General features: G+C 56.8%; 53 protein-coding genes, 2 tRNA genes and 1 pseudogene (1 of these 56 running past the window's edge). 23 read left to right on the forward strand and 33 right to left on the reverse strand.

Annotated elements, in window-relative coordinates; genetic code table 11:
* The 6 genes from NWQ23_RS11510 to NWQ23_RS11535 all read right to left on the reverse strand — a co-directional run.
* Nucleotides 1–670, reverse strand: a 670-nt coding sequence (locus NWQ23_RS11510) for an ABC transporter substrate-binding protein (RefSeq protein ID WP_306166504.1), incomplete at its 3' end; no start/stop codon positions are given.
* 45 nt (nucleotides 671–715) lie between these two features.
* Entirely contained in the window at nucleotides 716–1567 is an 852-nt protein-coding gene (locus NWQ23_RS11515) for an ABC transporter permease (protein ID WP_306166505.1), read from the reverse strand.
* Nucleotides 1564–2484, reverse strand: coding sequence for an ABC transporter permease (locus NWQ23_RS11520; protein WP_306166506.1), 921 nt, complete (start codon nucleotides 2482–2484; stop codon nucleotides 1564–1566). The genes NWQ23_RS11515 and NWQ23_RS11520 overlap by 4 nt, the downstream gene beginning before the upstream one ends.
* 51 nt (nucleotides 2485–2535) lie before the next feature.
* Nucleotides 2536–3318: an ABC transporter ATP-binding protein gene (locus NWQ23_RS11525; RefSeq protein WP_306166507.1), complete on the reverse strand. Its 783-nt coding sequence runs from the start codon at nucleotides 3316–3318 to the stop codon at nucleotides 2536–2538.
* A 32-nt stretch (nucleotides 3319–3350) separates the two neighbouring features.
* Complete coding sequence (gene hydA / locus NWQ23_RS11530; RefSeq protein ID WP_306166508.1) at nucleotides 3351–4805, reverse strand: dihydropyrimidinase; 1455 nt, start codon at nucleotides 4803–4805, stop codon at nucleotides 3351–3353.
* Nucleotides 4806–4901: 96 nt separating this feature from the next.
* Entirely contained in the window at nucleotides 4902–6152 is a 1251-nt protein-coding gene (locus tag NWQ23_RS11535; protein ID WP_306166509.1) for a Zn-dependent hydrolase, read from the reverse strand.
* 164 nt (nucleotides 6153–6316) lie between these two features.
* Here NWQ23_RS11535 and NWQ23_RS11540 point away from each other — a divergent pair, with 164 nt between their 5' ends.
* Complete coding sequence (locus NWQ23_RS11540) at nucleotides 6317–6919, forward strand: TetR family transcriptional regulator C-terminal domain-containing protein (RefSeq protein WP_306166510.1); 603 nt, start codon at nucleotides 6317–6319, stop codon at nucleotides 6917–6919.
* Nucleotides 6920–6953: 34 nt separating this feature from the next.
* Nucleotides 6954–7199, forward strand: a complete 246-nt coding sequence (locus tag NWQ23_RS11545) for a hypothetical protein (protein WP_306166511.1) — start codon at nucleotides 6954–6956, stop codon at nucleotides 7197–7199.
* 66 nt (nucleotides 7200–7265) lie between these two features.
* Here NWQ23_RS11545 and preA read toward each other — a convergent pair whose 3' ends face one another.
* The 4 genes from preA to araD all read right to left on the reverse strand — a co-directional run bounded on the left by preA (nucleotide 7266) and on the right by araD (nucleotide 12735).
* Nucleotides 7266–8570 carry an NAD-dependent dihydropyrimidine dehydrogenase subunit PreA gene (preA, locus tag NWQ23_RS11550; protein WP_306166512.1) on the reverse strand — a complete coding sequence of 435 codons (1305 nt, stop codon included), beginning with the start codon at nucleotides 8568–8570 and terminating at the stop codon, nucleotides 7266–7268.
* A gap of 1 nt (nucleotide 8571) precedes the next feature.
* On the reverse strand, nucleotides 8572–9906 hold the full coding sequence (locus tag NWQ23_RS11555) for an NAD(P)-dependent oxidoreductase (protein ID WP_306166513.1): 1335 nt from the start codon (nucleotides 9904–9906) through the stop codon (nucleotides 8572–8574).
* Between the two features lie 163 nt (nucleotides 9907–10069).
* Nucleotides 10070–10978 carry a Gfo/Idh/MocA family protein gene (locus tag NWQ23_RS11560; protein ID WP_306166514.1) on the reverse strand — a complete coding sequence of 303 codons (909 nt, stop codon included), beginning with the start codon at nucleotides 10976–10978 and terminating at the stop codon, nucleotides 10070–10072.
* Complete coding sequence (araD, locus tag NWQ23_RS11565; RefSeq protein WP_306166515.1) at nucleotides 10978–12735, reverse strand: L-arabinonate dehydratase; 1758 nt, start codon at nucleotides 12733–12735, stop codon at nucleotides 10978–10980. Before araD ends, NWQ23_RS11560 begins: the two co-directional genes overlap by 1 nt.
* A 71-nt stretch (nucleotides 12736–12806) precedes the next feature.
* Between araD and NWQ23_RS11570 the strand changes: the two genes are divergently transcribed.
* Entirely contained in the window at nucleotides 12807–13556 is a 750-nt protein-coding gene (locus NWQ23_RS11570) for a class II aldolase and adducin N-terminal domain-containing protein (RefSeq protein ID WP_306166516.1), read from the forward strand.
* 79 nt (nucleotides 13557–13635) lie between these two features.
* Nucleotides 13636–14091, forward strand: coding sequence for a hypothetical protein (locus NWQ23_RS11575; protein WP_306166517.1), 456 nt, complete (start codon nucleotides 13636–13638; stop codon nucleotides 14089–14091).
* Here the strand turns inward: NWQ23_RS11575 and NWQ23_RS11580 are convergent.
* On the reverse strand, nucleotides 14088–14714 hold the full coding sequence (locus tag NWQ23_RS11580; protein WP_306166518.1) for a class I SAM-dependent methyltransferase: 627 nt from the start codon (nucleotides 14712–14714) through the stop codon (nucleotides 14088–14090). The two genes, NWQ23_RS11575 and NWQ23_RS11580, sit on opposite strands and share 4 nt — an antisense overlap.
* A 55-nt stretch (nucleotides 14715–14769) precedes the next feature.
* Between NWQ23_RS11580 and NWQ23_RS11585 the strand changes: the two genes are divergently transcribed.
* Nucleotides 14770–15630 (forward strand): SDR family oxidoreductase, encoded by an 861-nt coding sequence (locus tag NWQ23_RS11585; protein WP_306166519.1) that lies wholly within the window; start codon nucleotides 14770–14772, stop codon nucleotides 15628–15630.
* Here NWQ23_RS11585 and NWQ23_RS11590 read toward each other — a convergent pair.
* On the reverse strand, nucleotides 15596–16252 hold the full coding sequence (locus tag NWQ23_RS11590; protein WP_306166520.1) for a hypothetical protein: 657 nt from the start codon (nucleotides 16250–16252) through the stop codon (nucleotides 15596–15598). The genes NWQ23_RS11585 and NWQ23_RS11590 overlap by 35 nt on opposite strands.
* Before the next feature lie 136 nt (nucleotides 16253–16388).
* On the opposite strand from NWQ23_RS11590, the gene NWQ23_RS11595 reads away from it, so the two are divergent.
* The 4 genes and pseudogenes from NWQ23_RS11595 (at nucleotide 16389) to NWQ23_RS11605 (ending at nucleotide 18493) form a co-directional block, all read left to right on the forward strand.
* The gene (locus tag NWQ23_RS11595; RefSeq protein WP_306166521.1) at nucleotides 16389–17171 is read left to right on the forward strand and encodes an ion transporter; all 783 of its coding nucleotides are present in this window, start codon (nucleotides 16389–16391) and stop codon (nucleotides 17169–17171) included.
* Nucleotides 17172–17270: 99 nt separating this feature from the next.
* The gene (locus NWQ23_RS11600) at nucleotides 17271–18026 is read left to right on the forward strand and encodes an SDR family NAD(P)-dependent oxidoreductase (RefSeq protein ID WP_306166522.1); all 756 of its coding nucleotides are present in this window, start codon (nucleotides 17271–17273) and stop codon (nucleotides 18024–18026) included.
* Between the two features lie 11 nt (nucleotides 18027–18037).
* Nucleotides 18038–18148: pseudogene (locus NWQ23_RS16655) on the forward strand (hypothetical protein); the annotation flags it as partial.
* Between the two features lie 45 nt (nucleotides 18149–18193).
* Nucleotides 18194–18493 (forward strand): co-chaperone YbbN, encoded by a 300-nt coding sequence (locus NWQ23_RS11605; RefSeq protein ID WP_306166523.1) that lies wholly within the window; start codon nucleotides 18194–18196, stop codon nucleotides 18491–18493.
* Between the two features lie 112 nt (nucleotides 18494–18605).
* Here the strand turns inward: NWQ23_RS11605 and dxs are convergent, their stop codons facing one another.
* The 6 genes from dxs to NWQ23_RS11635 form a co-directional block, all read right to left on the reverse strand.
* A complete protein-coding gene (gene dxs, locus NWQ23_RS11610) occupies nucleotides 18606–20519 on the reverse strand; it encodes a 1-deoxy-D-xylulose-5-phosphate synthase (RefSeq protein WP_306166524.1) in 1914 nt (637 codons plus the stop codon).
* A gap of 14 nt (nucleotides 20520–20533) precedes the next feature.
* Nucleotides 20534–21442, reverse strand: coding sequence for a polyprenyl synthetase family protein (locus NWQ23_RS11615; RefSeq protein WP_306166525.1), 909 nt, complete (start codon nucleotides 21440–21442; stop codon nucleotides 20534–20536).
* On the reverse strand, nucleotides 21435–21668 hold the full coding sequence (locus NWQ23_RS11620; RefSeq protein WP_306166526.1) for an exodeoxyribonuclease VII small subunit: 234 nt from the start codon (nucleotides 21666–21668) through the stop codon (nucleotides 21435–21437). The genes NWQ23_RS11615 and NWQ23_RS11620 overlap by 8 nt, the downstream gene beginning before the upstream one ends.
* On the reverse strand, nucleotides 21665–22588 hold the full coding sequence (locus NWQ23_RS11625; RefSeq protein ID WP_306166527.1) for a histone deacetylase family protein: 924 nt from the start codon (nucleotides 22586–22588) through the stop codon (nucleotides 21665–21667). Before NWQ23_RS11625 ends, NWQ23_RS11620 begins: the two co-directional genes overlap by 4 nt.
* 95 nt (nucleotides 22589–22683) lie before the next feature.
* Nucleotides 22684–23385, reverse strand: coding sequence for a response regulator (locus NWQ23_RS11630; protein ID WP_306166528.1), 702 nt, complete (start codon nucleotides 23383–23385; stop codon nucleotides 22684–22686).
* On the reverse strand, nucleotides 23382–23888 hold the full coding sequence (locus NWQ23_RS11635) for a MarR family winged helix-turn-helix transcriptional regulator (protein WP_306166529.1): 507 nt from the start codon (nucleotides 23886–23888) through the stop codon (nucleotides 23382–23384). Before NWQ23_RS11635 ends, NWQ23_RS11630 begins: the two co-directional genes overlap by 4 nt.
* Nucleotides 23889–24034: 146 nt before the next feature.
* On the opposite strand from NWQ23_RS11635, the gene NWQ23_RS11640 reads away from it, so the two are divergent.
* Together NWQ23_RS11640 and NWQ23_RS11645 are read left to right on the forward strand one after the other, a co-directional pair.
* Nucleotides 24035–24904 carry a branched-chain amino acid aminotransferase gene (locus tag NWQ23_RS11640; protein ID WP_306166530.1) on the forward strand — a complete coding sequence of 290 codons (870 nt, stop codon included), beginning with the start codon at nucleotides 24035–24037 and terminating at the stop codon, nucleotides 24902–24904.
* 528 nt (nucleotides 24905–25432) lie between these two features.
* The gene (locus tag NWQ23_RS11645; protein ID WP_306166531.1) at nucleotides 25433–25993 is read left to right on the forward strand and encodes a hypothetical protein; all 561 of its coding nucleotides are present in this window, start codon (nucleotides 25433–25435) and stop codon (nucleotides 25991–25993) included.
* On the opposite strand, the gene NWQ23_RS11650 is transcribed toward NWQ23_RS11645, so the two are convergent.
* Nucleotides 25990–26910 (reverse strand): DMT family transporter, encoded by a 921-nt coding sequence (locus NWQ23_RS11650; RefSeq protein ID WP_306166572.1) that lies wholly within the window; start codon nucleotides 26908–26910, stop codon nucleotides 25990–25992. The two genes, NWQ23_RS11645 and NWQ23_RS11650, sit on opposite strands and share 4 nt — an antisense overlap.
* Nucleotides 26911–27024: 114 nt before the next feature.
* On the opposite strand from NWQ23_RS11650, the gene NWQ23_RS11655 reads away from it, so the two are divergent.
* A complete protein-coding gene (locus tag NWQ23_RS11655; RefSeq protein WP_306166532.1) occupies nucleotides 27025–28050 on the forward strand; it encodes a fatty acid desaturase in 1026 nt (341 codons plus the stop codon).
* On the opposite strand, the gene NWQ23_RS11660 is transcribed toward NWQ23_RS11655, so the two are convergent.
* The 8 genes from NWQ23_RS11660 to NWQ23_RS11695 all read right to left on the reverse strand — a co-directional run bounded on the left by NWQ23_RS11660 (nucleotide 28047) and on the right by NWQ23_RS11695 (nucleotide 39251).
* Complete coding sequence (locus NWQ23_RS11660) at nucleotides 28047–29195, reverse strand: PQQ-dependent sugar dehydrogenase (RefSeq protein ID WP_306166533.1); 1149 nt, start codon at nucleotides 29193–29195, stop codon at nucleotides 28047–28049. The two genes, NWQ23_RS11655 and NWQ23_RS11660, sit on opposite strands and share 4 nt — an antisense overlap.
* Nucleotides 29192–30226, reverse strand: coding sequence for a tRNA epoxyqueuosine(34) reductase QueG (gene queG / locus NWQ23_RS11665; protein WP_306166534.1), 1035 nt, complete (start codon nucleotides 30224–30226; stop codon nucleotides 29192–29194). Before queG ends, NWQ23_RS11660 begins: the two co-directional genes overlap by 4 nt.
* A gap of 57 nt (nucleotides 30227–30283) precedes the next feature.
* Nucleotides 30284–30949 carry a glutathione S-transferase family protein gene (locus NWQ23_RS11670; protein ID WP_306166535.1) on the reverse strand — a complete coding sequence of 222 codons (666 nt, stop codon included), beginning with the start codon at nucleotides 30947–30949 and terminating at the stop codon, nucleotides 30284–30286.
* Nucleotides 30950–31011: 62 nt separating this feature from the next.
* Nucleotides 31012–31776: a monofunctional biosynthetic peptidoglycan transglycosylase gene (mtgA, locus tag NWQ23_RS11675; protein ID WP_306166536.1), complete on the reverse strand. Its 765-nt coding sequence runs from the start codon at nucleotides 31774–31776 to the stop codon at nucleotides 31012–31014.
* Between the two features lie 81 nt (nucleotides 31777–31857).
* Nucleotides 31858–36390, reverse strand: a complete 4533-nt coding sequence (gene gltB / locus NWQ23_RS11680) for a glutamate synthase large subunit (RefSeq protein WP_306166537.1) — start codon at nucleotides 36388–36390, stop codon at nucleotides 31858–31860.
* A 55-nt stretch (nucleotides 36391–36445) separates the two neighbouring features.
* Nucleotides 36446–37117: a hypothetical protein gene (locus tag NWQ23_RS11685; RefSeq protein WP_306166538.1), complete on the reverse strand. Its 672-nt coding sequence runs from the start codon at nucleotides 37115–37117 to the stop codon at nucleotides 36446–36448.
* Nucleotides 37114–37782, reverse strand: coding sequence for a hypothetical protein (locus NWQ23_RS11690; protein WP_306166539.1), 669 nt, complete (start codon nucleotides 37780–37782; stop codon nucleotides 37114–37116). The genes NWQ23_RS11685 and NWQ23_RS11690 overlap by 4 nt, the downstream gene beginning before the upstream one ends.
* Nucleotides 37783–37823: 41 nt before the next feature.
* A complete protein-coding gene (locus NWQ23_RS11695; RefSeq protein ID WP_306166540.1) occupies nucleotides 37824–39251 on the reverse strand; it encodes an NAD(P)-dependent oxidoreductase in 1428 nt (475 codons plus the stop codon).
* 217 nt (nucleotides 39252–39468) lie between these two features.
* Here NWQ23_RS11695 and NWQ23_RS11700 point away from each other — a divergent pair, with 217 nt between their 5' ends.
* On the forward strand, nucleotides 39469–40272 hold the full coding sequence (locus NWQ23_RS11700) for an undecaprenyl-diphosphate phosphatase (protein WP_306166541.1): 804 nt from the start codon (nucleotides 39469–39471) through the stop codon (nucleotides 40270–40272).
* Here NWQ23_RS11700 and NWQ23_RS11705 read toward each other — a convergent pair.
* Nucleotides 40269–41249, reverse strand: a complete 981-nt coding sequence (locus tag NWQ23_RS11705; protein WP_306166542.1) for a complex I NDUFA9 subunit family protein — start codon at nucleotides 41247–41249, stop codon at nucleotides 40269–40271. The genes NWQ23_RS11700 and NWQ23_RS11705 overlap by 4 nt on opposite strands.
* Nucleotides 41250–41402: 153 nt before the next feature.
* Here NWQ23_RS11705 and NWQ23_RS11710 point away from each other — a divergent pair.
* Nucleotides 41403–41489 (forward strand) — tRNA-Leu (locus NWQ23_RS11710).
* A 731-nt stretch (nucleotides 41490–42220) separates the two neighbouring features.
* On the forward strand, nucleotides 42221–42655 hold the full coding sequence (locus NWQ23_RS11715; protein WP_306166543.1) for a universal stress protein: 435 nt from the start codon (nucleotides 42221–42223) through the stop codon (nucleotides 42653–42655).
* 50 nt (nucleotides 42656–42705) lie between these two features.
* Here NWQ23_RS11715 and NWQ23_RS11720 read toward each other — a convergent pair whose 3' ends face one another.
* From NWQ23_RS11720 to NWQ23_RS11735, 4 genes are all read right to left on the reverse strand, one after another.
* Entirely contained in the window at nucleotides 42706–44073 is a 1368-nt protein-coding gene (locus tag NWQ23_RS11720) for an alpha/beta hydrolase (RefSeq protein ID WP_306166544.1), read from the reverse strand.
* Between the two features lie 190 nt (nucleotides 44074–44263).
* Nucleotides 44264–45241: a glycosyltransferase family 8 protein gene (locus tag NWQ23_RS11725; protein ID WP_306166545.1), complete on the reverse strand. Its 978-nt coding sequence runs from the start codon at nucleotides 45239–45241 to the stop codon at nucleotides 44264–44266.
* A 545-nt stretch (nucleotides 45242–45786) separates the two neighbouring features.
* The gene (locus NWQ23_RS11730) at nucleotides 45787–46464 is read right to left on the reverse strand and encodes a sugar transferase (RefSeq protein WP_306166546.1); all 678 of its coding nucleotides are present in this window, start codon (nucleotides 46462–46464) and stop codon (nucleotides 45787–45789) included.
* 531 nt (nucleotides 46465–46995) lie between these two features.
* Nucleotides 46996–47673: a sugar transferase gene (locus NWQ23_RS11735; protein ID WP_306166547.1), complete on the reverse strand. Its 678-nt coding sequence runs from the start codon at nucleotides 47671–47673 to the stop codon at nucleotides 46996–46998.
* A 429-nt stretch (nucleotides 47674–48102) separates the two neighbouring features.
* Between NWQ23_RS11735 and NWQ23_RS11740 the strand changes: the two genes are divergently transcribed.
* Nucleotides 48103–49518 (forward strand): mannose-1-phosphate guanylyltransferase/mannose-6-phosphate isomerase, encoded by a 1416-nt coding sequence (locus NWQ23_RS11740; protein WP_306166548.1) that lies wholly within the window; start codon nucleotides 48103–48105, stop codon nucleotides 49516–49518.
* Nucleotides 49519–49648: 130 nt separating this feature from the next.
* Complete coding sequence (gene galE / locus NWQ23_RS11745) at nucleotides 49649–50662, forward strand: UDP-glucose 4-epimerase GalE (RefSeq protein ID WP_306166549.1); 1014 nt, start codon at nucleotides 49649–49651, stop codon at nucleotides 50660–50662.
* Nucleotides 50663–50682: 20 nt separating this feature from the next.
* Here the strand turns inward: galE and NWQ23_RS11750 are convergent, their stop codons facing one another.
* Nucleotides 50683–51642 carry a hypothetical protein gene (locus tag NWQ23_RS11750; protein ID WP_306166550.1) on the reverse strand — a complete coding sequence of 320 codons (960 nt, stop codon included), beginning with the start codon at nucleotides 51640–51642 and terminating at the stop codon, nucleotides 50683–50685.
* A 245-nt stretch (nucleotides 51643–51887) separates the two neighbouring features.
* Between NWQ23_RS11750 and NWQ23_RS11755 the strand changes: the two genes are divergently transcribed.
* The 6 genes from NWQ23_RS11755 to rfbB all read left to right on the forward strand — a co-directional run.
* Nucleotides 51888–51963, forward strand: a tRNA-Thr gene (locus NWQ23_RS11755).
* Between the two features lie 273 nt (nucleotides 51964–52236).
* Nucleotides 52237–53298 carry a DUF563 domain-containing protein gene (locus NWQ23_RS11760; RefSeq protein ID WP_306166551.1) on the forward strand — a complete coding sequence of 354 codons (1062 nt, stop codon included), beginning with the start codon at nucleotides 52237–52239 and terminating at the stop codon, nucleotides 53296–53298.
* Between the two features lie 469 nt (nucleotides 53299–53767).
* Nucleotides 53768–54622: a glycosyltransferase 61 family protein gene (locus tag NWQ23_RS11765; RefSeq protein ID WP_306166552.1), complete on the forward strand. Its 855-nt coding sequence runs from the start codon at nucleotides 53768–53770 to the stop codon at nucleotides 54620–54622.
* Nucleotides 54622–55812: a dTDP-4-amino-4,6-dideoxygalactose transaminase gene (gene rffA / locus NWQ23_RS11770; RefSeq protein ID WP_306166553.1), complete on the forward strand. Its 1191-nt coding sequence runs from the start codon at nucleotides 54622–54624 to the stop codon at nucleotides 55810–55812. Before NWQ23_RS11765 ends, rffA begins: the two co-directional genes overlap by 1 nt.
* A 138-nt stretch (nucleotides 55813–55950) precedes the next feature.
* A complete protein-coding gene (gene rfbC, locus NWQ23_RS11775) occupies nucleotides 55951–56520 on the forward strand; it encodes a dTDP-4-dehydrorhamnose 3,5-epimerase (protein WP_306166554.1) in 570 nt (189 codons plus the stop codon).
* A protein-coding gene (gene rfbB, locus NWQ23_RS11780) for a dTDP-glucose 4,6-dehydratase (protein ID WP_306166555.1) crosses the window boundary here: on the forward strand, nucleotides 56517–57080 show its 5' portion. Its footprint extends 477 nt past the window's final position; 564 of the gene's 1041 nt are visible here — the first part of the coding sequence; the start codon lies at nucleotides 56517–56519; the stop codon falls past the right edge of the window. The genes rfbC and rfbB overlap by 4 nt, the downstream gene beginning before the upstream one ends.

Genomic DNA, 57080 nt, shown 5'->3' on the forward strand with positions numbered 1-57080 from the left:
TTTCTTCCAGCACATAGATCCCGTCTTCAAGCGTCGCGACACCCTGATCTTCGTACTTGAATGTGATCAGCTCGTCCGGCGATACGCCCGCATCCAACACCTGACCGTATTCGTTGTAAGTCATCGTCGAGATACAGTCAGCTTCGCGGTTCAGCAGCGGATCAACGTTAAAACCTTGCTTCAGAACAGTCACACCATCCTCACCACCTTCGGTCGGAATGCCGACCTGGCTCATCCAGCTGAGGAACGGATATTCGTTGCCAAAGAACCAGACACCGATCGTTTTGCCGCGGAAATCCTCGACGGTTTCGATACCGGTGTCTTTCCAGCAGGTCAGCATCAGACCGGACGACTTGAACGGCTGGGCGATATTGACGACAGGCAGACCTTTTTCACGGGCAGCCAGCGCCGAAGGCATCCAGTTGAGCATCGCATCAGCGCCACCACCGGCCAAAACCTGCGGCGGTGCGATATCGGGACCGCCGGGCAGGATTGTCACGTTCAAACCTTCCTCTTCATAGTAGCCCTGATCAAGCGCCACATAGTAGCCCGCAAACTGGGATTGCGTGACCCACTGCAGCTGCAGCGTGACGTCATTGGCGTGGGCGTCAGCATGCGCCATTCCGCCAAAACCTGCAGCAAGAGCCGCCGCCATCATTAACTTCTTCATGTTGACCTCCAAGTCAGTTGTGATGCCCTCTTTGCGGGGCTTGATTTATTTGCGTTGCGATGGGTGCCAAAAGGTCACCCGCCCCTCAATCCATGCCATCAGCCCGTAAAACGCGCTCCCCGCGAGGGCTGCGACAACAATTTCTGCCCAGACCATATCAAGTGCAAGCTGGCCCACCGATGTCGAGATACGAAAGCCCATGCCCACCGTGGGAGAGCCGAAAAATTCAGCAACAATCGCCCCGATCAGCGCTAAAGTGGTCGCAATCTTAAGCCCATTAAAGATGAACGGCAGCGCAGCTGGCAAGCGCAATTTCAACAGCGTCGGCCAATAGCCCGCGCCATAAGTCCGCATCAGATCACGCTGCATCGCGGTTGTATCACGCAGGCCCGCAACCGTGTTCACCAAAATCGGGAAAAACACCATGACAGCGACCACAGCCGCTTTGGATTCCCAATCACTTCCCAACCAGCGCACAAAGATCGGCGCGGTGCCCACGATGGGCAAGGCGGCCATGAAACCGCCCACAGGCAGGATGCCACGGGTCAGAAAATCCGACCGGTCCGCAAGGATTGCCACGCCAAAAGCGGCCAGCATGCCGATGATATAGCCGGTCATCGCGCCCTTGATGATTGTCTGCTGAAAATCCGCCCAAAGCGTCGGTATCTCTTGGCTAAAGCGCGTTGCAATCGCCGTTGGCGGTGGCAGGATCACCGGGCTGACCTCCAGCAAGCGCACCAGCAATTCCCACATGACCAGAAGGGTCAGGCCAAAGATGGCAGGCACCAGCAATTGCACCAGTCGCGTGTTCGCCGCCCCACTCTGCGCCAGCCGCACATTGATGAACCAGCCCGTGCCCCAAACGGCCAAAGCACTGATGATCGCGGTCCCCGTCATGCCGCCTGCATTCCCATACGGCGCAGGGTCCAGCGCTCCATCAGGCTAAAGAAACCCACCAAGGCCGCAGCCGTAATCGCGGCCGCAAAAAGCGCTGCCCATGTGACCAATGGCTGCCCGTATTGATCCCCCACCAGCATCCGCGCCCCAAACCCCGCGCGCGCACCCGTCGGCAGTTCAGCCACAATCGCCCCCACCAAGGACGCCGAAATCCCGATTTTCAGCGAGGCGAAAAGATATGGCACCGAGGCTGGCAAACGCAGCTTCCAGAACGCTTGGGCGGGGCTGGCATAATAGGTGCGTAAAAGGTCCATCTGCATGGCATCAGGACTGCGCAGCCCTTTGACCATCCCGACGACAACCGGAAAAAAGCTGAGGTAGGCACTGATCACAGCCTTCGGAAACAGCCCCTGAATACCGATTGAGCCCAGCATCACGATAATCATTGGCGCGAGTGCCAAGATCGGGATCGTCTGGCTGGCGATGGCCCAAGGCATCACGCTCATATCCATGGCGCGGTTGTAAACGATGCCGACGGCCAGCAAAATCCCCAACCCCGTCCCGATCGCAAACCCTAGCAGCGTCGCCGAAAGCGTCACCCAGCCATGATAGACCAGCGACCGGCGCGAGGTGACGTTCTGCAAGGCAATCGTATTCCATAGTTCACCCGCCACCTGATGCGGCGAAGGCAGACGCGGACGCTCCAGCGTATAGGTGCGGACCATCAAACCGGGGTTCTGCAAGGTCAGACCAATGCCCGAATACTCTTGCCGCACAGCGGGCGTGTCCGGCGATACCACCAGCCCCTCGCGCTGCGCCTGATCCGCGGTCAGATGCATGTTCATCGGCACGACCGAAACGATCCAGAACAGCAGGATCGCACCAACAACCGTCAGAACAGGTAGCAAGGACTTCAAATCAGCCCCCTCAGCTTCTTCCGAGCATAAATATCCCCGCCGGAGGCATCCCTAGTCATCCACATGTCCCGCCCGCAGACCATCACGCACCCGATGCGCAATCTCGATAAATTCCTTGCTGTCGCGAATATCCAAAGGGCGTTCCTTTGGCAGTGGGCTGTCGATCACATCGGTGATCCGGCCCGGACGCGGCGACATCACAACGATCTTGGTCGATAGATACACCGCCTCTGGGATCGAATGTGTCACAAAGCCAATCGTCTTTTCCGTCCGCGCCCAAAGCTGCAACAACTGTTCATTGAGGTGATCGCGCACAATCTCGTCCAGCGCGCCAAAGGGTTCGTCCATCAGCAAGATATCAGCATCAAACGCCAACGCCCGTGCAATCGAGGCGCGCTGCTGCATCCCGCCTGAGAGTTGCCAGGGAAACTTCTTCTCGAACCCTGCCAGATCCACGAGGTCCAGCACCCGTGCCACACGTTCCTCCTGCTCTGCCTTGGAAAACCCCATGATCTCGAGCGGCAATTTCACGTTCCCGCCAATCGTGCGCCACGGATAAAGCCCCGCCGCCTGAAACACATAGCCATAGGCGCGGGCCATCCGCGCCTCTTCAGGCGTCATCCCGTTGACGGTGATCGTGCCACCCGTCGGCGTCTCAAGCCCTGCAATACAACGCAAGAACGTGGTCTTGCCGCAGCCCGAGGGACCGATAAAAGACACGAAATCGCCCTTCGTAATCTCAAGGTTTACATCCTTGAGCGCATGGACCGGGCCATCACCGGTTTCGAACGTCAGGTTCAGCCCCCGCGCGCAAATCGTCGTTTCAGCAGCCACACATCACCCCGCAGTCCAAAAGGACGACACCCTCAAACACCCGTCGCGGGAATACCCGTCCGCTCCACCGGCCGTGGCGCAGTCAGTTCTTTCCACTTGCTCAGCGCCGTATTCGTCGGGGTGTTCGCCTCTCGCTTCACGAACTTGCCATGGCCTTCCTGCGTGCGCACTTCGCCATCATAAATCGCGACCTGCCCACGGGTCAGGGTAAAGCGTGGCAGACCCTTCACCTCTTTTCCCTCGAACACGTTGTAATCAATGGCGGATTGCTGGGCCGATGCCTTGATCGTCTTGGTCTTCTGCGGGTCCCAGACGACCAGATCAGCATCGGCACCAACCAGCACGGCCCCTTTCTTGGGGTAGCAATTCAAAATCTTCGCGATATTGGTCGAGGTCACGGCAACAAATTCGTTCATTGTCAAACGGCCGGTCGCCACACCGTGAGTCCACAGCATCGGCATCCGGTCCTCCAGCCCGCCTGTGCCATTGGGAATCTTCGTGAAATCACCTACGCCATAGCGTTTCTGTTCTGTCGTAAACGCACAGTGGTCCGTGGCGACCACGCTCAAAGACCCGGATTGCAAACCAGCCCAAAGACTATCCTGATGCTGTTTGTTGCGGAACGGCGGCGACATGACGCGGCGTGCAGCATGATCCCAATCCTGGTTGAAATACTCGCTCTCATCCAGGGTCAGATGCTGGATCAGCGGCTCGCCCCAAACGCGCTTGCCCTGCTGTTTGGCACGGCGGATCGCCTCATGCGCCTCTTCGCAGGACACATGCACGATATAAAGCGGTACCCCGGTCATATCGGCGATCATGATGGCGCGGTTGGCGGCCTCGCCTTCGACCTGCGGCGGGCGGGAATAGGCGTGCGCCTCTGGGCCGGTATTACCTTCAGCCAAAAGCTTGGCGGACAGCTCTGCCACCACATCGCCATTCTCTGCATGCACCATGGCGATGGCCCCAAGCGAGGCAAGCCGCGAGAATGACGCATACATCTCGTCATCGTTTACCATCAACGCGCCTTTGTAGGCCATGAAGTGCTTGAAGGTGTTGATCCCGCGATCCTTGACCACGCTTTCCATCTCGTTGAACACCTGCTCGCCCCACCAGGTGACAGCCATGTGGAAAGAATAATCACAAGATGCGCGACCCGATTTATTGTCCCACATCTGTAAGGCATCATGCAGGCCCTGACCGGGGGCAGGAAGGGCAAAATCGACAACCATAGTCGTGCCGCCGGAAAGGGCCGCCCGCGTACCGCTTTCAAAATCATCGGCAGAATAAGTACCCATAAAAGGCATCTCAAGGTGCGTATGCGGATCAATCCCGCCCGGCATGACATAGCAACCAGTCGCATCAAGCTGCTCGTCGCCAGACAGGTTCGGCCCGATTTCTATAATCGTGCCATTCTCGATCAGAACGTCCGCCTTGTAAGTCAGGTCAGCCGTAACAACAGTTCCGTTTTTGATGACTGTGGTCATTCGAGTGTCTCCCAGTTGCCCTCTATGCAGGGCTCATCTTCTTTTGTTCAAAAATACCTCGGGGGAGGCGCGCAGCGCCGGGGGCAGAGCCCCTTTTCACCCGACAATCTCCGCCGTCTCGACGACCGCGTGAAACAGGACATCCGTCCCGGCCGCCGCCCATTCCGGTGAAATCTCTTCGGCTTCGTTATGGCTCAGGCCATCCACACAAGGGCACATGATCATCGCCGTCGGATAAAGATCATTGATCCAGCAAGCATCGTGGCCGGCACCCGATACGATGTCCATATGGGAATAGCCCAGCCGCTCTGCCGCGTCGCGGACAGCCTTCACACAGGTTTCATCAAAGGCTGGCGGGTCGAATTGTCCAACAATCTCGGCCTGGAAACCAACTCCAATCTCTTCACAAATCTGCGGCGCACGCTCCATCAGTTCTGCCACCATGCTGTTCAGCTTATCCAGCAGATGCGTGCGCATATCGACGGTAAAGACGACTTTGCCGGGGATGATATTGCGCGAGTTTGGGTAGACGTCGATGTGCCCGATGGCACCCACCGCATTGGGCTGGTTCTTCATCGCGATTTCATGCACCAACTCGGTGATCAGCGCCAAACCACGGCCCGCATTCTTGCGCATATGCATCGGGGTGGAGCCGGTGTGGCTTTCCTTGCCCGTGACCGTGCATTCGATCCAACGCAAGCCTTGGCCGTGGGTGACAACCCCGATCTGCTTGCCTTCGGCCTCCAGAATCGGGCCTTGCTCGATGTGCAGTTCAAAGAAGGCATGCATCTTGCGGTCCCCGACCTTTTCGGGGCCTTTCCAGCCAATCCGCTCCAGTTCGTCCCCAAAGCGTTTGCCCTTGGCATCGAGTCGGTCCAGCGCCCAATCAAGCTTATGTTTGCCTGCGAACACACCAGAAGCGAGCATTGCCGGGGCATAGCGGGTGCCTTCCTCGTTCGTCCAATTCGTCACAACAATCGGGTGCTTTGTCTTGATGTCGAGGTCATTCATGGTGCGAATGACTTCCAATCCGCCCAAAACGCCCAGAACCCCATCGTATTTTCCGCCCGTAGGCTGGGTATCGAGATGCGAACCCACATAGACCGGCAGCGCATCGGGGTCAGTGCCGTCACGGCGGGCAAACATATTGCCAATCTCGTCTACGCCCATCGTGCAACCTGCGGCCTCGCACCAGCTTTGGAACAAGTGGCGCCCTTCACTGTCTTCATCGGTCAGGGTCTGGCGGTTGTTGCCACCCGCGATACCGGGGCCGATCTTGGCCATCTCCATCAGGCTGTCCCAAAGTCGCGCACCATTGATTTTAAGGTTCTCGCCGGGGGCTGCCATTGGGGGTCTCCTTCGTCTGGGTTTGACCAACTGGTCAAAACAACGCTAACAGAGGGAAAGTATCAGTCAAGTTCTCCGCTCGGATTACAGGCAGATGCGGACAAAGCTGGCAAAAGTAGGGGGCAATGCCCGCCTTGCGCCTGAATTTTGAGCAAAGGATTGGCATGACCAAAGCGCCCACCCGCATCCAGAAACGCAATCGCGCGGCGATCCTGTCAGCGGGTCTAGATGTCTTCTCGCAATTCGGGTTTCGCGGCACGACATTGGACCAGATTGCTGATGCGGCAGGGCTGTCCAAGCCGAACCTGCTTTACTATTTTCCGTCAAAGGAAGCGATCCATACAGCCTTGCTGGAACGCCTTTTGGAAACGTGGCTGGACCCACTCAAATCTCTTGATGCGGATGGTGACCCCGTCAAGGAGATCATGGCCTATGCCCAGCGCAAGCTGGCGATGAGCCGTGATTACCCGCGAGAAAGCCGGCTGTTTGCCAATGAGATCTTGCAAGGCGCGCCGCGCATCGAAGAGATATTGCGAACTGACCTCAAGACCCTCGTGGATGAAAAGGCAGCCGTGATCAAGACCTGGGCCGAGGCAGGCAAGATTGCCGATATCGATCCGCATCATCTGATTTTCTCAATCTGGGCCTTTACCCAGCACTACGCGGATTTCGATGTGCAGGTGCGGGCGGTGCTGGGTGACAAGGCTCCATACGACGGGGCTTCTGTCTTTCTTGATATGCTCTATGCAAAGCTTTTGCGGCCTTAATCCATTCTTCACCTTGAATTGACACCTTGCAGGAATGCAAATTGTACATGCCTCCACCGTGCGCCATCCGCTTGCCAACCCAAGTTGGTGCGCAAGAATATTCGACGCCAAAGCGGCGCGGTCCGGCGGGATCGTCCGGCGGGCGGTACGCGATGTCGAGCGTGAAATCGGGCGTGCCGCCTTTGTGACAGAGGTGAGTCGACGCGGCTTTCACCTTGTCGAATGCGGCGGGCAATTCATCGTCATCTGCAATCCCGGCCAGTTGATCGTGCATACCTGACCCTGAAAATCTTCGTACGAAGATTTTCAGACTGTCCCAAGAATTTTTGGCAAAAATTCTTGCTCCTCACTCCGCCGCAACCGCTCCTGGATTGTTTGGATGCGTGGTCCAATTGGCATAGTCCTTTTGAACCACCTTGCCCGTGCGCGGATCGACCTGACCAGGTTGCATTGGCTCCATCGTGATGCAATTCTCGACCGGGCAGACATCAACACAGAGGTTGCAAGCCACACATTCGGCATCAATGACGCTAAAGGTCCGGTCGGCAGACATCGCAATCGCTTGATGGCTGGTATCCTCACAGGCCGCGTAGCACCGTCCGCATTTGATGCAGTCATCCTGATTGATCTTGGCCTTGGCGACATAGTTAAGGTTGAGATACTGCCAGTCCGTCACATTCGGCACAGCACGCCCGACAACTTGCTCGACCGACGTATATCCCTTTTCATCCATCCAGTCTGACAGACCGCTGATCATCTCCTGCACGATCTTGAAGCCATAGGTCATGGCCGCCGTGCAAACCTGCACGTTCCCGCACCCAAGGCTGATGTATTCCGCCGCATCGCGCCATGTGGTGATCCCGCCAATGCCACTGATCGGCAGACCGTGGGTTTCCGGATTCCGCGCAATCTCGGATACCATCGACAGCGCAATCGGTTTCACCGCCGGACCGCAATAGCCGCCGTGCGAGCCTTTGCCATCTATCGACGGCTCCGGCGACATCGTATCAAGGTTAACAGAGGTGATCGAATTGATCGTATTGATCAGGCTCACCGCATCCGCCCCGCCCCGCATGGCGGCCGCAGCCGGTTTGCGTACGTCGGTGATATTGGGCGTCAGTTTCACGATCACCGGCTTGTCATAGTACTGCTTGCACCAGCGCGTGACCATTTCGATATATTCCGGCACTTGCCCGACCGCCGCGCCCATGCCGCGTTCCGACATGCCATGCGGGCAGCCAAAGTTCAGCTCGATCCCGTCTGCGCCCGTCTCTGCAACGCGCGGAAGGATATCTTTCCAGGCCTGTTCTTCACAAGGCACCATGATCGAGACGATCATCGCACGGTCAGGATAATCCGCTTTGACACGGGTGATTTCCTCTAGGTTCACTTCCAGTGGGCGATCCGTGATCAGCTCGATATTGTTGAGCCCCAGCAAACGCCGATCCGCACCGTAAACCGCACCGTAGCGCGGACCGTTGACGTTCACCACGGGTGGGCCCTCGGACCCCAGCGTTTTCCAGACCACACCGCCCCAGCCCGCCTCAAAGGCGCGGCGGACGTTGTATTCCTTGTCAGTCGGCGGGGCAGAGGCCAGCCAGAACGGGTTCGGGGATTTGATCCCCAGAAAGGTCGTTGTCAGATCAGCCATTTCAATTGCTCCCCATCAAACTTGCATGAATGTCCATCGCCGCATCGCGCCCTTCGGCCACGGCCGTCACGGTCAGGTCATCGCCACCGCTGGCGCAATCGCCACCGGCCCAAACACCTGCAAGGCTCGTGCGCCCTGCACCAGTGACCGCGATCTTGCGCCCTTCCAATACCAAGCCGGCATCAGTCGTTAGCGTTTGTCCGATGGCTTTGAAGACCTGATCTGCTGGCAGGCGCAGAGTTTCACCGGTCCCTTTCAGGCCCGTCCCATCATCTGCGGTATATTCCAGTTCAATCTCGCGGACCGCACCATTGCCATGGATTGCCACGGGCTGCGCATTGAATATCAGCCGCACCCCTTTGGAAGCGGCGAGGTCTTGTTCATAGGTGCTGGCACTCATCTGCGCGCGGCCTCGCCGGTAAGCGATAGTCACGTTCTGCGCGCCAAGGAGTTTTGACTGCACAGCGGCGTCAACAGCCGTCATGCCGCCGCCAATCACAACCACGTCGCGCCCGACGGGCAAGGCTGCCAGATCGCTGGCTTGCCGCAGTTCCTTGATAAAATCGACCGCGTCGCGGACGCCGTCCTTGTCTTCGCCCGCACTGTGCAGGGCGTTCACACCGCCAAGGCCGACACCAAGGAAAACCGCATCAAAGCAATGCGTGAGGCTCTCTATGGTCAATTCTGCACCCAGCCGCATTCCGGGCTTGATCGTGATGCCACCGATACCCAGAAGCCAGTCAACCTCGCGCGCTGCAAAATCATCCGTTGATTTATATGCTGCGATACCGAACTCATTCAGGCCACCCGCTTTTGCCTCGGCATCGTAAATCGTCACATCATGCCCATGCATTGCCAAACGGTGCGCGCAGGCCAGACCGGCAGGACCAGCGCCGACAACGGCGACTTTCTTGCCTGTCTCTGGCGCGCGATCATAAGGATGCCGCTGCTTGGCCATCAGCGTGTCGGTTGCATGACGCTGCAAGCGCCCGATCTCCACCGGTTTGCCTTCAGCCATTTCCCGCACACAGGCCTTTTCGCACAGATCTTCGGTCGGGCAGACTCGGGCGCACATGCCGCCAAGGATGTTCTGGTCAAAGATCGTCTTGGCTGCGGCCTCGGGCGTGCCGGTGCTGATCTGACGAATAAAAAGCGGGATGTCGATGTCGGTCGGGCAGGCCGCAACACATGGCGCATCGTAGCAGAAATAGCAGCGGTCGGCAGCAACGGCGGCTTCGTGCGCAGTCAAGGGGGCGTGCAGGTCTGAAAAGTTGTTGCGCAGCGTCTCTTGCGGCAAACGGCCTGCTGCAATGCCGGGGGTCATGGGGCTGGACATGGGTCAATCCTGTGGTGCTTCGTTCCTGCCAGCCTGCCACAAGTTTATTTTTTATCAAACGGTAAATTTTTGGCAGTTTGTGAACGCTGACCAAGGTACGCGGGGGCACCCTCGGGATGCCTCCGGCGGAGGTATTTTTGAACAAAAGAAGCAAGGGCTTAGGCTAAAAATCGAAGGGCTCTACCACGATCCGTTTGCCCAAGGTCAGCGCATCCGCGACATGGATCATCGGGGAAAGATCGACCTCTGATGCCCCTGTTTTGATCAATGCGGCCATCCTGTCGTAAAGTGCTGGGTATTCGCGGTCTGCCCCGGCCTCTACCTCTGTGCCGTCAATGACCAGACGCGCGCCGCCATCGTGCAGTTCGAGCGTTCCGGCAGTTGTTTCAACCATGATATCCCAGCTTTGCGGGCCTTCTTGTCGCCAGTCGAATTCACCAGTGACGTTCTCGGTCCACTGCATCTGCGCCGCAATAGGTGTGTCACGGTTCGCAGGAAACATCAGATCTGCCGATTGCAGGTGGATCGGCATCGGCAGGATTTCCGTGATGATCGACAAGGCATTGCTGCCGGGATCAAATACCCCCATGCCACCGGGGGCAAAAACCCAGTCCTGCCCGGGATGCCAGCGGCGGACGTCTTCTTTCCATGTGATATGCGCGCCTGTGATCGTCTTGTCCGCAAGCCAGGCCTTGGCGGGGGCAACACCCTTGGCCATCCGGCTGTGCCATGTGGTGTAGAGCGTGACGCCCGCCTTTTGTGCCATGTCCGCCAGTGCATGAACCTCGGCCAAGGTTGCACCGGGGGGTTTTTCCAGCATCACGTGCCGCCCCGCCGCGATCGCCTTGGCCGCATAGGCATAGCGCGGCACAGGCGGCAGGCAAAGGGAGATGACAGGGATATCCGGTCGCGCCGCCAGCATGTCGTCGAAGTCGGTGAAGGATGGCACTCCCGCTACGGATCCAGCCCTGCTGACGGTCGCGGCAAGATCCCAGTCAGTGCTGCCGTTGATCGACGGCACATGCTGATCGACCGCGATTTTGCCGATCCCGACAAGGCAGATCGGCGTCATCAATGCGCTTCCTTGCCGACAGCATTGCCGCGATGCCCGACAAGGAAATCGAAATCTGCCCCTGTATCAGCCCCCATCACCCGATCATGATAAAGCATCGCATAGCCACTGGCCGGGCGGGGATTGGCACCGGATTTTTCCGCCGACCAAGTGGCCAGACGTGACGCGAGTTCTGCGTCCGAAATATCCAGATGAATGCGCCGTCCGGCGACATCCAGTTCGATCATATCGCCGCTTTGAACCACAGCCAAAGGTCCGCCCATCGCGGCCTCTGGCGCGGTGTGCAGGACCACGGTTCCAAAGGCGGTCCCGGACATGCGCGCATCGGAAATCCGCACCATGTCGGTGATCCCTTTCTTCAGGATCTTGGGTGGCAGGCCCATATTGCCCACCTCGGCCATGCCCGGATAGCCGCGCGGCCCGCAGTTTTTCAGGACCATCACGCAGGTTTCGTCGATATCAAGATCGTCGTCGTTGATCCGTGCCTTGTAGTCGTCGATATCCTCGAACACGACCGCGCGGCCACGGTGCTGCATCAGCGCAGGTGTCGCGGCGGAAGGTTTCAAAACCGCGCCGCCGGGGGCCAGATTGCCACGCAGCACGGCAATGCCGCCTGATTGCGTCAGCGCCTTTTCAACCGGCAGGATCACATCCTCATTCCAGTTCTTGACGTGCTTGACCTCGTCCCAGACGCTTGCGCCGGACACGGTCAGTGCATCTTTGTGCAGCAAACCGGCCTCGCCCAAGCGTTTGATGACGACAGGCAAGCCACCGGCATAGAAAAACTCTTCCATCAGGTATTTGCCCGATGGCATCAGGTTGACGATTGTCGGCACGTCCCGACCCAGCCGGTCCCAATCGTCCAGCGTCAGGTCAACGTCTTTGGTCCGGCCTGCCATGGCCAGCAGGTGGATCACCGCGTTGGTCGATCCGCCGATGGCGGCGTTGGTCCGGATCGCGTTCTCAAAGGCCTGTTTGGTCATGATGTCAGAGGGTTTGAGATCATCCTTGACCATCTGCACGATCCGGCGCCCCGTCAGATGCGCCATCACTCGGCGGCGACTGTCGACCGCAGGGATTGCTGCGTTGCCGGACAGTGCCATGCCCAAGGCCTCGGCCATGGAGGCCATCGTACTGGCGGTGCCCATCGTGTTGCAAGACCCGGGCGAGCGCGACATGGAGGCCTCGGCTTCGACGAATTCCTCGGCGGTCATTTCACCGGCGCGCACCGCTTCGGAGAATTTCCACAGATGGGTGCCGGACCCGACACGTTCGCCCCGGAACATGCCGTTCAGCATTGGCCCACCCGAGACGACAATCGCGGGCAGATCTACGGATGCAGCGCCCATCAACAGCGCAGGCGTGGTCTTGTCACAGCCCGCGAGCAACACAACGCCGTCCATCGACATACCTCGGATCGCTTCTTCGACGTCCATCGCGCACAGATTGCGGTACATCATCGCGGTCGGGCGCAGGCTGCTTTCGGCAGGCGAGAACACAGGGAATTCGACGGGGAAACCCCCCGCCTCGTAGACGCCGAATTTGACCTTCTCGGCCAGATCGCGCAGATGCGCGTTGCAGGGCGTCAGTTCAGACCAGGTGTTGCAGATGCCAATCACGGGCCGACCATCCAGCACATCCGCAGGCAAACCCTGGTTCTTCATCCATGACCGGTGATAGATCGCATCCTTTGACGACCCCCCGAACCATTCCTGAGAACGCAGCTTGCGGGGCCACTTGGCGGGTTTGAAGGTCATATTCGGACTTCCTTTGATGGGGGTGTTGCGTCATCCTTAGCGCGGCGCACAGGCAAATCCAAGGAGCCGTCATGAACCAGCATTCACAAAATATGACCCATTGGGCGGAGCGCGTCGATCTGGCAGCCGCCTTTCGCTGGACTGCACGTCTGAACATGCACGAGGCAGTGGCCAATCACTTCAGTCTTGCGATCAATGACGAAGGGACAAAGTTCCTGATGAACCCCAACCAGATGCATTTCAGCCGGATCAAGGCGAGCGATCTGATTGTCGTTGATGCGAATGATCCAGAGACACTCAAAGGTCCGAATGCACCTGATCCGACAGCATGGGGGCTGCATGGCGGTATCCACCGGCTTGTGCCGCATGCGCGCTGTGCCATGCATGTGCATTCGATCTTTGCGACTGTACTGGCCTCGCTCAAAGACAGCCGCCTGCCGCCCATTGACCAGAACTGCTGCACCTTCTTCAACCGCTACGTCATCGACGAGGGCTATGGCGGGCTGGCATTCGAGAGTGAGGGGGAACGCTGTGCCGCGCTGTTCACTGACCCCAAAAAACGCGTGATGATCATGGGCAACCACGGTGTGTTGATCATCGGCGAGACTGTGGCCGAAACCTTTAACCGGATGTTCTATTTTGAACGCGCCGCCGAGACATATATCCGCGCATTGCAGACAGGCATGGCATTACGTGTTCTGCCGGATGAGATCGCTGAAAAAACCGCGCAGGAATTGGAGAGTTACCCTGAACAGGACCTCCGGCACCTGGCCGAACTCAAGGCGCTGCTGGATGCAGAAGGATCAAACTATGCGACCTGATTTCTGACGTTATTTTAGGGCAGCCTGTTGAAACAAGACAAAGATTACGCATATCGACTGGGGGATATGGGAGAATTCGATGTCAGACACCATAGGCGATCTTCGCAATCACAAATGGGGCCTTGCCTCTATCTTGCTGGGCGCGGTTGCGCTTGTTGTCACCTGTATCGTGATCTTCGCAGGCCCATTCACGCCGCAACAAAGCATTGGAACCACGATCGGGCAGATCATCGGTGAAATCAGCTTGTCGGCAATGAACACGGTCCGGGGCGAGGCATTGCCGCCCCCCCAAACTGCAGCTTGGAATATTGACAGGATCTTGATGATCACCGGCCCTATCCTTGCTGTTCTTGCCTTTCTGACCGCAACAGTTTCCGCCTTCAAGCATGACCCTTGGCGGTTGCCAACCTATGGCACAGTCCTTGGTGCGTCTGCGATTGTCGTGCAGTTCCTATGGTGGGTCGTCTTGATCGTCGCTGGCGTGGCGCTGCTTATTTCGATCTTGGAAAACGGCCCCGGCTTTCTCGAGCCTTAAGCTTTGCGGAAACTTACAAGCCGCGCCATATCGTTGCGGTGCTCTTCTGCCGCACGGTCATCATAGATGCGCACGTCACGGGTTTTGAAGTTGGTGATCTCCGCGCGCATGGTCGCGAAGGCATCGGCAAATCCGGCCGCCGCGAAATGGGCGGCATTCACTGAAATCACGACCACGGCCCCGGGCGCGGCAGCATCAATCACATGGCGCAGTGCCTCTGGCCCAACATGCCCCAGCGTGAATGTGCCGGCGCTGACAATCCCGGCGTAAGGTGCATCCAAGAGGCCAAGCGGTTGGGTGACGTCACGGGCAAAGAGCCCGCGATAGGCGCGTTTCATCGCGGCCACCTGCAGCATGTCCTCTGACAAATCAATGCCGTCGATCGGTTCGACATTCATGGCCCGCAGATGCGCACCGACAAGGCCCGTCCCTGCCCCAATATCCAGAACCGGCCCTTTGCCCCCCGCAGACACAAAGGCCGCAGCGACCGCGCGGGGAAGCTGATAGCCCTGACCATCGCTAAAACCGGAATCGTAGCTATGTGCCCATGTGCGATACAGCGCTTTGACATCCTCTTTCGAGGAAAGCGCATATGCATCGTTCAGATCAGGATCATCGGCCATGCGGCAAAGCTAACACAGGCTTGCGCCACCGCGCTAGTTCGGGCACGAAACGGGCATGACAAAAACGCTCCTCTCTTTCGGCCATGGATATAGCGCGCGCGCATTGTCGCGTATTCTTCTTCCGCAGGACTGGCGGATCATTGGCACCACACGATCCGAAGACAAAGCTCCTCGTCTGATGAACGAAGGGATCGAGCCGCGCCTTTGGCCAGGTGCGGACATGATCCCTGCGCTGAATGCCGCAAGCCATATCCTGATCTCTGCGGCCCCTGACGAGCACGGAGACCCTGTGCTGGCCGCGCTTCAGGACGAGATCGCCAAACGGGCTTCGCAGTTCGAATGGGTTGGCTATCTGTCAACGACGGGCGTTTATGGCGATCATCAGGGCGATTGGGTCGATGAAAGCACCGCCCTGACCCCGGCCACCAAACGCGGGATTGCCCGGGTCGAGGCAGAGGCGGCTTGGTCAGCGATCCCCGGTCTGCCGCTGCATATCTTCCGGCTTGCGGGTATCTATGGTCCCGGTCGCGGTCCTTTTGCCAAAGTCCGCGATGGCACGGCGCGACGGATCATCAAAAAGGGTCAGGTCTTCAGCCGGACTCACGTCGCCGATATTGCCCGTGTGCTTGCGGCCTCGATCAATAGGCCCAACCCCGGCGCTGCCTATAACGTCTGCGACGATGATCCTGCCCCGCCCGAGGATGTGATCGCCTATGCCGCCGAACTGCTTGGCCTGCCCATTCCCGAAGCGGTCGATTTTGAGACCGCCGAGATGACCCCGATGGCGCGCAGCTTTTATGCGGAAAGCAAAAAGGTGCGCAACGACCGGATCAAGGATGAGTTGGGGGTAGAGTTGCTCTACCCTGACTACCGATCAGGGCTTAGGGCGCTTCTGGCGCAGGAAATCGGCGCCTGAAGCCCCAAGCGATGCCAGCATAAAGCAAGAGCAAAACAACACCTACGGCAAGATTCGTAGCGTAGAAACTCATGCGCTCGGCAAGTTCCAGATTATTCAGAAACCGATAGGGCAGCCCGCTGGTCACTGTCCCCGCAGGGCTATCATTGAGCGGCTGCACAACCAGCTCTGCCCAAAGCACATAGACCCCGATCACCCCGATCAACCAGCCAAAGGCCGCACCCAGCTTGCGATAGCTGCGGTGGATGAAGATCGTGTCGATCACCTGCAAGAGCGGGCCAACCAGATGCAGGTAAATCTCCAGATGCCATGCCGCCAGTTCGCCATCGGCAGTCACCGAGGTCGGATCCGCGAAGTAGAGCCGCCAGTACAGGAACACGACCATCGTATTGATGACGGCTGTCATGCAGACAAAGCCATCCCAGCGCTTTTCACTGCGCCCTTCCTCGATCGCCATCATCCGGCTGAAAGCGAAGAAGGAACAGAACAACGCCCAGACGGTCAGAAACCGGAATGGCCCTGCGAAACCGTCCCAGCCGCCGAAAATCAGCATCCGGACACAATAGCCACCAGCCAGCAGGAACGCAGTCCAACGGAAAATCAAACGCGTGTTTATCGTCATTTTAGGCTCACTTTTTAAGCATAGGTTGCGCAGGTCGGAGGTTGTCCGTCCAGCACAACCGCAGCGCGGCAATCACCCTTGCCGATCTGTTGCAAACAACCCATATCTGGGACGCTCCCGACGTAAGGCCAGCCGCATGACACTTCGCCAGAAAACCGCCAATTTGCTCGAGACCGCATGGGTCCGCAATTTCATCGTCGGCGTGATTATCTTCAATGCCATCATTCTGGGCATGGAAACATCCAAGACGATCATGGCAGCTGTGGGTCCACTGATCCTTTTGCTTGATCGTATCTGCCTTGCGATCTTTGTGATCGAACTGGGCGCCAAGCTCTTTGCACAGCGGCTCAGCTTTTTCCGCAGCGGGTGGAACATCTTTGATTTCATCATCGTCGGCGTCTCGCTGGTGCCCGGCAATGGTGGCCTATCGGTGCTGCGCGCCCTGCGTATCCTGCGGGTTTTGCGGGTCATCTCGGTCGTGCCATCGCTCCGCCGCGTGGTCGAAGGATTTGTGACAGCCCTGCCCGGAATGGGGTCGGTTTTCCTGCTGATGGGGATCGTGTTCTACATCGGTGCTGTTATGGCCACAAAGCTTTTTGGCGAAAGCTTTCCCGAATGGTTCGGCACGCTGGGCCAATCCGGCTACACGCTATTCCAGATCATGACGCTGGAAAGCTGGTCCATGGGCATCGTCCGGCCCGTGATGGAGATTTATCCCTACGCTTGGGCCTTCTTTGTGCCCTTCATCATGGTGACGACTTTCGCGGTGGTAAACCTGCTTGTCGGTTTGATCGTGAACTCGATGCAGGACGCCCACGCCGAAGAAGGCAACGCAGCAACAGATGCCTATCGAGACGAGGTGCTGGCCAAGCTGGAGGCGATCGAAAAGCGGTTGGAGAAAGTAAGCAAGGGCCAATAACTGGCAGTTGCCTGCATTCAAAAACTGATCCAGATCAATTCGCCGATCCGTCACCTGTGGGAAGTTATGCTTGATGAGCAAACCCACAAGGAGCACGTCATGCAATTCGATTTCAAAGACAAGACTGCAATCGTAACAGGAGCCGCATCCGGGATCGGCGCGACCATTTCACGCGACCTCGCGGGGTTTGGGGCCACGGTTGTCTTGGCAGATATGGACGAAGCGGGGATGGCCACTGTCTGCGAACAGATCAAGGCGGCCGGCGGTTCTTGCCTGAGCCAAAAGACCGATACCAGCGATGCGACGCAGGTGGCAGACTTGGTCGCATTTGCCGTCGCAAAAACAGGTGGGTTGCATTTGATGGTGAACAACGCCGGTATCGGCGGGCCTGCAGCACGGATCGGCGAATACCCCCTCGACGGCTGGCAGAAAGTGATCGACGTCAATCTTAGCGGCGTCTTTTACGGCCTGCGCTTCGGAATACCGGAAATCGTCAAAGCCGGCGGCGGTGCAGTCGTCAACATGGCCTCGATCTTGGGATCAGTAGGCTTTGCGACAGCAAGCGCATATGTGGCCGCCAAGCACGGTGTTGTCGGCCTGACGAAAGTCGCGGCAATGGAATATGCAACTTCCGGGGTCCGGGTGAATTCAATTGGCCCGGGCTTTATCGCGACACCACTCTTGGAGAAAAACCTCGACGCGGCTGCGCTTGAGGGGATCGCGGCGATGCACCCCATCGCGCGTCTTGGGACGGCAGAAGAAGTCTCTGCGCTTGCATGCTTTCTCTTGTCGGATCAGGCGAGTTTCATCACCGGAAGCTACCATCTTGTCGATGGCGGCTATACCGCCCAATAGACGGAAACGAGATGTCGAAAGAAACGGAACCTTTAAACGAGACTGTCAACCTCACTTGTCTTGCGTGTGGGCAAGTCAACCGCGCCCCAAAGGGAAAGCTGGTTGCCGGTCCCAAATGTGCAAAATGCAGTGCGTCTTTGGCGGGTGGTGATGTCGCAGCGCTTGACATGCGCCTTCACGACAAAGCCACAGCAACAGATGGCGTACCACTGATTATCGACTATTGGGCACCGTGGTGCGGGCCATGTCGGACCATGGCTCCAGAATTTGCCAAGGCAGCGGTGGCTTTGCGTGGCACGGCGCGGTTTGCAAAGATCGACACGGAACAGTTTCCGCAAGTTTCGCAGCGGCTCAATATCCGCGGAATTCCGTTGTTGATCCTATATGCCGGCGGTCGCGAAGTCTCTCGCCTGACTGGCGCGCGGCCTGCCAGCGATATTGCGGGATTCGTACGTCAGAACCTCTGAAAATCCATTTTGCACTGAGAGACAGGCTGCGCCAGATTTGGCCAGCCCGGCGGATCAGTCCTGCGAAACGACTTGGCAGCTGTGGTGTGGTGAGCCGCTAGCCAAAAGCCGGTTATGCCCGCTTTCCCATCACCGCCACACCCATCACCTCGAGCACCTTTGCCTCGATATGTTCGGCGTTCATCCCCGCCACATCGTACATATTCTTGGGGTTGGCCTGATCGATGAAAATATCGGGCAGCACCATGGACCGGAATTTCAGCCCGTGATCGAACACGCCTTCGTCGGCCAGCAACTGCGCCACATGGGACCCGAAACCACCTACAGCACCTTCTTCCACGGTGATCAGCGTGTCGTGATCGGCGGCCATCCGCAGGATCATGTCGCGGTCCAACGGCTTGGCAAATCGTGCATCGGCCACGGTGGGCCTGATCCCCTTGGCTTCGAGCGCCTCGCAGGCTTTCATCACTTCCTGCAGGCGCGTTCCGAATGACAGGATCGCGACCTGCGCACCTTCGCGGATCATCCGGCCTTTGCCGATCTCCAGCGGTTGCGGGTTCTCGGGCATCTCGACGCCAACGCCTTCGCCGCGGGGAAAGCGGAATGCGATCGGGCCTTCGTCATGCGCCGCTGCGGTGGCGACCATGCGCACAAGTTCGGCCTCATCCGCCGCCGCCATCACAACAAAGCCGGGAAGGTTTGCCAGAAAGGCCACATCAAAAGACCCCGCATGCGTGGCCCCATCCGCCCCAACAAGCCCCGCGCGATCAATGGCAAAACGTACCGGGAGCCGCTGGATCGCGACATCATGCACAACCTGATCGTAACCGCGTTGCAGGAAGGTCGAGTAGAGCGCGCAGAAGGGGCGCATCCCGCCCGCCGCAAGACCCGCGCTGAATGTCACCGCATGCTGTTCGGCGATACCCACGTCAAAACAGCGGCTGGCATAGCGTTCCATGAATTTACTCAGTCCGGTGCCATCGGGCATGGCGGCCGTGACTGCACAGATCTTGGGATCGTTAGCGGCATGCTTTAACAAAGCCTCGGCAAAAACCGCAGTGTAAGAGGGCGCATTGCTGGGCGCTTTCTTCTGTTCGCCGGTGATCACATCAAACTTGGCAGTGGCATGGCCTTTATCGCTAGCCCGTTCAGCGGGGGCATAGCCCTTGCCCTTTTTGGTAATCGCATGGATCAGGATCGGCCCCGTCGCACGTGCCTTGACGGTGCGTAGCACTGACAGCAGTTGGTCCATGTCATGACCATCAATCGGCCCAAGATACGAAAAACCCAGTTCCTCGAACAAAGTGCCGCCGACGGTCATATGCTTGAGCACATCTTTCGCCCGCTTGGCCCCTTCGCGGAAAGGCTCGGGCAACAATGACATAGCGCCTTTGGCCGCCGCTTTGAGTTCCTGAAACGGTTCCTCTGCATAAAGGCGCGACAGATAGGACGACATCGCGCCCGTTGGCGGTGCAATCGACATTTCATTGTCATTCAGGATCACAATCAGGCGTTTGCCCAAATGACCTGCATTGTTCATCGCCTCATAGGCCATGCCGGCCGACATTGACCCGTCACCGATGATTGCAATCGCATCGCCACCTTCACCGCCCAGATCACGGGCCACGGCAAAGCCAAGGGCGGCCGAAATAGAGGTGCTGGAATGGGCCGCGCCAAACGGGTCATAAGGGCTTTCGGATCGCTTTGTAAAACCGCTAAGACCCCCTTCGGTGCGCAAGGTGCGGATACGGTCACGGCGACCGGTCAGGATCTTGTGCGGATAGCATTGGTGGGACACGTCCCAAATGATCTTGTCCTTGGGCGCATCAAACACAGCATGCAAGGCAACTGTCATCTCCACGACACCAAGACCAGCACCCAGATGTCCACCGGTCACAGACACGGCAGAGATCGTTTCCGCCCGCAACTCGTCGGCCAATTGGCGCAGTTGCGCATCCGACAGGGATTTCATGTCATCCGGTGTGTGAACGCGGTCAAGCAGCGGGGTGTGGGGTTGGTCTGGCATGTCGACCCTTCTTGTTAATGCGTGCGCGCAATCACAAAGCGCGCGGCTTCCTTCAACGTCTCGGCGTCGTCACCGTAGGGAGATAGCGCATCACAGGCCTCTTCCACCAGTGCGGCTGCGCGACTCTTCGCCCCATCCAGCCCCAAGATCGAGACGAAAGTTGCCTTTCCGGCTGCAGCATCTTTGCCGACGGCCTTGCCCAAGGTCGCCGCATCACCGGTCTCATCCAGAACGTCATCAGCAATTTGAAAAGCCAGACCCAGACAGGACCCATAGATCGACAAAGGTTCACGCTCTGCCTCGGCCATACGTGGACCGACAAGGGCGGACCAAGAAATGAGGGCACCAGTTTTTCCCGCCTGCAATTCCATGATCTGGTCAAGGTCGAGCGGCGCAGCGGCAGTCTCGGCGGCGATATCAGCGGCCTGACCGCCCACCATCCCCCGAACGCCTGCGGCATTCGCCAGCGACATCAACAGATTCAGCTTTGCGCGGGGGGCACATTCGACCTGCACCAGCAATTCAAAAGCAAGCGCCTGAAGACCATCTCCCGCCAGAACGGCAGTTGCTTCGTTCCACTTGCGGTGCACAGTGGGTTGCCCACGTCGGGTGTCATCATCATCCATGCAGGGCAGATCGTCATGCACCAGTGAATAGGCATGGATACACTCGATTGCAGCGGCAGCACCGGCGGCAGCGACAGGGTTGATCCCATGTATACGAGCTGTCTCCAACGCCAGAAAAGCGCGGAGCGCCTTACCGCCGGACACAGCATAGAGCATGGCATCGCTCAGATCACCTTTCAGGCCACTTAGGGCAAAGCCGATACGCGCCTGCGCCACCTTTGCGGCATGGGCCATCGCCGCTTCACGTGACTGGCGCTCGAGCGCGGCGATACGGATTCTTGAATTTCCATCAGTCATCAAGTGGCACCGTCCCTTGGGGCACACCACCCTCGCCCAATGTAATCTTGGCGACCTTTTCTTCCGCTTCCTTCAGCTTGGCTTCGCAACGGGCCTTGAGTGCGGCACCCCGTTCATAAAGTGCGATACTTTCATCAAGGGCAACATCACCACGTTCCAACTGGCCGACAACGGTCTCCAGCTCCTTGATCGCGTCTTCAAAGCTCATTTCAGCGACGTCGCTCATTGGCCTCTTTCCTTCAATACTTTCACATGGGCCGCGGCGGATGCGCCCAGCGCTTCGAGGTCATAACCTCCTTCAAGACTTGATACCACCCGACCCGCACAATGATGGTCGGCCAAATCACAAAGCCTTTCGGTCACCCAACCGAAATCCTCGGTTGTCAGGTTCATTCCTGCCAAAGGGTCCCTCATATGTGCATCGAATCCAGCCGAAATTATGACGAGTTGCGGACAAAACGCATCGATCCGTGGCAAGACGATCCGCTCCATCACGTCGCGGAACGCCTTTGAACCTGTTCCTTCTGGGAGCGGGACATTCAGGACATTATCAACCCCGACCTCATGTGCCGCACCCGTGCCGGGATAAAGCGGCGATTGATGGGTCGAACAGAACAGGATGCGCGGGTCATCCTCGACCAGATCTTGCGTGCCGTTGCCGTGATGCACGTCAAAATCCACAATCGCGACACGGTCCAGACCATGATGGTCAAGCGCATGTTTGGCACCCACCACCACATTGCCGAAAAAGCAAAATCCCATCGCCGTCTGCCGCTCTGCATGATGGCCCGGCGGGCGCACGGCGGCAAAGGCGTTCTGCGCCTCACCGGCCATCACTAAATCGACTGCGCGCACCACGCCACCGGCTGCGCGATAGGCCGCCTTCAGTGTACCAACTGACATATGTGTATCTGCATCCAGTGACCGCCAGCCCTCTGCCGGGGCAGCGGCGTGAATGGCATCAATATGCGCCTTTGGATGCACGCGCAAAAGATCATCCTCTGCGGCCAAAGGCGCCTTGACGCGCAGCAGATCTAGCCCCTCCAGAGCACCAAGCACCGCGTCAAGACGCGCGACCTGCTCGGGGTGGCCGGGCGGGGTGACGTGATCAAAGCAATCGGGGTGTGAAATCAAAGCAGTTGTCATAAGCGCAGAAGACGAAATTCAGGCGCAAATCACAACCATCTTCTTTTGTTCTAAAGTACCTCGGGGGAGTCCCGAAGGGACGGGGGCTGGCCCCCCTATTCCGGAGATAACATATAGCCCGCGCCGCGGACCGTCTGCAAATAACGTGGCTGCTTGGGGTCCACCTCGATCTTGCGGCGCAAACGTGTGATCTGGACATCCACGGCACGCTCTTGGGTCTGCCCACCGGACCGGCTGAGTTCCTCCACCAACCGCATCCGTGTCACCGCTTCTCCGGGACAGCCCGAGAATATGCGCATCAACTGGCTTTCGGTCGATGTCAGCCGGACCAGTTGATCGCCGTTCCACATCTCGCCACGCTCGATGTCATAGCGGACAGGCCCCATGTTCAGAACGCGTGGCAGAACCACGGCAGGTTCTGCCGCAGGGACGCGACGCAGGATCGCGTTTATGCGCAAAAGCAATTCTTTGGGCTCAAAAGGCTTGGGCAGATAGTCATCGGCACCCGCTTCCAACCCTGTAATCCGGTCATCAGTCCCGCCTTTGGCAGTCAGCAACATAATCGGGGTCGTGATTCTTTTGCGCAGATCACGGCAAAGCGACATGCCATCTTCGCCGGGCATCATCACGTCCAGAACAATAAGATCGAATTCCAGACCCGAGAGGATACGCCGGGCATGGGCTGCGTCGCGGGCTGTGCTCACCAGAAAACCGGATCGCATCAGGAACTTCTGTAGCAGGCCGCGAATACGCTCGTCATCGTCTACAATCAGCAGGTGGGCGTCGTCACTCTTCATTCCGCTCTATCCTTCATCGCCTCGTAATGGTGGCGCGTCTCTTCATCCATCATTGCCTCAAGCACCTGCCGGAAGCCTGCAACCGCTGCCGGACCCGCCGCACGATAAGCAGCACGCATCCGGTCCCGCTGGGCGTCTGACAAGGCACGCTCCAATGCCGCACCCGAGGGTGTCAGGTGCAAATGGCGTTCACGTTTATCCTGTCTGCCAACGGTGCTCGCTACCAAACCGTCTTCTATCAAGGTGCGCAACACACGATTAAGCGACTGTTTTGTAACGCCAAGAATAGACAACAGGTTGTTTACCGTTGTCCCCGGACTGCGGTGAATGAAGTGGATCGCCCGATGATGGGCGCGACCATAGGATTTTTCAGCAAGAATGCGGTCCGGGTCGGCGGTAAACCCGCGATAGGCGAAAAACATCGCCTCAATCCCCTTGCGCAGCTGCTCGTCCGTAAGAAACAGCAGGCTTTGCCCCATCTGTGGCTGCAACCCATCGCTCATGCGCGCCCTCCCCTATTCTGAACAGCACAATACGTCAGCTTTGTTGACATTCCAAGAATCAACTGCTAGCGAAACGCAGAAACTACGCAAGATTATGTCCGAAACGGACCCATCTGCGTAACTAATGCAAAATTGTGGAGGAAAAGATGGCAGGCGCATATGATGATCGAGACGGCAAGATCTGGATGGATGGCCAGTTGGTCGATTGGCGTGATGCAAAAGTCCATATCCTGACCCATGCCATGCACTATGCCTCTTCGGTCTTTGAGGGCGAGCGGTGCTACTCCGGTAAAATCTTCAAGTCGCGCGAGCATTCCGAACGCCTGATCAAGTCTGGTCAATTGATCGATTTTGAAATTCCATACACGATTGATGAGATCGAGGCCGCCAAGCAAGCAGCCCTAGATGCCAATGGTTTGACCGATGCCTATGTGCGCCCCGTTGCATGGCGCGGGTCGGGTGAAGACATGGGCGTCGCTGCTGCAAGAAATCCGGTGCATCTGGCTGTCGCGGTCTGGGAATGGGGCAACTACTATGGCGATGCCAAGATGAAGGGGGCCAAGCTGGACATTGCAAAATGGAAGCGCCCCAGCCCGGAAACTGCACCTTCGCAGGCAAAAGCAGCAGGGCTTTATATGATCGCCACAATGTCGAAACACGCCGCAGAAGCAAAAGGCTGTTCCGATGCGATGATGTTCGATTATCGCGGCTATGTGGCCGAAGCCACCGGAGCAAATATTTTCTTTGTCAAAGATGGTGAAATTCATACGCCCAAGGCAGACGCCTTTCTGAACGGGATCACGCGCCAAACCGTAATTGGCATGCTGCGCGACAAGGGCCTGACTGTGAACGAAAGGATCATCATGCCCGAAGAACTGGAAGGCTTCGAACAGTGTTGGCTGACAGGTACCGCTGCAGAAGTAACGCCAGTTGGACAAATCGGCGATTACAACTTTGAGGTCGGCGCAATCACGCGCGAGATTTCATCGGACTATGAAAAACTCGTGCGTGCCTGATTGGCGTGTCATGAATGCAGGCAAGAAGGGCGCACAGGCGCCCCTCTTTTTTCCTAAGGACGCAGTCCATCCGCAAAGCGCAAGAAGTACTTGGTTCTTAGGCTGAAGGCACGCTTTCGGGCACGCCGCTGGAGCGCAACTGTTCCCGGATGTGGCTGAAAACTGCGTGCAATGCGCATTGCCTGGGCTGGTAAGGCCTTTGGCAGGTTGCTTGGTCGATCCAATACATGTTTTGTCATGATGTCCTCCAATCTGAAGAGATCATAACACATTTCGGCAGAATCGGCAGCAACTCATCTCGATCAATTTCGCTCACCTTTAAATCAATTTGATACAAAAGTAGAGCAAGGGCATTTTTGTCCCCCAACTGTTAACACTTTAGCCCAAAACGCGGCACTCTTGCCAAAATTCTGTCTGTATTTTCTGCCATAATAACGATCTGAAATTTCTACACATTTTCATTGCTCTCTTATTCAAGTCAAACCAGTGCTGCCCGAAAAACAGAAAATATCAGATGGTGAACGCGCCTTGCGGCGGGTCCTGAAGGCATCGCCGCAGGATCTTTGGCTCGACACGATCCGGCGGGCGAAACTGCCAGAGCACGACAGCTTGATCTACTGGATGCTAAGCCAGACAGAATGCGATTTTGCTATTGCGGTCCATGCCTTTTATCGCAGTGACCCAATCGCCTATCTTGATGATCCAAAACCACTTCCCTTGCGCCCCAGCCCATCCAACATCTTTGCTCTTGTCCTGCAAAACTGGGACACGGGGTCTTATCGTTCGCACCGGCTTTTGGTCGAAGACATCGACGTGACAGCGAGGCAGATTGCGCGTCTGAACCAGAAGATAATGGCCAAACCGAAGGGCGCGCTCCCTTTTAGCATTCCACCGAGGTTCTTGCAGCCCGAAGGCGGCGACCCACTCAAGCTCCCGCCACATCTGTCACCTGAAGACGCCCGCAATCTTTGGCCGCTTTATGCCGAACTCAAGCTTGACGTCCCTGACGCACCGCCGGGCATCAGGCGCAGGCTTGCCAAGGCGGCCGCTGTTCTAAGACGCCTCGGCCTCCTGCGGGACACACCTTAGGATCCGACAGTGCCGGTCGCCTTGCGTTGTTGGGCGCGCTGCAATCCAAGCTTGCGCTCTCTCCAGATGATCAAGACACCCGCGATGATCACGATACCTGCACCGATCAACATGGTTCCCGTCGGCACTTCGTCGAAAATGAAATAGCCGATCAAAAGCGCAAGGATCATCGAGGTATAATCAAAGGGGGCAACCAATGACGCATCTGCGAAGCGATAGCTGGACGTGAGCAGTATCTGACCGATGCCACCCAAGAACCCCGCCATGACCAGCATGGCCGCAATCGTCCATGTCGGCACAACCCAACCCCATGGCAATGTAAAGAGCGCCATAAAGGACGATGTGATCGTAAACCAGAATACGATTGCAGCGGTGCTTTCGGTTGCAACCATCTTGCGTACAAAGACCTGTGCCAATGCTGCAAGCACGGCGCCCATCAACACAACGATGGCCCCCAGCGTTTCAGACGAATTGAGCGATGCGCCGACTGACAAACGCGGCGACAAGACAATCAAGACGCCCACCATCCCCAAGGCCACCGCCGAAAGTCGAAACGCGCGCACGTCCTCGTTCAAGAACATCGCCGCAAAGATCACCACAAGCAACGGTGCAGCATAGCCGATCGCCGTAACCTCGGGCAGTGGCAACAGTCCCAGCCCCGTAAAGCCAAGCCCCATTGCTGAGGTTCCAACCAGACCGCGCCAAAAATGCCCCATCGGGTTCTTGGTCTTCCAACCGTGTCGCAGTTCGTGCCGGATCGCGAGCCAGCCCAGTATGATCGGCAAGGCAAAGAAAGAACGAAAAAACACCGCTTGCCCGGGCGGAACATCTACCGAAGCCGCCTTGATCAGGCTTGCCATGGCCATAAACATGCAAACCGACAAAACCTTGAAAATGATACCACGGATCGGCTGCATGACATTTCCCTTTACCGCGACACTCGGTCCCAGCATCACCACAATGAAGCCTTTTTTGCTTGCTAAATGATGACGTTAGGTTATCCGAAACCATGACCCTATAAGAAGTAGTAGATGCAAGACAAAAATCCGCCCCCCGCCAATATGTCCCCACGCGACTGGGTCCAAATTTTAGCCAAATATCGTGAACCAAGCAGTTTCCGCAGCAGTTTTGAACTCGCGGTCAGCCTGATTCCTTTCGTAGTGCTTTGGGTCATGGCCTGTTGGGTGGCGCAATTCAGCTATCTTGCAGCCTTTTTGATTTCTGCGGCCAATGGCCTGTTCCTGCTGCGGCTCTTTTGTATCCAGCATGACTGCGGGCACGGCTCGTTCTTTGGCAATCGCAACGTCAGTGACTGGGTCGGGCGTGCCTTGGGCGTGGTCACCTTGACCCCCTATGACGTCTGGCGCCGGACCCATTCGATTCACCACAGCCATGCGGGGGATCTGGATCAGCGCGGCATCGGCGATGTCATGACCCTCACAGTTGAAGAATATCACCAGCGCACACCGTTCGGGCGCTTTCTGTATCGTGCGTACCGCCATCCTTTGGTGATGTTCGGCCTTGGGCCAACCTATCTGTTTATTCTACAGAACCGTTTGCCAATGGGACTGATGAACCAAGGCAGCAAGTATTGGATCAGCGCGATGGGGACGAATGCCGCAATCGCAATTGTTCTGGGCATTATCGCTTATTTCGGTGGTTTGCAGGCGCTTTTCCTGGTGTTCCTGCCCACAACCCTAATCGCGGCTTCGATTGGCGTCTGGCTGTTCTACGTGCAGCACCAGTTTGAAACAACGCAGTGGGATCCGGCCGAAGATTGGCAACTGCATGATGCGGCGCTGCACGGCAGTTCCCACTATGATCTGCCACCAATTCTGCGGTGGTTCACGGCCAATATCGGGATTCACCATGTGCACCACCTGTATAGCCGGATCCCGTTCTATCGCCTGACCGAAGTCTTGCGCGATCACAGTGAACTGGTTCAGGTCAGCCGCATGACCATAGGGCAAAGCATTAAATGTGCGGGCCTCAACCTTTGGGACGAAAAATCGCGGCGCCTGGTCTCTTTCGCAGCGGCGCACAAGCTGGCGGCTTAAACCGGGTTCACGCGCAGGATTTGGCCCGCATCCAGCAGAACCAAAACCGCGCCATCCTGCAAGACCTCAACATCGCGGATGCGGCCTACATCGGTCAGCATCCGCTCTTCTCCGATCACACGGCCCCCTTGCAACTTGAGCCGGACCAGACCGCCCGGGTTCAGCGAGGCAATCAAGAGATCACCCTGCCAGTCGGTATAGGGACCGTCGTAGAACATCATCCCTCCTGGCGCGATCACGGGATCCCAATAGTAGACTGGTTCTTCGAACCCTGCCCCGCGCGCCGCGCCCTGACCGACATCAGAACCGCGATAATTGATCCCATAGCTGACGACAGGCCAGCCATAGTTCAGCCCGGCCTGTGGCTGGTTCAGCTCGTCCCCGCCGCGCGGCCCATGTTCAACCGTCCACAAACCACCCGGACCTATCGCGGCACCTTGCATATTGCGATGGCCTAGCGACCAGATCAGATCATTGCCGTCGCGACCAACAAAGGGATTGTCCGATGGCACCGACCCATCAGCATTCACGCGGATCACCTTGCCATGTGTCGTGTCGATATCCTGCACCAGCGTGCCGCTGTCACCCGCCCCGCGATCACCGGTGGTGATCCAGACCGTGCCATCCGCCATCGGGATAATTCTGCTGCCAAAATGGCGGCCATTGCGTGCTGGATTGTCCTGCACAAAGATATCCATCACCTCAGCCAGCCGCCCGTCAGCACTCAAGAAGCCCCGCGCGGCCGCTGTTACCAGCCCACCCGGTACAGACTTTGCATAGGTCCAGAAGACGGTACGATCCTGCGCAAAATTCCGCGAGACAGCCACATCCAGTAGCCCGCCTTGCCCGTTGTCCGCCACCTCCGGCAGACCGGCGAGCGGGCCGCTGAGACTGCCGTCGGGATTGACAAGGCGCAGGCTACCCGGTTTCTCGGTCACCAGATACTGACCATTACCCAAGGCCGCGATGCCCCAAGGACCGTCGAGGCCATCCGCAAAGACAGAAACCGCAACATCCGTGCGGGGCAAGGCTGGTGCGCGGGTCTGTTCGGCAAAGGCGGGACGAAAGTCAGCATTGGGTCGACCTTGGTCCACCTGTGCGACGGCGGCCATCGGCAAGATTATCAAAGCAAGTGTACGGATCATCGGGATACCTCCTTGAGACGCAAGATAGCCCAACGCGCCGCATCGGCCACCGCTGGATCGGGGTCATCAACCAAAGGTGAAACCGCGGCGGCCAACGCGGGATCCCCCGAATTGCCAATCGCATAGGCGACATTGCGGACAAACCTGTGGCGGCCGATCCGCTTGATCGGCGAGCCCGAAAACCGCGCCCGGAAACCTGTATCATCTAGGCCCGCCAGTTCTGCCAAAGGCGGCGCCAAAAGATCGTCGCGCGCGGCATAGCGGGCATCACGCCCTGTAACCGCAAACTTGTTCCACGGACAGACGGCCAGACAATCATCACAGCCGTAAATGCGATTGCCCATCAGTGCTCGCAAATCGGGGTCCACGGGCCCTTTATGCTCGATCGTGAGATAGGAAATGCAGCGGCGGGCATCCAGCTGATAGGGGGCGGGAAAGGCCGCCGTTGGGCAAATATCCAGACAGGCGGTGCAAGACCCGCAATGGCTCTCTTCGGGCTGATCAGGTTCCAGAGCCAAAGTGGTGAAAATCGCACCCAGAAAAAACCAATTCCCCAGATCACGACCCAAGAGATTAGTATGTTTGCCTTGCCAGCCCAGCCCAGCAGCCTGTGCGAGCGGCTTTTCCATCACCGGGGCCGTATCGACAAAGACCTTGATTTCGGCATCTGGCACCTGGTCGATCAGCCAACGGCCCAGGTGTTTGAGGCGCTTTTTTACAACATCATGATAGTCGCGCCCTTGCGCATAAACGCTGATAGCTGCGCGATCCCTTTTCTCCAGCACAGCCATTGGATCGTGGTCAGGGGTATAGGGTTCGGCCAGCATAATCACCGACTTCGCCGCAGGCCACAGTGCTGCCGGATCGCCACGCCATGCCATCCGTTCAGCCATCCAGCCCATCTGGCCATGTCGCCCCTCCTCGACAAACGCGGCCAAACGCGCGGCCATTTGCGGCACAGCATCAGGCGTGCAAACCCCTACCTTTGCAAAACCCACCTCTTGCGCGAAAGCAATCAATCGCGCTTTCATGCTTCTTTTGTTCCAAAATACCTCGGGGGAGTCCCGCAGGGACGGGGGCTGGCCCCCCTAAAAATCCAGATCAGCATAATGCGCCGCGGGCTGAAATCCGGGCACCTCATCGGCCAGGATCGACCGAAAGGCAGGACGAGACTTGATCTTGGCATACCAATCCTTGAGCACATCATGCCGGTTCCAATCCACATCACTGGTATAGTCGAGGCAGGACAATTGTGCGGCGGCCGCGAAGTCTGCCATCGTCATCTCGTTGCCCGCCAGCCAGCGCCGTTCGTCCAAAAGACCAGCCATATAATCCAGATGATACTTCACCGCTCGCGCGCCTGCCTTGACGTTGGTGCTGTCGGGATAGCCTGTGCCCATGACCTTGCGATAAACCCGCTCGCCGGTAAGCTTGAGGGTCACTTCGCGATAGAACTTGTCATCGAACCAGCCAACCAGCCGACGCACCTCGCAGCGCGCTTCCGCGTTTTTGGGCAGCAGGGGCGGGTTTGGATGGGTCTCTTCCAGATACTCACAAATCGCCACACTGTCAGACATCGTGCGACTGCCCATTTTCAGGATCGGCACCTTGCCGGCGGGATTGCGCCGCAAGAAATCCGCGTCCTGTTCCCAATACCTTTCTTCGACCAGACCGACCTCGATCTTCTTTTCAGCCAGACAAAGGCGGACTTTGCGGGAAAACGGAGAAAGCGGGTAATGATACAGGGTGTTCATGCGATACTCATAAATCGTTTATCCCTCAATGCCGCAAGGGGCCGTCCTGATCAATGGGCTGCTCAGCTTTCAAAGCAGGCCGCGCGCCCGTCCGCTGCAATGGTCGCCGCGCCGCTCATGATAGCGCGGGTGCGGTCACGGGTAAATTGGCTGGGGTTTGATGCTGATCTGTTCTTTGGCGATGGCAGGATCGCCGCCAGCCGTGCGGCCTGCAGCTCTGACAGGTCAGAGGCATCCACGCCAAAATAGTGACGTGCCGCAGCCTGGACCCCGAACACACCCTCGTCGAATTCGGCGACATTCAGGTAAATCTCCACAATCCGCCGCTTTGACCATACGGCCTCCGTCAGAGGCGTCCACAAGGCCTCGATTGCTTTGCGTGACCAACTGCGGCCATGCCACAGAAAGACATTCTTCACGACCTGCTGCGAGATTGTTGACGCACCGCCGCGCCCCCGATCCAAAGCATCGCGGATCGCGTTCACATCCAGCCCCCAATGCAGGCAGAAATTAGCATCCTCGGCAGCGACAACCGATCGCGCCATCACGGGCGCGATATCCTCAATCGCCACCCAGTCGTGACGGACCCCATCCAGCCGACGCCCCTCGGAAATCATATAGGGGGTCGTGGGCGGGTTGATGACAGCGTAGATCAGTGTCCAAAGCAGTGCGAAACCAAAAACGCCCAGCGCCCCCCAAAGAAAACTGCGGCGCAGGAACCTTAACGTCCGGGCAACAGGACCCGCCTTTTTGGTTTTTTGCGTCGTTTTCTTTTTGGTGGTCGGCTTTTTGGCCGGGCCTTTTTTCGCTGTGCTCGTCTCTGCCATCAGCACCTTAAGCCATGCCCGGGGCGAACCGGTCAAGAACAAGGGACACCCCCGCAGCATTTCACTGCGGGGGCGTGGTCATTATTCCGCAGGGATTGCGGTCTGCTCCACGCTCAGCGGATGCTTGAGATGGATCAGCATTTCCTTGGGGCAGATTTGCAGGAAACTGCCCTTCTCGGCTTCCCAGTGTTGCAGGATATCGGCGGCCTTGCGGCTGCCCGTCTCCTTGGCGTGCCGTTCGATCAGACCTTTCAACTGGTCATGCCAATGCGCCACCGTCACAGGGCAGGTCACCAGCGTTTCCATATTGATCAGATCTGCCGCGTGGCCTTTAGGATCATAGAGATAGGCCATCCCGCCTGTCATACCCGCGCCAAAGTTGGCCCCGATCGACCCAAGGATCACCGCCACACCGCCGGTCATATATTCACAGCCGTTGGTCCCGCAGCCCTCGATCACCACATGCGCACCGGAGTTACGGACCGCGAAACGCTCGCCCGCGCGCCCAGCGGCAAAGAGGTAGCCTGCAGTCGCGCCATAAAGCACGGTATTGCCGATAATGGTGTTTTCAGACGCGACCAGCGGGCTGACCATTGGCGGGCGCACCACAATTGTGCCTCCTGACAGGCCCTTGCCGACATAGTCGTTGGCATCGCCCGACACCTCCAGCTTGAGCCCCGGTGCGGCAAAGGCACCCAAGGATTGACCGGCAGAGCCGCGCAGCTTGACCGTCAGGTGATCAGGCTGGAGCGCGTTGCGCATCCCGAACTGCTGAACGATGTGGCTGGATGTGCGGGTCCCAATGGTGCGCAAGGTGTTCTGCACCGCATAGTCCAACTGCATCTTTTCGCCATCGTTCAGGAAGCGTGCTGCGTCTTTTACGATCTGTGCGTCCAGCGTGTCATCGACAGGATTGCGTGGGCGGTTGCGGTCATAGGTGATCTTGTGCGCCCCATCGACCGTGATCAGAAGCGGGTTCAGATCAAGATCATCCAGATGCGCAGAGCCACGGCTGACCTGCGTCAGCAGATCAGCACGACCAATCACATCATCCAACGACCGCGCGCCGATGCTTGCGAGGATTTCGCGCACTTCGGTGGCGTAGAAGGTGATCAGGTTCACGACCTTTTCGGCATTGCCGGTGAACTTTTCGCGCAGCGCTTCATCTTGGGTACAGACACCTACCGGGCAGGTATTCGACTGGCACTGGCGCACCATAATGCAGCCCATTGCAATCAGAGCGGCCGTACCGATACCGTACTCCTCGGCGCCCATCATCGCGGCCATGACAATGTCACGCCCTGTGCGAAGTCCACCATCGGTGCGCAGCGTGATCCGCTCGCGCAGGTTGTTCATCGCCAGCACCTGATGCGCTTCGGTCAGGCCCATTTCCCATGGCAGACCCGCGTATTTGATCGACGTGCCCGGTGATGCACCGGTCCCACCGTTATGGCCGGAAATCAAAATAACATCGGCTTTGGCCTTTGCGACCCCCGCAGCGATCGTTCCAACACCTGAACTGCTGACCAGCTTGACCGTCACTTTGCAGCGCGGGTTGATCTGCTTGAGGTCATAGATCAGCTGCGCCAAATCCTCGATCGAATAGATATCGTGGTGTGGTGGCGGTGAAATCAGGGTCACGCCCTTGGTCGAATGGCGCAAGCGCGCAATCAGGTCGGTGACCTTCATGCCGGGCAATTGACCACCCTCGCCGGGCTTGGCACCCTGCGCAACCTTGATCTCAAGCTCTTCACAGGCGTTCAGGTATTCGGCAGTTACACCAAAGCGGCCAGAGGCCACCTGCTTGATCTTGGCAGAAGGATTGTCGCCGTTTGGTTCGGGGTGGAAGTGCGCGGGATCTTCGCCGCCTTCGCCACTATCCGACTTGGCCCCGATACGGTTCATCGCGACGTTAAGCGTTTTATGCGCTTCGGGGCTCAACGCACCCAAAGACATGCCGGGTGTCACGAAACGCTTGCGGATCGCGGTGATGCTTTCGACCTCTTCAATCGGCACGGGCGCGCCCAAAGGCTTGATCGCCAGCAAATCGCGCAGATGGATTGGCGGGTTCGATTGCATGGACTTGGAATATTGCTGCCACAGCGCATAGCTTGCGTTGTTACAAGCCGCTTGCAGCATATGCATCGTCTGCGCTTCCCAAGCGTGCTTTTCCCCTGACCGGCGGGCTTTGTAAAAGCCCCCGATAGGCAGCACGTCAGAACCACCTTTCCAGCCGCGCGCATGGACTTCTTCCAGCTTGGTCTGGATGCCGGATGTACCGATGCCGGAAATCCGGCTGTGCATTCCCGGGAAATATTCTGCCACCATCGCGCGGGACAGGCCAACGGCCTCGAAGTTCAGACCCCCACGATAAGAAGACAGAACCGAAATCCCCATCTTGGACATGATTTTCAGCAGACCGGCATTGATCGCATCGCGATAGCGCATCGTGGCGTCTGTCAGGCTACCGTCAATCAGGCCACGCCGCAGACGGTCCGCGATGGAATCCTGCGCCAGATAGGCGTTCACGGTGGTTGCACCACAGCCGATCAGCACGGCGAAGTAATGTGGATCAATACATTCCGCCGCGCGCACGTTGATCGAACAGAAAGTGCGCAAACCCTGCGCCGTCAGCCCCGAATGGACCGCAGAGGTCGCAAGGATCATCGGCATCGGCACATGATCTTCGGACTGGTGTTGATCGGTGAGCACCAGATGCCCCGCGCCAGAGCGTACGGCGTCTTCGGCCTCGGCTCTGATCCGTTGCAGACCGGCGTTCAGCGACCCGTGACCGGCCTCGAACGTACAGTCGATGAAGGCCACGCTGTCGCCGAACTGGCGGACCATTTCATCAAATTCCGCGTTGGCGACAAAGGGGCTTTCCAGCACCAGAATCTCGGTCTGCGAGGAATCCTCGTCCAGTACGTTCTTGAGGTTGCCGAACCGCGTCTTGAGCGACATCACGCGGCTTTCGCGCAAGCTGTCGATGGGCGGGTTCGTGACCTGACTAAAGTTCTGGCGGAAGAAGTGCGACAGCGGACGATAAGTCGTGGACAAGACCGCAGAAGGCGTATCGTCCCCCATCGAGGCGATCATTTCCTTGCCGTCTTCTGCCATGGGCGCCAGCACCTGTTCCAGTTCTTCGATGCTGTAGCCTGCGGCGACCTGACGCTTGCGCAACTCGGCCCCTTCAAAGATCGCCTTTTCGGGGACATCGCGCATCAGATCATTCAGATCGATAACCTTCTCGACCCAATCCCCAAAGGGCTGGGACGCAGCAAGCTTATCTTTCAGCTCGGTGTCGTGGTAAAGACGCCCCTCGGCCATATCGACCGCGATCATCTGGCCGGGGCCAAGCGCGCCTTTTTCAACGACAGTGGCTTCATCGACAGGGACCATACCTACTTCGGACCCTGCCACCAGCAGGCCATCACCTGTCACGACATAGCGTAGGGGGCGCAGACCGTTCCGGTCCAGACCGCCGCAAACCCAACGACCATCGGTCATGGCAAGCGCTGCCGGACCATCCCACGGTTCCATCACGGCGTTGCAATAGCCGTACATATCCTGCCAAGCCTGCGGCATCTCGACGGCCTGTTGCGACCACGCCTCTGGCACCATCATGGTTTTGGCCATGGGTGCGTTGCGGCCTGCACGCACCAACACCTCGAACACAGAGTCAAGCGCACTAGAATCCGACGCCCCCGATGGGATGATCGGCTTGATGTCTTCGGCCTTGTCACCAAAGGCGTTCGACGCCATCCGGATCTCGTGGCTGCGCATCCAGTTCACGTTGCCCTTGAGCGTGTTGATTTCGCCGTTATGGGCCAACATGCGGAAAGGCTGGGCAAGCGACCATTGCGGGAAGGTATTGGTCGAATAGCGCTGGTGATAGATCGCAAAGGCGGACTCGAACCGTGCATCCATCAGGTCGGGATAGAACTCTGCCACCTGCTCGGCCAGCATCATGCCTTTGTAGATGATCGACCGGCAAGAGAAAGAACACAGGTACATGCCTGCAATACCTGCTGCTGTCGCCGCTTTCTCGATCCGGCGGCGGATGATGTAGAGCTCGCGCTCGAATTGTTCTTCGTCCATGTCTTTGGCACAGCGGATCAGGATTTGTTCGATCTCGGGGCGGGTCGCGTTCGCCTTGTCACCCAGAACCTCGGTGTTCACCGGCACGTGACGCCAGCCATAGATATAGTGCCCCATTCGCAGCACTTCGGATTCCACGATTGTGCGGCAGCGTTCCTGTGCGCTGAAATCTGTACGCGGCAAAAAGACCTGACCCACTGCAATCAGTTTGTCTTCAAGAGGCTCATGCCCGGTGCGCCGGATCTGATCATAAAAGAAGGGAACAGGGATCTGGACATGAATACCAGCACCGTCGCCTGTCTTGCCATCCGCATCGACCGCACCGCGATGCCAGACAGCCTTGAGCGCATTAATGCCCTTTTCAACAACATCACGTGACGGGGTTCCGTCAATCGCAACAACAAGACCCACGCCGCAAGAGGCATGTTCGTCGTCGTCACGGTACAGACCATGTTCAGCCATCCACTGACGCTTGGCTTCTTCGGCCGCGACCCAGGCTTGGTCATATGTTGTCATCGGTACTTCCTTTCTTGGGCGGGACCACCACTCGGGATGGCTTGCATTCAGGTCTTTAAGAAATCGCTACACCGCAGCCATGTTTTGGCGAGGCGCTCAGAAAACCCGGTTCACCGGGGTAGATGAATTCAACCGGACGGTTGGCACGTTCAAACGACCCGTTCGGTGTTGTGACAGTGCCGGTTCCGGACAAGAACATGCGCCAGTTGCGGTTGATGAATTCATTGCCTTGTGCGGACCAGATTTCATTTCCGTCCGCGTCAAAGGCGGTAATATCATAGCTTGTTTCATCAAGTGTGACGCCATCAATGGTGATCTGACGCCCTGTGAGCGTGTCCTGACCAACATAACGCGTGGTGCCAATCTCGTCGGACAACGTCCGAAAATCATAGTCGTCCACACCGGTGGCAATAAGATCAGAAAGCGAGGCTGGCTCTGCAGGAGCCGCTTCAAGACGTTCGCGGTGCCCGCTGTTCACATGAAAGCTGCTGATCCACTGGGTTTCGCCATCAATCTCACCCACATAGGTCAGACCGGTTTCGTCAAGGCTGACGCGGCGTTGATGGTCGGCAGGGTCGGCCTGACAGGTAAAGTGATGATCGACCTGACAGCTTTCGCTTTGCACTGTCAGATAGGCATCACAGCCTGCAGGAAGGCTGAAGGTCGCGGGTCTTTCCTGTGCCATCACCGGCCCCGCCAGACACAGTAATCCGACTGCGATCCTCATGGCCGGAACCCCGATTCAATCACGTTGCATTCATACTGTGGCTGATCCGAAAAGAACCCGGTTTCACCTGGATAGATGAATTCGACAGGAGACATGTCGATCACTTGCGACGGATTATCTGCGGGCCATGTTTCGCCGAAAAAGAACAGGCGGTGCTTTTCGCTGACAAATTGGCGGCCGTTGCTGGCATCGATCTCATTGCCGTCGCGATCAAGGGTGCGCCCTTGAAACTCTGTGTTGAGCAGTGTTTCCCCGTCAATCACGGTTGTCTCGCCTGTCAGCATGTCAAAGCCGACGTTCCGCTCGATCCCCTCTTCGGTCTCAAGCGTGAAATCCCATGTGTCGATCTGGGATGCGAAGAGTTCGGTCAGCGAGGCTGGGTCTGTTGCTGGGGTGATCAGGCTTTCGTTGCCGGTCACCTTATAAGCTTCCATCCACTGAAATTCTGCATCCACTCTTTGCACACTAAAGACACCGGATTGCGAGATCAGTGCGATCCACTGATCGCCCGGATCGTCCGCCGCACACTGCCAGACGTTGATCATCACACAACCTTTGCTTTGGACAGTCAGCGTCGCTTCGCAGCCCTCAGGTGCGGCAAAACTTTGCTGTGCTGCGGCCGGGGCGGCGGCAAGCAGGGCGGTGAGGATGATCCAAGGCTTCATGTTTCATTGACCTTTCAGACAGGGATTGCAGGCGTATTTGATCACTCGGCGGCAACCGTGGCGGCTTGACCCAGATACTCCAACATTGCGGTGGCGGCGTCACGCCCATCGCGAATGGCCCAGACAACAAGCGAAGCACCGCGCACGATGTCGCCAGCAGCATAGACACCTTCAAGGCTGGTGGCACCGGAGCCAAAGTCTGCCTTGATGGTACCCCAGCGTGTCACTTCCAGTCCTTCAACCCCCCAAAGCTGGGGCAGGTCTTCTGGCTCGAAGCCCAGCGCCTTGATCACGATGTCAGCGCCTTCGACATAGTCGGCACCCTCAATCACCTCAGGTGCCTGACGACCTGTTGCATCCGGTGCGCCAAGGCGCATTTTCTGTACCTTCACGCCAGTGACTGCATCGCCCTCAAACCCATCAGGCGCAGAGAGCCAGACAAATTCGACACCTTCTTCCTCGGCGTTCTGCACTTCGCGCTGCGAACCGGGCATGTTGGCCTTGTCCCGGCGATAGAGGCACTTCACGCTTTGCGCACCTTGGCGGATCGCTGTGCGGACACAGTCCATAGCGGTATCACCGCCACCGATCACGACCACCCGCTTGCCGCTGGCATTCAGTTCGCCGCTGTCAAATGCGGGCACGTCATCACCAAAGGACTTGCGGTTGCTCGCGGTCAGATAGTCGATTGCATTCACGATGCCTTCGGCTCCTGAATCTGGCAGATCCCTTGTCTTGTAGACACCGGTTGCGATCAGTACGGCGTCATGCTTTCCACGGATTGCATCAAAGGACAGATCCTCGCCGACGTTGCAGTTCAGCACGAACTGCACGCCGCCATCCTCAAGCTGGGCCATGCGTTGCATCACGATGTCTTTTTCCAGCTTGAAACCGGGGATACCATAGGTCAGCAACCCGCCCCCGCGGTCATAGCGGTCGTAAACAGTGATCTGAATACCCTGACGGCGCAACATATCTGCCGCGGCAAGGCCAGCAGGACCCGCCCCGATGATACCAACGCTCTCGGACCGCTCTGCATGAGGGCGGATCGGCTTGACCCATCCCTGTTCAAACGCGGTATCTGTGATGTACTTCTCGACCGAGCCGATGGTGACGGTGCCATGGCCGGATTGCTCAATCACGCAATTGCCTTCGCAAAGGCGATCCTGCGGGCAGATGCGTCCGCAGATTTCAGGGAAGGTATTGGTGGCCTGACTGATTTCATAGGCTTCTTCCAACCGGCCTTCGGCCGTCAGGCGCAGCCAATCAGGGATATTGTTGTGCAAAGGACAATGGGTCTGGCAGTAGGGAACACCACACTGGCTGCAACGGCTTGCCTGCTCTTCCGCCTTGTCACGCGCATACTCTGCATAGATTTCGCCAAAGTCCTGCTTGCGCAGGTTTGGAGGGCGCTTTTCGGGCATATCCCGGGCGACCTGTGTGAACTTCAACATCTTTTGGCCAGCCATGTGCCATCCTCCCGGAATTCGTCAGAGAATGCCTTTTAAAACGCGCTATTTGAAATGAAAAGGCAGTATTACTGACCTATATACGATTAAATCTCAGCGCCGTGGTGGTAGTTGGTGTCATTTATCGCATTTTTAGGTCCGGTTTGCGACCTATATATGCTCTTTCCATGAAACTATTGGCGGTTAGGTTGAGGCGACCGAATCAAAGTCCGGACACATGACAACATTCAATTTACTCCTCATCGCCCTGATCCAAGGCATAACTGAATTCCTGCCGGTGTCTTCGTCGGGTCACTTGATCCTGCTCCCGTCTCTCACGGGTCTGGAAGATCAGGGACAGGTGATCGATGTGGCGGCCCATGTGGGCACGCTTGCAGCTGTTGTGTTGTACTTCTGGTCGGATGTCAGGCTGGCACTTGCAGGCACGATGCGACTTGTTCGGGGAAAGGTCGACACCAAGGGGGCTTTCCTTGCTCTCTGCCTGTTGATCGCGACAGTGCCCGTGATCGTTGTCGGCTTTCTCTTGAAGATCACCGGTTTGTCGGACGCCATGCGCGGTATCGCGGTCATCGGCTGGGCGATGATCATCTTTGGCATCTTGCTCTATTGGGCAGACCAGACCGGGCCGATCGAGAAAACAACCGAGACGTGGTCGCTCAAGGACGCATTCAAGATGGGGCTTTGGCAGGCGGTGGCACTGATCCCCGGCACGTCACGCTCTGGGATCACGATCACGGCGGGACGGATGCTGGGCTATACCCGCACCGATGCAGCCAGATTGTCGATGCTGATGTCGATCCCGACAATCATCGCCTCTGCCGCACTCTTGAGCCTTGATGTGATCGGATCAGCCGATTCCGGCGCGCTACGCGATATCGGGATCGTCGCGACCATGTCATTTGCAGCTGCGCTTCTGGCACTCACCCTGATGATGCGGTTGCTGAAATCAGTAAGCTTCACACCCTATGTGATCTACCGGATTGCCCTTGGCGTCGTCTTGCTCTGGATCGCTTATACTTAAGCCCGCAGATTCTTGGCCGATTCCTTGATCGCGGCATACTGGCCCGAGGGACGGAAGCGCCACAGATAATCCGGCAAGACAGCCTCCATCGCGGTGGGCTGGATGCCCAGCGCTTCAAAACCACGCGCGGTATCCGACACCACATTATCTACCGCAAGATTAATCACCTGATCCTTGGTAACAGGGCCCTTGATCAAACCAAAGGAAACCGCGCGCAAAACGCCAAATCCAAAGGCCATAACACGCGCCGCCCAGAAAGGCGTATCGACAATCAACCGGCGGCGGCGGATCACACCCAACATCAACTGCATCAATTCGCGGAATGTATGCACATCGGGACCACCGAGTTCGTAAATGCCGCCTGCAACTTGACCCGTCACCCCCTTTACGGCAGCAGCAGCCACATCATCAACAAAGACCGGTTGAAACCGGGTTCCTGCGCCAATAATAGGCAGGATAGGTCCAAGACGGGACATGCCCGCAAAGCGGTTAAAAAACTGGTCTTCAGCACCAAAGATGATCGACGGGCGCAAGATCACGGCATCAGGCATATATTGCAGAACGCCCGCCTCGCCCGCTGCTTTGGTTTGCGAATATTGGCTGGGAGCCTCTGCGTCCGCCCCAATAGCAGAGATATGGACCATGCGGGCAACGCCATGCGCCGCTGCGATACGTGCAATACGCGCGGCACCTTCAGCCTGGACTGCCGCAAAGGTATTCTTGCCGGTTTCATCCAGCACGCCCACGCAATTGACGACGGCATCGGCGCCTTGGGTCACGGCGGCAACACTGGCATCATCGCGGATATTGCAAAAGACGGGCTCGACCTGCCCCACGACACCATAAGGGCGCACGAACATCGCCTCGTTGGTATTGCGGACGGCCACGCGAACGCGCCAGCCCTCTTTCGCCATACGGCGGGCAATATAGCGGCCGACAAAACCGGATCCGCCAAAAATGGTGACAAGCTTGGACATCGCTGGACCTCGTGCAATTGCAGGGGTGGTTTACCTGCCCCCCCCAGAGCAGACAAGCCGCAATCCGGAGGATTCAGGCAAGGCAGTCGATTTTGTCTTCGAATCGCGTTGACAGTACCCCCAAGCGGGCTTAAATCCCGCCGAACGTGACCTGCCCAGGTGGCGGAATTGGTAGACGCGCCAGCTTCAGGTGCTGGTGTCTGTATGGACGTGGAGGTTCGAGTCCTCTCCTGGGCACCATTACTAATCTAAAAATACATTTACTTCATATGTTTAGAAGATCCTCTTGGATCTTTATCCCACAGCCTATCCCACAGTCTTTGGATCGCTTGGCATGTTTCGATATGTCAGCGAGGCCACTACTGCTTTGGTTGGTACATTCTGGTGTAGTCGAAGTCTCAATTGCCTCTTTTCGCTTGCAGGTCAGTTCAATGAACCGTGGAGGGCGGCAAGGGCAAAGCCCGTCCTGCGGCCTGGCGGGGCCGTGACAACCGGGTGGAGGGCGTGAATTTGGGAGGGAACCGCGCGCCAGCGCGTGAGAGGAAAGCGGTCCCTGTCCACTGTTGATGCCAAGGCTGCCGCCAAGCGGGTGCTGTCGTTGATTTCTGGCAGGTGGCCTCTGCACGTTGGGCAACCATTGGGAACTGCGTCACGCTTGGAATCGACCGTTTGAGACCGATCCCGTGTGAAACAGTTTCTTGACTTGATCGCGAGCGGGCACATCACGCGCAAGATTTTCGCTGCGGTTGAGATCATGGAATCAAACGATACGCCCGCCAGCGACTTTCTATGTATTTATCGCATGAATTCAGGCGCTTGCGCCTAAAAGTACGGACTCTGGTGTGCCACTTTTGGCTCGGGGAGTATTGTCGGGCGGCTTGAACGAAAAATCGCTCGGGTTAACCTCTGTCAAAGAACACATCCAAAAAAGGATTAGAATCACGCTTAGGTTAACCGAAAGGGTGAAAACGATGTTCAAGAATATAACTGTTGGAATTGATGGATCAGACCATTGCTGGCGCGCTTTGGACTTGGCATGCGATCTGGCAAAGCACTACGAGGGCAAGATCCATTTGGTTCACGCTCCGGAAATTCCGCCGTCAGCGATGGTCATCGGGATTGGCGCGATTGATATGCCCGTTGATATGGAGCAGATCATGGCAACCGGACAAGCGGTGATGGTGCAAGCCGCAAAGCGTGCACGCGCGAATGGATCAGAGCCAGCCAGCCAGATTGTGCGCATTGGCACCCCCGCATCCGAAGTTATTCACACAGCCGAGGCCACGAGTTCCGATCTGATCGTCACAGGACGGCGTGGCGTCGGCGGCATGGCAAGTCTGTTTCTGGGCAGCACCTCGCAGAAGATCGCTCATGAGGCGCAATGTGCCGTCTTGACGGTCAAGTAGCCCGATGACCGTTGGCTACGATAAAGCGGCCCCTGTCGTAGTCCGCCTGTCTAGCTCTGAAACAGCGGGAAACTGACCCCAAGGGCCCATGCAAGGACAATGCCCAGCGCAAGGCCAGAAGACAAAGGCCCGCTACGGCGGGAGATGTCCCGCCCCATTGTTCCGAAGACCAGGTAGAACAGCACCAAGACCGGCGCGATCATAATGAGAAAGAACAAGCCTTGGAAATCAAGAGCAATGGCGATTCCCAATGAGATCAGGAAACTCAAGCGGACAGCGAACCGCTTGAGGAATCCGCCTGCTGCGGTCAACGCAGCATCGGCGATCATATAGGGCAGCGCGCCGATCAACATGATCCCGATAATCCAGGGCCGATCATTTGTGGGCCAGAAATTGGCTGCATAGCGGTCAAGGACAAAACCAAAGACGGCGCACCAGACCAAGAGCACACCAAATCCAGCCCAGTCGATCCGTCCAAGCGGATGTCCCCAGAGTTTCAAAAGCAGCAGTTGCATTCCACCGTAGATCAGCAGGTGCAGACCGAGGTAATCAGCCACCAGAACAGGCAGAAAACCGGGGTTTAGCGGCACCGCCAAAAGCGGTGCAAAAAGTGCGGGCACAAGCAGGACAAGCGCGGTTTGCTTCTTGCCAAGCACCAGTGGTGTGCTGTGACCCCTGGGCACGATCTTGGCAATCCGCCGGAAAAGCAGCACGAGCCCCGCAAGCACCCCCAGAATAGCCCAGCCGCTTGGCAAAATCGTAGTGTCAGAGGTCCGCGCATAGGTCTGGTCAAGCCAGTCCAATACGGCACGGCGTCCGATACGACTGTGCAACACCGACACATGCTCGGAAAAAGGGGCGACAACAGCGCGGCGGATGACCGCGCCGTTGATTGCCACATCGCCTTCTGATGCGGCCGGATCAACCATACGCAATGCCTCTAGACCAAACGCGCGCAACCCCGGCTCCCATGCGCCGGTGACAAGCAACAAATTGGTCGGGGTGACTTCGTCAATGACTTGTGAAAATGCAGAGATCAGGACGACTGCACCGATTTCCGGGCGGGTCGCGGCAACGCGCACAAGAATGTCGGTCGCCATAGAGTGACCCAAAAGAGTGACCGGCTTGCCACCAGAACCCAGAGCATTGATCACCTCTATCGTCTGCTCGACCAAGAGCCGCGTCGTACCATCGACCGATGCAACATCACCGGACATTGGCGCAGGGTGTCGCCCATGGCCCAGAAACTCGAAAACATAGACCTGATAGCCGGCCCGCGCCAAAGGCATGGCATAGCCTTGCATCATCTGTTCAGATCCCGCGAAACCATGCGCCATGATAACAATCGGGCCGTCCGCAGATGGAACTGCATAGGCGGTGACGGGTGTTTGACCGACGTTGAAACGTGTGATTTCCACGCCGTGACGTGCAAATTCCAAGATCGCGAGCGATCCTAAAATCATTGCGACCGCCAGAAAAGCTCTCAGTTTTCCAACTCCTGTAATCTCGGCTTGACCGCTTGCGTTGAACCGAACGGTCGCACCTGCGTTGCGCAATCTTTGATAAGCCAAGCAACAATCATGCCAAACGTCACATTCTTACCGCAGGTCATTCTTCAGCCAACATATCATCTGGGAACCGCCGCAAATATCGGCGGAGTTGGCGGGCACGCAAGATGTTCTTGATCGTGAGCCGCGCGATGTAGGCGGCAGACACATCGCTGGCTTTCAAAACCTTGATTTCATCCATCTCAGGAAAATGCAGGTTCAAGAACGCGCGAAATGCAATCGCGAACCGGGGTGGGAGTTTCCCTTCGATGTCGTTCCAGGGCTTTCGAGGGCCAATGAAGTGAGTGATGGCCACTGGCACCATAACTTCAAAATAGGCTGATCGCACCGGCTGCTGCCAGTTCCAGATCGGACTCAACTCGGCCCAATCTCCCTTGAGGACGCAGTTCAGCAGTTCTTGATCATGTTGCCGAAGCTTGTCGTTGTTCTCGCGCCCATAGGCTATGCATCGTTCAAGGATCTTCTGACTCCGAAAAGTCGCGACATCGATCAGCAAGACGCCGCTGTTGAAATATTTCTCGGGCCCAATGCCCATATTGGCAAAGTCGGCCATATGCCGGCTTGGCTTGGTCCACTGTTGGTTGTCTCGCACTGCTGCAAGAGCATGCCCGCCAAGGTTTACGTCAAACAGCGAAACAAGCCCGCCACCGTGAATAAAGATATCGGCGTCCAGATAAAGCAGCCGCTCATATTCATCTGCAAAGACTTCCGGCAAAACGAGCCGATGATAAACGGCTTCAGTGCGTCGCTCGTCGATGTAAAGACCATCAAACATGCCATCCGTTGCAATGGTGGCGAGGCGAATTTTCAAGTCGGACAGCGTGTCTGGAACGCTCATTCCTTCGGGCGCACAAACAACAATATCAAAATCGCTATGTCTTGAAGTATGTGCCAGCTGACTTGCCGCAAAAATTGCGTAGGGGAAATACGTCTCATCAACGCAAAAAACAACGGCTCTTGAACTCTGGGCTGGGCGAGATGTGGTCTTGCGTGGCTGCATTGCGATGCTTCCGCTCATTCTTCATAAAGTGCCGCAGCTAGCAGTCCTTTGATCATTTCGGGACACGCGCGTCGTCATGGTTTCGTCCAGAGATCGCGCCAGCCTAAAACTCCTGCATCTCGGCGTACCGCAACTTGTCCCGTCGATCATCCAATGATCTCGATCTAGGAATATCATCAGACACCGGACAATCAACCCTCCCGCAGGCTTTGCTTTGGGGGCCTACCGCTAGTCGACCCAGATCTTTACGCTGAAGCGCAACGCCGAGCACAACCATCGCAGGCTTTTGCTGGATTTCCTGGGAGCCGGTTCAAGCATGTTTGGGCTTTGTTGTGGTTCTCTTTCGCGCCGATCGAGATCTCGACCTGAGACGAGAAATGCGTCGGATCATGTTTGGCGGACTTTTGTGTTCAGCGGGCTGATCCCATCCGCGTCACCACAAAGCTGCGCTGCCATAACGCTTCGGAGCGAGGGGATTAAGCAATCACTCGAAAGCTCAGGGCGGCGTCGCAAAAACGTGTTCACGCGACGCTGCCTTTTCCTGCCTTGGCAGGTAATTTGGGTCAGTAACCTGTCCCGTTCAAAACGACGCGGACTGTTGCGAAGAGCAACTTTACATCGTTGCTGAATGAAAGGTTCGCCACATATTCGGTATCAAAACGCGCCCGGTCCGCGAAAGAACTCTGGTTGCGCTGAGATACCTGCCAAGTCCCGGTAATCCCGGGACGTTCGAAATAGTAAGCGCGACCTGGATACATATCCACTTGTTCAGGCATCATTGGACGCGGACCAACAAGGCTCATGTGTCCAACCAGCACATTAAACAACTGCGGCAACTCATCAAAGGAACTCTTGCGCAGAATCCAACCAGTCTTGGTAATGCGCGGGTCTTTCTTGAGTTTCTGCGTCAACGCCCATTCTGCTGCAGCTTCAGGGTTGCTGGCAAGATAGTCCTTCAGTGCCGCATCGGCATTGACCACCATCGTGCGGAGCTTCCAGATCTTGTAGATCCGACCTCCGCGACCGACGCGCTCTTGGGTATAAAAAGCGGGCCCACCATCGCGTTTCACAAGGAACGCCAAGATGGCGACCAAAGGCAGCACGAAAGGCAGGCTGAGCAAAACACAACACACGTCAAAAAGGCGCTTCAGCCCGAGCGTATACGGACCATGTTGTGGAAGTGATGAAACGATGGCGCGCGAATTCGCGCGCTCATGAACTTCCGAAAAATCTGCAGACATTTAAACTACTCACTTGCTCTTAACACACACACGCCCCGCAGTCGCGTCACATTATACCGTCCGAAACGCGAAAAACTGCATTCCACAATGTTAAAGATCCCCAGTAACAAAAACATAACAAAAAGACGGGCGGGAGTGAAGGTGTATTAAAGTTGAAAGCCACAAAAATAAAATATTTCTGACTTATTTGGGTAACATGATTCAAAATTAAGCGATTGATAATCCGAGTTTTTCCTTATTGTAGCCGCGTTGGAACCAATGTATCGAATCGACTGCTTTACCTAAAGTCAGCTTTTCCTTACTTTTGGCATGCGTCAGACCCGACACACGCCCTAAAGAGATGGTCAGTCCCCGCGTCGCGGCATGAAGGCCGCCCCCCTCTAGAGGGGAAAAGGCACCATCTGATCATGGCTAGTCGGCTTGCCGGTGCGATGAACCGCGACACATGTTCATGGCCTTGCCGTCGAGGTCCGAAAGGCGGCCAAGAGGTTCAAGACGCGCAGCACGTTGTCTATAAACTGCGCCTCCGGTTCAGTGGCCGGTTCCGCTGACCACTACCCCGACTGTTGCGCCCAACAACTTCAGATCTTCCAAGAAAGACATGTTGGCAATGTAATCGCTGTCATAGCGCGCGCGGTCTGCAAATGTAGATTCATTGCGTTTCGACACCTGCCAGGATCCGGTGATCCCGGGGCGCTCTCTATAATAGCAGCGGCCTGGATACATTTGCTGTTGCTCTGGCAGCATTGGGCGCGGGCCAACCAAACTCATCTCACCCACAAGAACATTCCAAAGCTGGGGCAGTTCATCGAGCGATGACTTACGTAAGAGGTGACCAATCGGTGTCACCCGCGGGTCTTGCTTGAGTTTCTGGGTCAGCTGCCATTCGGCAGCGGCCTGTTCATTCTCGCAAAGATACTCTGCCAGCAACTGGTCCGCGCCAGTCACCATCGTGCGCAATTTCCAGATGGTGAAGATCGCACCATGACGACCTACCCGTTTCTGACTGTAAAACGCTTGCCCGCCATCTCGACTTACAGCAATCGCCAAAATGGCAATCAAAGGCAGTAGGAATGGTGCCGCCAGCAAGACGGCGCAAATGTCGAACACGCGCTTGAACACCAAACGATAAGGCCGGACACCGGACCATGGGATCACAATCTCATGCGGAGCGGCTTGTTCGTGGATTTCTCGATAATGCTTAGACATACAAATGGATACTCATTCTAGACAGTACATATGCCAGAAAATTCCAGCACAAACTCGTTTCAAAACAGCGACAAAAAAACGCCCGATATTTAACACAATGATTCTCTAATCCGAAAAACGTAACAACTAAAACCAATCTTGGGAACCTGGGCGCAAGTGAAGCCAACGACAGCCTAAGCGATGTTTGAACGCGTTAATGCTCTGTTAACTAAATCTAATATTGCCCATTTTTGTCATTGTCTCATTCTGCGCATCAGTATGTTTCCCTTAGGGCATGAATCGGAGTCAGTTATTCCCTACCTTCCCGAAGCGGGCGATGCGTGTGATGATCATTGGATACCTACTGTGAAAACCCTCCGATGAAGTGCTACACGGCTGTAAGAGTAATTCAGGAGCCAAACACGCGTGTCCAAAAAATATTTTGAAGCTATGTCCGCTCTCCGACCTGTGATCCTTGCTGGTGGTTCCGGCACGCGGCTATGGCCGATGTCGCGCAAGCATTACGCCAAGCAATATCTGACGCTCAACGGCAAAACGACGATGCTGCAAGCGACGGCTGAACGGATCTCGGCGCTATCCAGCGAAGCGCCCTTTGTGATCTGCAACGAAGAAACTCGGTTCTTGGCAGCAGAGCAAATGCGTCAAATCAGCTTGGACAACGCACGCATTTTGCTCGAACCGGCAGGGCGCAACACTGCACCTGCAATCGCGCTCGCCGCGCTCGAGGCCTTAAGCAACGATGAGGACCCCGTTTTGCTGGTCATGCCAGCAGATCACATGATCAGCGACCCGTCCGCCTTTAATGCGACCGTAGAAACTGCTTTGCCTTTGGCGCAGTCCAACCATCTTGTCACGTTTGGCATCATACCGACCCGCCCTGAAACGGGTTATGGCTACATCCACGCTGGCGCCCCCTTGGCCGGTCACGATGGGTTCGCGGTAGATACCTTTGTCGAAAAACCGGATGCCGCCACGGCCGAGGCCTATCTTGCCTCTGGCGCGTACTATTGGAACAGCGGAATCTTCATGTTTCGCGCCAGTTGCTACCTAGCGGAACTAGAGACATTCCGTCCTGATGTCATGGCCGCATGCCGCGCGGCATTTGAGGGAAAACAAGGTGACCTGCACTTCCTTCGTTTTGACGAGGCTGCATTTCTGGCCTGCCCCGATGTGTCGATTGACTATGCGGTAATGGAACAAACCAGCCACGCGGTCGTTGTCCCTATCGACGCAGGCTGGAGCGATATCGGGTCCTGGTCAGCCCTGTGGGACGCCTCTGACAAGAATGCCGATGGCAACTGCGAAATAGGCGATGTGCTAAGCCTGAACGGCTCGGGCAATTACATTAACGCAGGCAGCCGTTTGGTCGCGGCCGTCGGGTTGCAAGATATGATCGTTGTTGAAACCAAAGACGTCGTCTTTGTCGCGCCCAAGGATCGGGTCGACGAAATCAAAGAACTGATCAAGGACATGACGGCAAAGGACCGCCCCGAGCTGAACCATCACCGCGTCGTTTATCGGCCATGGGGGCAGTACGATAGCATCGACATGGGTGACCGCTATCAGGTCAAGCGGATCACGGTGAAACCCGGCGCAAAATTGTCGGTGCAAAAGCACCACCATCGGGCCGAACATTGGATCGTCGTGCGTGGCTGCGCCAAGGTAACACGTGGCGAAGAGACAATCTTGCTGTCAGAGAACCAATCGACTTACATTCCTCTGGGCGAGATACATGCGCTTGAAAATCCGGGAAAGATCCCGCTGGAACTGATCGAGGTACAATCGGGCAGCTACCTTGGCGAGGACGACATTGTCCGGCTCGAAGATAAGTACGGACGGGTTTGACGATGGGATTTAGGATTTGTGCGGTCGGTTGAAAAACTTGCTGCGGACGACGCTTTGCTAAGGGTACGCGCAAATCATCACACCGCCAAGCAGCGACGGTTCACTTGAAGATGACAGGAACGGAAATGATATGCGTGTCTTAGTAACCGGTGGCGCAGGCTATATCGGCAGCCATACCGTGCTCAAACTTTTGGGGCAGGGATATGAGGTGCTCGTTCTGGACAATTATGCCAACAGCTCTCCGCAAGCCCTCGCACGCGTCAAGATTTTGGCGCAACGCGGCTTTGATATCCGCGAAGGCGATGTCTGCGACGCTGCTTTTCTGAATGATGTTTTTGCAGACTTTCGCCCTGATGCCGTGATCCATTTTGCCGGCCTCAAAGCGGTGGGGGAATCCAACCAAGAACCGCTCCATTACTATAAGAAGAATGTGTCCGGCAGCATCACGTTGCTGGAATGCATGCAGGCCCATGACTGTCGGCAGATCGTCTTTTCATCCTCTGCCACGGTTTACGGAGAGGCGGAATACCTGCCCTATGACGAGGCGCACCCGCTGCAACCCACCAACCCTTATGGGCGCACGAAACTCTTTGTCGAAGAAATCATCCGTGACTGGGCCAAGTCATGGCCCGCGGCGAGCGCTGTGCTTTTGCGGTATTTCAATCCGGTCGGCGCCGATCCATCCGGTCTCATCGGGGAAGACCCGCGCGCGATACCCAACAATCTTGTCCCTTATATTGCGCAGGTTGCAGTCGGGCGCTTGGACCATCTGAATGTCTTTGGTGACGACTATGACACCCGCGATGGCACCGGCGAACGGGACTATATTCATGTCGAAGATCTTGCTGACGCGCATCTTGCTGCCGTGCGCTATGCCCAGGATCACAAAGGCTGTGAAGCCATCAACATCGGCACCGGCCATGGCACGACAGTACTTGAACTACTGGCCGCATTCGAAGAGGCCTCGGGCAAGAAGATCGCTCATCAGACCGTGGCAAAGCGCGAAGGCGATGTCGCCCGCAGCTTTGCATCGGTTTCAAAGGCCTATGACTTGCTTGGGTGGCGCGCAGAACGGGATGTGGCCGACATGTGCCGCTCTACATGGAATTGGCAGTCCAACAATCCTTTTGGATACGATGGCTAGACTGCCCTTTCTCTGAAAGATCAGTTTTGCGGCACGCCTGTCTTGGGGTAGCCCGTGACGACCTCCCAAACGGTTTCCTGCATCAGTCGTGCAGCCTCTGGTCCCGGATCGGCAGCCGGCGTCCCATCCGCCTTGAGCAGCGCATGTGGCAATCCGACAGGCGATGTCTTGTAAAGAACCGCATAGTGGGTGAGCGCGATCAGATATGCACCATAGTCGTTGAAGTGGATTTGATCGAGAAACAGATCCTGCCTGTTGTTGATCGGCCCCACGCCACCGCGCGCCTCTACGGCCCTGGCAAAGCGGGCCATCACTTGCCCGCCCGGGATCATATAGATCGGCTGCGGGGTGGCCTCATAATTCAAGGCACGACGCAGGATCTCGCCTTCCCAATACAGTCCCAGATCGCGGTCCAACCGCTCGAGCCATCCTTCGGGATCATTCAGATGATGCCAAGTTTCATAAAAATATACGGCGACATTCGGGTTATGGCTGCGCGCTTTGTCAGCAAGATTATGAAGCATCTCGGCGCTGTCCTGATACTTGATAGAATCCCTGATCTCGACGGCTTCGGTCAATATCACAGCATCATACTCGCCCGAAGAAAGCGCATTCAGTCCGTCACGGTACTGCGGGTGCGTATTCGAATCCGCAAAGCCGTTGCGCGGCGCGTTCTCGTCCCAATGATCCTTGAGTGGTGTACCCCAGCCCAGCTGGCTGTTGTAACTGTGTCCGCTTTGGGCCAACTGGGCCAACATCTGGGGCATATCATGCCCGACTAAACTATGCCCGAGGTGCAGCACGTTCAGAGGGCCTGATGGCACCTCTGCCGGATCGGCATAAAGCGCATCAAAGGCCTCGACAGCGAGCGGTTCAGGTGTGGCCACCCGAGAGAATATCGCCATGCCACCCAAAAGAAAAACCAACGGCGCAACAAGGAAAAGGCTTAGTCGCTTCAACATGATGATCACCAAACTCACTGATACGTCTTCATCCTTACCGAATATAGGGGCGGCCTTGATGCGGTTAAAGAGACTCTTTGACGCTGCGTGGATGCGCGGGCCCGGCGATCGGACGAATGCACAGCATTTCGCAAGGATGGCCTGATCCTCTGGAAAGGGATGCTGCCAACGACGGTCCGGTTTCCATCAATTTCGAACAAGCCAACGGCGGAAAACTAAGGCTTTTCGGCGGTGATTGTGGGTGCTATTGCAGAGCTCTATATGCCGCTGTAGCTCAGATGGTAGAGCACGTCATTCGTAATGATGGGGTCGGGGGTTCGAGTCCCTTCAGCGGCACCAGCTATCGGAAAAGAACAAGAAGTCTGTCACCTTGGTCCGGCGGAATCATGGCGCAGGTTTGCCGGATATCATCACGGTGGACGACGTTTGCTGTGTTTAGCTCAATCCGCACCACCTCGGGGATAAAGGTCAGTGCCACCGTTGGGCCCAACGAAGCCTACACAATTTTTGGACAGCTTACCGGTAGACCGACAGCAATTCTTGCACTAGCTGTTGAGTAGGACGACTTTGCTTGGCCTGCTCCATGCGTCCTTGGGTTGTCGGAGGACCAGTTTGCATTTCAGCCGTGGCATAAGTGGCAAGCCCCTCATCCAGTTGCTTCATAAATACCTCGGCTTGTCCCGGACGATTGCCGAAGCAGCCACACAGACGGTGATCGTTCACCCCGAGCAAGAAATCTTCATAGAACAAGCGTTCCATCTCGACGGGCAACTTGATCGGGTAACAAATGTCGCGAGCAATAGCTCTTGGGAACTTGAAAAGCAGCGGATGGCAAGCGGGGTCAAGGTACAAGGTCCGACACTTGCCTACCGGATTGATCACGGCGTTTTTTCGGCTGGGCGGCTCTACACCAACAGGGCCCAAGAAAAGCAGGGCGGCACGCAAAAACGCAAACCCTTCTGCGTCGTTACGGACGAATTGGATACCGCAGTACTTCCTCTTTCCTATTTTGCGACGATCTACTTTGGTCATATGGTTTTCGACGGCGGCGCAACTTCTCTGTCGGCCCCCAACTTCGGCGAAACCTACATCGATACCGCGGTTTCCAAAGGCATGACCGGACATGTGGCCCGCTACTGGGATCTTTTCGGCCTTAGCTACACAGCAGTCAAAGATGTGCGCATTCGTCATGCTTGGGTTTTTGACGACCGCGGCATGAACAGCGACAAAGCCTCTCGGCTTCAGACAATGAGCGCCAAGGTACGCATGCTTCCAGGAATTCGGTCCGGACATGGTGTCTTTATGCGCCGGCGCGGATGGGGCGCCCATCGTGCGCCCGAGAACGAAGCAGAACTCGAAAATCACTTTGCGGCGCGGGGTTTCGATATCATTGATCCAAGTGAGCTGAGTGTCGATGAAATCGTGGCGAGTACGCGCGACGCAGAGGTTCTGGTAGGTGTCGAAGGAAGTGGAATGACCCACGGCATGCTTGCCATGGCCCGGGGCACCACGATCATTATGATGTTTCCACCTTGGCGCCTGAACAACATGATGAAAGACTATGCCGATGGACTGGGGTTGCGCTATGGTTTTGTCGTAGGGACCGGCCAACACAACAATTACAGGATTGATCCCGACGAGATCCTACGGACCATCGAAGTGACAAGGAAATAGCCGATAGCTTCAAATCACACGCTTCACCCGATGGGGTCGAAGTGAAGGTTTGCGTCATCCGGTTCCATCAGGAAGATCGCCCGCGCCGCCATCAGCTTGATCCTTCGTCGCGGTCAGACATGGGCGAACGTTTGATTGGGTGTCTGATCCACACGGGAACGGCAGCCGAAACCCTACAAGAATCACTATCGCAAATTCCAACAAAATAAGGTATGAAGGTGCTTTAAGTGGATTTGGGTAAGTTGCTTTGAGCATGTCGTTTTTGCCCGTCAGAAGTTGGGCACGCCAAAAATTTCTGCATTATCGGACACTCGAGGACGATGCCGAAAAAGACATTTGTGTTGGGCAAAGCGAAGTCATGCCGCTTCCCAAGGCACTCTACTTGCAAGGCCAGTTCGACCTTGTCACTGGCACGCACAACATTTCTGACAGCATTGCCGACGAACTTGGCAAGGTCGTCGCACCAACCTTGGAAAACATCGACACACGCGCTTATCTGATCAGGAACGCAGTGATTGGCAATAACCGTGTGAGTACGGCGACAAGTATCAAGGATCTTTCGCTTCAACACGCAAACTCCAGACCGTTTCGTATCAATGAAGAACTGGACACTGCTGCGCTGTGTTCGACCTGGCAAGGCAATGATTATTTTGCTCATTTTCTGTTTGATGACGCTGCGATGTATCCATTGGCCCGAGATTTTGGTGAACCGTTCTTTTCCGGAATGGGCCTGCCCCGCACGGCGCATTGCATTGATTACTTGTCGCGATTCGGGTTTGCCTACGCAGAGAAAGAGCACATATCTGTCCGCCAGTTATGGATGTTTCGTGATTTTTCCTTAGGGCCTGACAAGCGGCGGCGTCTGCAAGACATGGCTGCGCGAACAAAGGCTGCGCAACCTGCCGCCTCACCCTACCCAGGCGCTTTCATTCGCCGCGGCGTCAAAGGCCAAACACGAGAACTGGACAACGCCGCCGAGATTGAGGCTTGGTGCGCTGCTCAGGGCTTTGTGATTGTCGATCCGGAGCACCAAACCGTCGACGAAATCTGCGCCGCACTGAACGGTGTTCCGTTGATTATCGGGGTTGAAGGCAGTCACCTCGTGCACGGGCTGTTCAACATGGCTGAAGGGGGGACGATGATTTGCATCCAGCCCGCAGACCGGTTCAACGTGATCTTCCGCCATCTCTGCGCAGCATTGAATTTGAGATGGGGATTTGTCGTGGCAAAAGGCACGATTGAAGGGTTCCACCTTGAATTGGATCACCTTAAGGCAACATTGGATCTGGTTCAGGAACCATCCGCATGCGACCGGACAATATGATGAAGACGCCCAAGCCTGTTTCCATGTCTTCCGAAACCGTCCCTTTCAACACCATCGCAATCACCGGGAAAGAAACCGTGGTTCTCTCTCAAGTCCTCAGCGATGCCGCGTCCTTTGCTCAAGGAAAGCATCTGCGCAAGTGCTGTGACTGGTTCGAGCAGGAATTGGGATGTGCCCGTGCCCTGCTGACACCGTCAGGTACAGATTCCCTGGAAATGGCAGCGTTGCTTTTGAATATCAGCGCTGGCGATGAGGTCATCATGCCGTCCTACACCTTTGTGTCGACGGCGAACGCTTTCGTTCTGCGCGGCGCAAAGATCGTCTTTGTTGATATCCGTCCCGACACGATGAACATTGATGAAACCAAGATTGAGGCTGCCATCTCCGAACGCACCCGTGCGATCGTTCTGGTGCACTATGCCGGAGTGGCCTGCGATATGGATGCGATCATGGCGCTCGCACAGCACCATGGGATCGCTGTGGTCGAGGATGCGGCGCAAGCGGTCATGGCCAGTTGGCGCGGCAAACCGCTTGGGTCGATGGGGGTGGTCAGCGCCTTTTCGTTCCATGAAACCAAGAACCTCAGTTCGGGCGGCGAAGGCGGTTTGACGATCATCAACGATCCAGGACTTGCGGAACGGGCGGAGGTTATCCGCGAGAAAGGGACCAATCGCAGCAAATTCCTGCGCGGTCAGGTCGAGAAATACACTTGGGTCGATTTGGGTAGCTCTTTTCTGTTGAACGAGATCAGCGCGGCATTCCTTTGGGCGCATATAATGGCGCGCGATGACATTCAGATGCGGCGCAAGACAATCCATGACCGCTATGGCAAAGAGCTTGCGGATCTGATCTCTGCGGGCCGGATTGAAGTGCAAGCCAATCCCGAAGGAACTGCGCACAATGCGCATATGTTTTATATCAAGTTGCGGGACCACGCTGAACGCAATGCGATGTCAGCATGGCTCAAGACCTGCGGAATAACGGCCCCATTTCATTATTTGCCTTTGCATGCTTCGCAAGCCGGCCAGCGGTTTGGCCGCTTTCACGGAACAGACCTGTTTACAACAATCGAGAGCGGGCGAATTCTGAGGCTCCCGCTTTTCTATAACATGACAGACGCGCAACAGGCGCATGTGATTCAGGCAGTAAGAGATTTTTGGCAGCCGAATGGTCAACGGAAACTCATGTAATGACCCCCTAATCTGCCCTCTTTCGAAGACAAGGCAACAGTCTGCACACATCAGGCTGAATTCTGACAATCGGCGTGACTACAGCAAAGAGCCTTGCTACCACGGTCCTCGGTATAGTGCAGGTGTAGGAGGTCGTTCGTGCAAATTGAAAGCACAAAACTAGAAGGCGTGGTCATCATCACGCCACGACGTTTTGCAGACAGCCGCGGTTTCTTTAGCGAAAGCTGGAGCAAGCGCCAAATGGCGGAACACGGGCTGGATCAGGACTGGGTCCAGGACAATCACTCGATGTCGGACGAGGCCGGAACATTGCGCGGTTTGCACTATCAAAGCCCTCCACATGCCCAAGCAAAATTGGTGCGTTGTGGCCGTGGAGTCATTTTCGATGTCGCGGTTGATATCCGAAAAGGGTCCCCGACTTATGGCGCATGGGTTGGCGTCGAACTCAGCTACGAGAACGGCCGACAAATGCTTGTGCCTGCGGGCTTTCTGCATGGGTTTGTCACGCGCGCACCGCAGTCCGAAATCATCTACAAATGCTCTGACTATTATGCCCCGGAATGCGATGGCGCGATCCGCTATGATTGCCCGATGATCGGGATTGATTGGGGGTTGGGCGACACCAAACCGGCGCTTTCTGACAAAGACGCTGCTGCACCGACACTAGAAGGTTTCGATAGCCCCTTCACTTATGGTGCAGCCCAATGAAGCTGCTGGTCACAGGTGGTGCAGGCTTTATCGGCTCGGCCGTGGTGCGGCGCGCGATTGCACAAGGCCATAGCGTTGTTAATCTTGATGCGCTGACCTATGCGGCCTGTCTTGATAACGTAGCCGAAGTTGCCGAGAACCCGGCTTACACGTTCGAACACGCCAACATTTGTGACCGGGCCGCCCTTGACCGGATCTTTGCGCAGCACAAACCGGACGCCGTGATGCATCTGGCCGCAGAAAGCCATGTTGACCGGTCCATTGACGGGCCAGGCACATTTATTGAAACGAATATCACAGGCACATTCTGCTTGCTGGAGGCCGCGCGCAGCTATTGGCAGACCCAAGGCAAGCCGGATGGGTTCCGCTTTCACCATATCTCGACCGATGAGGTGTTCGGCTCGCTTGGCAGTACGGGTAAATTCACCGAAGACACGCCCTATGATCCGCGTAGCCCCTATTCAGCCTCCAAAGCTGCCTCGGACCATTTGGTGCGTGCTTGGGGCGAAACTTACGGGCTGCCGGTTCTGTTAACCAATTGCTCCAACAACTACGGCCCC

The sequence above is a fragment of the Yoonia sp. genome (assembly GCF_030731595.1).
Classification (GTDB): domain Bacteria; phylum Pseudomonadota; class Alphaproteobacteria; order Rhodobacterales; family Rhodobacteraceae; genus Yoonia.

Excerpts from the sequence above, each read along its gene's own strand:
- NWQ23_RS11735 (WP_306166547.1), bottom strand. The coding sequence starts at position 47,673 with ATGTCTAAGCATTATCGAGAAATCCACGAACAAGCCGCTCCGCATGAG.
- NWQ23_RS11540 (WP_306166510.1), top strand. The coding sequence starts at position 6,317 with ATGACCAAAGCGCCCACCCGCATCCAGAAACGCAATCGCGCGGCGATC.
- NWQ23_RS11535 (WP_306166509.1), bottom strand. The coding sequence starts at position 6,152 with ATGGCAGCCCCCGGCGAGAACCTTAAAATCAATGGTGCGCGACTTTGG.
- NWQ23_RS11560 (WP_306166514.1), bottom strand. The coding sequence starts at position 10,978 with ATGACGCCGATCTGCCTTGTCGGGATCGGCAAAATCGCGGTCGATCAG.
- NWQ23_RS11580 (WP_306166518.1), bottom strand. The coding sequence starts at position 14,714 with ATGGCCGATGATCCTGATCTGAACGATGCATATGCGCTTTCCTCGAAA.
- NWQ23_RS11655 (WP_306166532.1), top strand. The coding sequence starts at position 27,025 with ATGCAAGACAAAAATCCGCCCCCCGCCAATATGTCCCCACGCGACTGG.
- dxs (WP_306166524.1), bottom strand. The coding sequence starts at position 20,519 with ATGCCAGACCAACCCCACACCCCGCTGCTTGACCGCGTTCACACACCG.
- preA (WP_306166512.1), bottom strand. The coding sequence starts at position 8,570 with ATGGCTGATCTGACAACGACCTTTCTGGGGATCAAATCCCCGAACCCG.
- NWQ23_RS11705 (WP_306166542.1), bottom strand. The coding sequence starts at position 41,249 with ATGTCCAAGCTTGTCACCATTTTTGGCGGATCCGGTTTTGTCGGCCGC.
- NWQ23_RS11650 (WP_306166572.1), bottom strand. The coding sequence starts at position 26,910 with ATGCAGCCGATCCGTGGTATCATTTTCAAGGTTTTGTCGGTTTGCATG.
- NWQ23_RS11635 (WP_306166529.1), bottom strand. The coding sequence starts at position 23,888 with ATGAGCGATGGGTTGCAGCCACAGATGGGGCAAAGCCTGCTGTTTCTT.
- hydA (WP_306166508.1), bottom strand. The coding sequence starts at position 4,805 with ATGACCACAGTCATCAAAAACGGAACTGTTGTTACGGCTGACCTGACT.
- NWQ23_RS11715 (WP_306166543.1), top strand. The coding sequence starts at position 42,221 with ATGTTCAAGAATATAACTGTTGGAATTGATGGATCAGACCATTGCTGG.
- queG (WP_306166534.1), bottom strand. The coding sequence starts at position 30,226 with ATGAAAGCGCGATTGATTGCTTTCGCGCAAGAGGTGGGTTTTGCAAAG.
- NWQ23_RS11515 (WP_306166505.1), bottom strand. The coding sequence starts at position 1,567 with ATGACGGGGACCGCGATCATCAGTGCTTTGGCCGTTTGGGGCACGGGC.
- NWQ23_RS11590 (WP_306166520.1), bottom strand. The coding sequence starts at position 16,252 with ATGACGATAAACACGCGTTTGATTTTCCGTTGGACTGCGTTCCTGCTG.
- NWQ23_RS11595 (WP_306166521.1), top strand. The coding sequence starts at position 16,389 with ATGACACTTCGCCAGAAAACCGCCAATTTGCTCGAGACCGCATGGGTC.
- gltB (WP_306166537.1), bottom strand. The coding sequence starts at position 36,390 with ATGACAACATATGACCAAGCCTGGGTCGCGGCCGAAGAAGCCAAGCGT.
- NWQ23_RS11620 (WP_306166526.1), bottom strand. The coding sequence starts at position 21,668 with ATGAGCGACGTCGCTGAAATGAGCTTTGAAGACGCGATCAAGGAGCTG.
- NWQ23_RS11600 (WP_306166522.1), top strand. The coding sequence starts at position 17,271 with ATGCAATTCGATTTCAAAGACAAGACTGCAATCGTAACAGGAGCCGCA.
- NWQ23_RS11640 (WP_306166530.1), top strand. The coding sequence starts at position 24,035 with ATGGCAGGCGCATATGATGATCGAGACGGCAAGATCTGGATGGATGGC.
- NWQ23_RS11585 (WP_306166519.1), top strand. The coding sequence starts at position 14,770 with ATGACAAAAACGCTCCTCTCTTTCGGCCATGGATATAGCGCGCGCGCA.
- NWQ23_RS11695 (WP_306166540.1), bottom strand. The coding sequence starts at position 39,251 with ATGGCTGGCCAAAAGATGTTGAAGTTCACACAGGTCGCCCGGGATATG.
- rffA (WP_306166553.1), top strand. The coding sequence starts at position 54,622 with ATGAAGACGCCCAAGCCTGTTTCCATGTCTTCCGAAACCGTCCCTTTC.
- NWQ23_RS11660 (WP_306166533.1), bottom strand. The coding sequence starts at position 29,195 with ATGATCCGTACACTTGCTTTGATAATCTTGCCGATGGCCGCCGTCGCA.
- galE (WP_306166549.1), top strand. The coding sequence starts at position 49,649 with ATGCGTGTCTTAGTAACCGGTGGCGCAGGCTATATCGGCAGCCATACC.
- NWQ23_RS11555 (WP_306166513.1), bottom strand. The coding sequence starts at position 9,906 with ATGTCCAGCCCCATGACCCCCGGCATTGCAGCAGGCCGTTTGCCGCAA.
- NWQ23_RS11630 (WP_306166528.1), bottom strand. The coding sequence starts at position 23,385 with ATGAAGAGTGACGACGCCCACCTGCTGATTGTAGACGATGACGAGCGT.
- NWQ23_RS11690 (WP_306166539.1), bottom strand. The coding sequence starts at position 37,782 with ATGAAGCCTTGGATCATCCTCACCGCCCTGCTTGCCGCCGCCCCGGCC.
- NWQ23_RS11575 (WP_306166517.1), top strand. The coding sequence starts at position 13,636 with ATGTCAGACACCATAGGCGATCTTCGCAATCACAAATGGGGCCTTGCC.
- NWQ23_RS11615 (WP_306166525.1), bottom strand. The coding sequence starts at position 21,442 with ATGACTGATGGAAATTCAAGAATCCGTATCGCCGCGCTCGAGCGCCAG.
- NWQ23_RS11725 (WP_306166545.1), bottom strand. The coding sequence starts at position 45,241 with ATGAGCGGAAGCATCGCAATGCAGCCACGCAAGACCACATCTCGCCCA.
- NWQ23_RS11740 (WP_306166548.1), top strand. The coding sequence starts at position 48,103 with ATGTCCGCTCTCCGACCTGTGATCCTTGCTGGTGGTTCCGGCACGCGG.
- NWQ23_RS11730 (WP_306166546.1), bottom strand. The coding sequence starts at position 46,464 with ATGTCTGCAGATTTTTCGGAAGTTCATGAGCGCGCGAATTCGCGCGCC.
- NWQ23_RS11570 (WP_306166516.1), top strand. The coding sequence starts at position 12,807 with ATGAACCAGCATTCACAAAATATGACCCATTGGGCGGAGCGCGTCGAT.
- NWQ23_RS11545 (WP_306166511.1), top strand. The coding sequence starts at position 6,954 with ATGCAAATTGTACATGCCTCCACCGTGCGCCATCCGCTTGCCAACCCA.
- NWQ23_RS11670 (WP_306166535.1), bottom strand. The coding sequence starts at position 30,949 with ATGAACACCCTGTATCATTACCCGCTTTCTCCGTTTTCCCGCAAAGTC.
- araD (WP_306166515.1), bottom strand. The coding sequence starts at position 12,735 with ATGACCTTCAAACCCGCCAAGTGGCCCCGCAAGCTGCGTTCTCAGGAA.
- NWQ23_RS11605 (WP_306166523.1), top strand. The coding sequence starts at position 18,194 with ATGCGCCTTCACGACAAAGCCACAGCAACAGATGGCGTACCACTGATT.
- NWQ23_RS11685 (WP_306166538.1), bottom strand. The coding sequence starts at position 37,117 with ATGAGGATCGCAGTCGGATTACTGTGTCTGGCGGGGCCGGTGATGGCA.
- mtgA (WP_306166536.1), bottom strand. The coding sequence starts at position 31,776 with ATGGCAGAGACGAGCACAGCGAAAAAAGGCCCGGCCAAAAAGCCGACC.
- NWQ23_RS11625 (WP_306166527.1), bottom strand. The coding sequence starts at position 22,588 with ATGACAACTGCTTTGATTTCACACCCCGATTGCTTTGATCACGTCACC.
- NWQ23_RS11700 (WP_306166541.1), top strand. The coding sequence starts at position 39,469 with ATGACAACATTCAATTTACTCCTCATCGCCCTGATCCAAGGCATAACT.